Source organism: Streptomyces achromogenes, assembly GCF_030816715.1.
Taxonomy (GTDB): Bacteria; Actinomycetota; Actinomycetes; order Streptomycetales; family Streptomycetaceae; genus Streptomyces; species Streptomyces achromogenes_A.
Genome location: NZ_JAUSYH010000001.1, coordinates 7,044,906 through 7,101,890, shown reverse-complemented (window position 1 = coordinate 7,101,890; position 56,985 = coordinate 7,044,906). Strand labels below are relative to the sequence as shown.

Here is a 56,985-nt window from a genome sequence, read left to right as displayed (position 1 = left end):
GCACATGGCGACGTCACGGTAGACGTACGTTCCGGACACCCACCCCTTTACGCCAGTGGTCTCGTCCGTGATGTAGTGCCAGTTCCCGCTGCTCTTGTGAACGGTGAACTTGTGGCTGCGGTAGAGCACGCCGAGGGCCGTGGACTTGGAGGACGCCTTGGAGCGGATCGTCACCGCCTTCGTGTGCACCTTGTACGGGAGCGGCTTGGCCGCGCAGCTGCTGAGGGCGGGTGCAGCACTGGCGGTGGGGATGGAGACAAGCGGGAGAGCGAGCGCACCGAGAACGGCGGCGGAGACGGCTATGCGGGTGGCGCGCATGGGGAATTGACCTCCACGAAAATGGGGAAGGGAATGCGGAAACGGACCGGGCTGATGCCGTGCGGGCCGAGAACAAGACTCCGGAGAATCCCCGGTTTCGGTAACCGGGGAGTGCGTGCTATGTTCCGTGCCGCCTCATCCAGGGTGGTCGGCATTTCACGGGGCCGGGAAGGGCAAAGCGGGTGGGCAGCCGCGAATTCAGCGGCTAGGACCGCGCGGTGGAGCGGGGCGTGCGGGCAGAGCGGGGGTGCCTGGAGCAGTGGGGTGGCGGGTTGGCGGTGACGCGGCCGGCAGCGGGATCGCCTCGCCGCTCCAGTGCGCCTCCCACCACTGGGTGGCGGCCTCGAAGGTGGCGAAGCCGCCCTCACGCAAGGTGTGTGTCCACGCCTTGGTGTCGACCTCTTCGAGCAGGATCCGGAACGGCAGCGGCGCCTTCTCGTCGAGGGCGCGCAGCAGCACGGTGATCTCCATCGGCTCGGTGTCGTGCGTGTAGCTGGTCAGCAGAGCGAAATGGTCGCCGTCGCTGCGCAGCCGCTTCTCCAGGACGCGGGTGGCCTGGTCGGCAGGTTCGCTCCCCATGCCGGCGGCGAGAAGGATCTTCTCCTCGGGGCAGCCCCGGGCGATCAGCCAGGACTGGGCTATCGCAGGCAGGGCGAATGCCGCGTGGTCGAAGCGGAAGGTCCGCGCGACGGTGTCGCGCTGGAGGTAGAGGGCGAGGAGCTGGGGCTCACCCGGGATGCCCCAGGTGACGGCGCCGTTGTGCATCAGGTAGAAGCTGTGCTCGCCGTCCTCGGTGTGGTGCTCGGCCAGGACGGTGAGCTGGTCCTCCCCGATGCTGATGTGCTGCCAGAACTGCTCATCAACGCGGTCGTTGACGGCCTGGTAGCCGTCGAGGCGGAGATCCGGTTGGTGGGTGGGCATCGTTGCTTTCGGTTCGGCGGCGCCATCGGCGCCGTGGGCAGGGAGAGTTGAGCCCCTCAGCGACGCAGGTGTGCGGGGGCCGGTGATGCCGTCGGCCGGGGCGACGGCATGGTGCCGGGCGGGCCTGCGGGGCGCGGGGCAGCGAGTACGGCCCGGCCGGCGTCGGTGAGGGTGACCGGCTGGCCGGCATGCACCGGGTGGGAGGTGTCGCGATCCACGAGGCCGCTCGCCTGCAGGCGCTGCAACTGGGCGTAGGAGATGCGAGTGCGCGAGGGGGTGGCCACGGCGAGCCGGTGGGTGACCAGGTTCTCGTGCAGCTTGGCGCCCTGGGCGATGGCGAGCAGGGCCGCGATGTCTTTCGTCGGCACCTGCCGTGGCGCCTGCCTCGGGGCAGCGGCTTCGATCGGCTCAAGCGCGGCGGTGGCCTTGGCCTGCTGGGCGTCGCGCTCGTCGATGGCATGCGCCAGCTGGTCGACCGTGCGCTCGATCCGGGCGAACAATGCCTGATCGACGGGGAATTCGCCGGACACCAGGCGGGCGAGACGGGCGCGCTGGAAGGTGACGTCCCGCTCGGCCCGGACGAGGCCGCGGTGAGCGTCCGCCAAGGCCGCGTGCGGTGCGTCGAGGAGACCGTCGTCGCGGTGCCGCCACAGCTTCTCGATGCTGCGCCCCACGGCCGTCTCGATCCGCTGGTCGAGCACGGTGCGCGGGTGGCGGTCGGGCGAGGGTTCGGGGGGTGAGGTCATGTCGGAGCGGTTCGTGTGGGCGGGAGAGTGTCCGAGGCGTGTGCGTCCAGGGCGATGCGGACCTCGACGTAGGAGCCGTCGCGGGTGTGCCGGGTCGGCCCCAGACGCTCCAGGAGCCGGAGCATCGGCGCGTTGGACGCCTGCGTGAACGCGGTGAGGGTGTGCGCCCCGCGCGTGCGGGCGATCCAGGCCGCCTGCCGGACCAGGGCCGTTCCGATGCCCTGCCGGTGGCGGTCGTCGGCGACTTGAAGTCCGAGGTCGACGACGCCGGGCTTCCCGCTGACGGGCCCGACGCAGACGAGGGCCAGTGGCCGCTCGTCCGCGTCGAGTCCGATCCAGCACTGCGCCTGGGCGACAGCCGTGTCAGATCACGGGGTGTGAGGCGGGTGCGGCCCCAGCGGCGCAACAGGCTCTGTTCGGAACACTGCGCGTGGAAGGCGGCGACCAGGTCCCAGTCCGCCGCTGTGACCGGGTGCGTACGCGCGAGGGCGGGGTGGGTCAGCAGGAGCAGTCCGGGCGGGCGGCCAGTAGGTCGCCGCGCTGGTAGGCCCGGTATCGGCTGCCGCCGGCGGCGCGCGGCTTGCGGGACTGGACTCCGTAGGGGCGCAGGAGAAGGGCAAGCCGGACCGGGGTGAGGTCGGCGTAGCGCCAGCGTCCATCGGCCTCGCCCGGCAGCTCGCGCAGGCGCGCGACCAGCTCCGCGGTGCTGACGTACTCGTCTGCGCCCAGGACGTCGAAGACGTCGAGGCAGGCGTGGACGATCGTCCTCGGCCGGCTCGGACAGGTCAGGAACTCCTCGCACGTGGCCTCGTGGAGGTCGTCGAAGTCGTCGAGACCCTCCAGGTCCTCGAAGTCGTCGAAATCCTCGACGTCCGGATCGAAGTCGGGATCGAGGTCCGGTTCGAAGTCGGGCTCTTCGTCCTCCACCGGCTCGTACTCGCTGGGCGGTGCGGGCTCGTACGCCGCCGCGCAGCAGCAGGAGGTGGACAGCAGTGCGCTCAGCCCGGCTCCGGCCGCCATGCGTTCGATCAGCAGGTCGGTGAGCGTGTCGAGCTGCTCAGTGGCGGTGACGCCGGCGGGACGTTCGGCGCCGGCCAGGGCGGCGAGCTGCCGGTCGAGGTCCTGGATCTCGACGAACACGTCGAGGATGGCGCGGTGGTGCGGGTTCTCGTTGACCTCGGCCGGCGCCAGTACGGCGGCGGCGACCTGGTCGATCAGGGTGGGGAACTGCGTCAACGAACGGGGCCCTTCAGGGTCGGGGGCAGTGCGGGGCTGGGAAGGCCGGGCATCGCGTAGGGCGGTGGTCCGGGCTTGGGGATGGGCTGGCGCGCGCTCAGCTGTGGCGAGCGGGTGCGGGCGGCGTGGGTGCGCTCGCCCATGGGCCGTCGGGTGATGCCGAGGCGGGCGCGGGCGGTGTCGTACACGTCGTGCGCCTCCCGCGGGCGGACGGCCACGACGTGGATCTCGGTGGTGTGCGTGGAGGTGGCAGGCGCTTGCCGCTGGGCGTAGACGATGCGCCACGCGTTGCGGTGATCGACGTAGACCTTGCGGCATCCGGCGAGATCGCGGGTGAGTTTGGCGCCGAACAGGCGGGCGTTGACGATGTCCTGGAGCTGGGCGAGCGCGAGGTCGCGGATGTCGCTGGGGGCCTGGAGAAGGTCGTTCAGGGCGCGCGGGTCGAAGGAGAGACCGAAGGCGGGCCGGTCGTGGCCGTTCATCCGGCGGCCTGGCCGGGTTCGCCGTTCTCCTCGGACTCTGCGGTTTCGGCGGTGGTCCGGCTTGAGGGCGGCGGGCCGGGCAGCAGGCGGTGGGCGGGTCGGTCCGGATCGGTCATGCACGCGGACAGGGGCCCGCCGGCAGCCCTGACGGTGGCCATGGCGTGGGTGAGGAAGTCCCGGTGCCAGACGAATAGGCCGGACAGGCCGGCCTCGGGGTCCTTGTGCTGCTGGTAGGCCAGCCATAGGGCGTGGAGCCAGGCGACGACGTCGGCGTGTTCCTGCCATTGCTCGCACCACGGGGCGGCGGTGGTGACCTCCGCCCCGTAGACCCGGACGAGGAAGTCATCAACCCAGTCGGACAGCGCGTCGAGTTCGTCTTCGTACTCCTCGCCCTCCAGTTCCAGGATCGGGCGGGGCTCCGGCGGGGCGGGCTGCGGCGCCACGCCCGCGAAACCCGGGAAGCCGAAGGCGCCGAACGGTGAGTCCGTGGGCGGCGGTGCGGAGGCGAGGCTGTCGAGCTGGCGGGCCTGCTCGGCAGATTGGTCCAGCAGTTTACGGACGCTCGCCTCAATGCTCTCCAGATCGGACTCCGGCAGCCGGACCGGTTCCGTCTCCCTGTCGTCCGGGGGGTCTATGGATTCAGGCACGAAAAGGGGCCTCCTTGAGCCGCGGCCGTTGGGCGTGAATTGCGGCTCAAACCATCCGGAGAATCCCCGGTTTCGGTAACCGGGACTGTGCTGCTATAACGCCCCGAGCGGCACGGCCATGGCATGACGGGCCACGCAGCACATGCCGTGCCGCGCTGCACGACAGGGCTCAGGACGTGAGGGTCAAGTCGTCCTGGGACAAAGTCTGCTCCAGCGTTTCGGTGAGCCGGTCGGCGGCTATCGCGGCGTAGTGCTTGGTCTTCTCGACGCCGATGAAATCACGGCCCTCCAGCAGGGCCGCGACTCCCGTCGAGCCCGAGCCGCAGGTGAAGTCGAGCACCGTGCCGCCCGGCGGGGAGATCTGCACCAGCTCACGCATGACGGAGACGGGCTTCTGCGTGATGTGCTGCCGACTCTTGCCCGACGGCTGCGAGGCGCTGTACAGGCCGGGCAGGTAGACCGGGTTCCTGGACGCGTCGATCGGTCCGTTGCTGGCCCAGACGACGAATTCGCAGTTCTGGGTGAAACGTCCCTTCTGGGGCCTAGCCTGCGGCTTGTGCCAGGCGAGCACGCCCCGCCAGAGCCAGCCGGCGGCCTGGATGGCATCCGTGGTGATCGGCAGCTGCCGCCAGTCGGTGAACAGCAGCGCCGTGCCGCCGACCTTGGTGAGCCGGTGCGCCTCGGTCATGATCTGGGTCAGCCAGAAGCCGTAGCTCCGCTGATCCATGTTCTCGCCGGTGAAGTCCGGCAGTTCGTGACCTGCGTCGGCGGAGGTGTACTTCTGCTTCGCGCTGCGGGAGGTGCGTTCCTTGGCCGTTCGCCCGCCGCTGTTGTACGGCGGGTCGGTGATGACGGAGTCGACGCAGTCGTCCGGCAGTTCGGCGAGGACGCCGAGCGCGTCGCCCTGGTGCAGGGAAAAAGGCAAAGAGATACCCCAATTCGGGTCGGTGAGGTGAGGGAGAGTCGCTCCGGCCCGCCTGGATAACCCGCAGGACCGCATGCGGGCAGGAAGGCACTGCGGGCCGCGCAGCGGCGGGGGCGAGGGGAGGAGCCAAAACTGTAGGGCACGATCCCCGGTTGAGCGCTATCGCCGCCGAAAACCCCGAAATAGAGCCTTGATCAGAGACGATTTCGGCAACCGGGGATCCGCCCTTAGTGTTTTGGAACTGCCCGGCAGACCACGCCGATGGCGCATCCCCGCCCCCTGCGTTCGTGGAGGTATCCCCATGTCCTGGCACACCTGACCCGACGCCCCGTGCCGGTGCGAGCGGCAACTCGCGCACGTGCACCTAGGCTCCGATTAACCCACCACCCGGCCGTCGCGCCCTTTCCTCAACGACGCACGCGCCGCCGGGACTTCACCAAGGACCTCGTTGTGACATCGCTCTACCCTCCCCTGCCCGCGCACCGGTCCCCGGCCCGTGACGGCCGCCCGGGAGGCGTCCCCGATTGAAGGGCGTGGCCGCCGGCATCGGCGTCTTCGTCCTCTCTCCTCTCCTCCTCGCCGGCACGGCCATGCTGATGGCCACCAGCAGCGAGGCCGCCCAGACCACCTACTCGTCCTTCAGCTGCGTGGGCGACGTCGACACCGACACGGTCGTCGAGCAGGTCACCAAGATCCTCAACGGTGCGACCGCCAAGGACGTGCACGTCGAGGGCCTGTCCCTGCCCGAGGAACAGATCCCCAACGCCCGCACGATCGTGGCCACCGGGATCGGCCTCCACGTGCCGAAGAAGGGCCAGATCATCGCGCTCGCCACCGCGATGCAGGAATCACGGCTGCGCAACCTGAACTCTGGTGACCGCGACTCGCTGGGTCTGTTCCAGCAACGGCCGAGCCAGGGCTGGGGCACCGCTACGGAGATCCACGACCCCGTCTACTCGAGCGAACAGTTCTACAAGCACCTGCTCGCGGTGGACGGTTGGCAGCAGCTGACCGTCACCCAGGCCGCGCAGAAGGTCCAGCGCTCCGGCTACCCCGACGCCTACGCCGACTGGGAGGAGCTGGCGACCGCCCTCCAGAAGGCGATCGCCGCGACGTTCCCCGACGCCGACCAGGACACCAGCGAGACGAACACCACCTCCAGTACCGCGCCCTGTGCGGCGGCCGGGGACGGCTCCGGGTACGGCACCATCCCGGAAGGGTCGGTACCGAAGGGCTACTCGATCCCGAAGGACGCCGATCCGAAGGCGCGCAAGGCGATCGCCTGGGCGATGGCGCAGCTCGGGACGATGTACCAGTGGGGCGGCGCCTGCACCTCGCCGCACGGCCCCGACCCGATGGGCCGCTGCGACTGCAGCTCGCTGACCCAGCAGGCGTACAAGCACGCCGGCATCCAGCTCACCCGCACCACGTATACGCAGGTCGACGAGGGCAAGGCAGTGTCCCCCAATGCACTCAAGCCCGGTGACCTGATCTTCTCCCGCGGCAGCGCCACCCGCCCCGAACACGTCGGCATGTACATCGGCTCGGGCCTCGCGATCGAGGCACCCCGTACGGGAAAGCCTGTGCGGATCACGCCGCTCGCGGACTGGGACATACTCGCCGCCCGCCGCGTCATCTGACCCCCGGTCGGGGCGCGACATCCCCGGCACACCCCCTGACCGGGATACCCCCCTGGGCCTCTTCCGCACTCACCTCGGACTGGCCCCGCAGGACCCGCCGTCCTGCCCACCCTCATTCCCCTGACAGCACGGAGCACCTACTTGATAACCCGCCACCGCACCCAGCGCGCCCTCGCGGCAGCCTCTCTGGGCCTGGCCGTCGCCGCCGGCGGCCTGGCCACCGCCAGCACGGCACAGGCGTACGACACCGGCACCACCACGATCAGCTGCAGTGCGGTCAAGATCCGCAAGGCCCCGTCGAAGGCGTCCACCGTCGTGGGCATCGGCTACCGGCACGACAAGGTCGTCTACGACCAGTGGGCGTACAAGAAGGCCGAGAAGACCTGGTACACCCGCGGCACCGTCACCCGGAAGTCCGACGGCAAGAAAATCCGCGGCTACATGATCTACAACTGCGCGAACCCCTACAAGACCAACCCGGCACCGAAGCCGTCGATCCCGAAGTAGTGCACCCCGGCAGCCGGTTCGGAGCCTGAGCCGAAGCGCCATCGACAGCAGCCCCAGCCCGACCTGTGGCCTCGTCCAGCCTCGGCGCGAAACCTGCGTGACCTCGTGCACGCCACGCCGCCCCAACGCGGGCGCCGACCGGGCCAGCCGTCTCCCGCACCGCTGCCGGCCTTCCTTCTCGAGGCAGTTGCCTCGCCCTCTCCCCCTTTCTGTGATTCCCGCGCGCCGGGCTTCGGCGTGCCCAAGGAGCCTCATTGCACCTGCTCGAAACCGTGCAGTATCTGGCCTACGACCCCGGCATCACGCCCTCGGGCGGTGGCCTGCCCGGCCTCGCCGTGCTCAAGAACGTCGTCAACTCGATCAACCTGTTCGCGATCGTCGCCGTTGTCGGCTCGCTCGCCGTCTCCCTCGGCGTGTGGGCGTGGGGCCACCACACCGGCGGCCACCAGGCCGAGGCCAACGGGAAGAAGGGCGCGGTCGTCGCGGCGGGCGCCGCCCTTGGTCTCGGCGCCGCGAACGGGGTCGTGGCGTTCTTCTCCGCCCTGGGGTCACAGGTCCACTGATGCCGAAACGATTCCTCTCCCTATCCGGCTACGGCCTCGGCTGGTCGACCCGCCAGCGCATCACGGTCCTCGCGACCGGCCTCGCCGTCCTGCTGGGCCTCGCCGTCGTCGCCGCCCTGCTCACCGGCCGCACCACAGCCGGCGACAGCCAGGCCGCCGCCCCGTCCTCCGGGCCGAGCAGCAGTACCTCCGCGTCCGCCGGCCCGACGGCGTCGGCCGGGGCCGGTTCGGTGGCCAAGCCCCCGCAGCTGGCGGACCCGGTCGCCTTCGCCAAGGCCGCCGCGGCAACGCTGTGGTCGTACGACACCCGCACCACCAGCCGTGACCAGCAGCTCGCCGGAATGAGGGCGTGGCTGACGGCGGAGACGAAGTACGCCGACTGGTCCTCGATCGCCACGCAGGTGCCGGATCCGGTGCTGTGGTCGCGGATGGCCGACCAGGACCAGTACGCCACCGCCACCGTCACGGAGGCCCACTACCCCTCGGCGTTCAAGCAGGCCCTGGCGGACGATCCGTCGGCGATCACCGAGGCGTACATCTACGCCGTCACCGTCACCGGCAAGCAGCAGATCGCCTGGAAGAAGGGCGGGGCCGGCGCCGAGGACCGCTCCATCACCCTCGCCGTGCAGTGCCGCCCCAACGCGAACTGCTCGCTGGTCTCCATCGCCCCCCTCGTCGTGCCCTGACCCGCCCCAGCCCACCTGAGAAAGGAGGGGATTCCCCCTTGGGCTTCTGCGACCTCCCCCTCGCGGACAAACTCTGCGCCGTCGGCGACGCCGTGGACTTCGCCTCCGACCCGGGCACGGCCATCGGCAACTGGATGGCCAAGAGCGCGGGCGAACTCGCCGCCGCCGCAGCTGACTTGGCAGCCGAGGCGGTCAACACCACCACCAAGGTCGACCTCAACGCCGGGTGGTTCCGCGACAACTACGAGATGATCCTGCCGATCGGCCTGGTCGTCCTCGTCGCCACGTTCTGCGCCCAGCTCGTACGCGCCGCGATCCGCCGCGACGGCCAGGCGCTCACCCAGGCATTCACCGGCACCGCCACCGGCGTGCTTTTCGCGTTCACCGCGATCGCCTTCACCACCGTCGCCATCGAAGTCGTCGACGCATTGAGCGACGGACTCTTCAAGGCCGCCAACCTCGACATCGCCACGGCAGTGCGGCGGATCGTCAAGGTGGGCCAGATCGCCTCCCTGTCCGGCCTGGGCTGGCTCGTCACCGTCTTCGTCGGTGTCGGCGCCGCGATCGGCGCCTTCCTCTACTGGTGCGTGATGATGGTCCGCAAGGTCGGCATCCTCGTCATGGTCACCCTCGCCGTCTTCGCCGGAGCCGGCGGCGGCTGGGAGGTCGCCCGGCGCTGGCGCAAGGGCTGGATCGAAGCCACCGCCACCCTCGTCGTCAGCAAGTTGCTGATGACTGTGATCTTCGTCCTGGGGATCGCCGCGATGGGCAAGACCGAGGCGAAGGACGGCATCGCCGCCCTTGCCGACGTGATGGCCGGCATCGTCATCCTGGCGCTGGTCCTGCTGTGCCCGTATGCCACGTTCAAGTTCGTGCACTGGGCCGCCTCCGAGGGCTCCGACGCCGAGACCCTGCACCGCTCCGGCGGAGCCGGTGCGCAGATGGCCCGTCAGCACGCCGAACGCGCCGGGCGCAAGGCCGCCGCCGCGGTCGCCACCGCCGGAAGTGGCGGTGCCGCGGCCGGAGCAGGCGCCGCTCCCCAGGGCCCGGACTCCGTTCCGGGCGGCTTCCCCGGCGACACCGCCACCAACCCCACGCCGGACACCGGCAAGGAAGGCGGCAGGTCAAACGCCCCGTCGTCCGGGAGCGAAGGGATCAAGAGCGGTCTGGAGAAGGCCGTCCAGCCCCCGCCGACCAGCCCTCATGACGACACCAGTGGTCAGTTCGGCGGTGCACCCGGACAGGGTGGCGGTTCCGGATCGCCCTCCAACGGCGGCGGCTTCATGTCGCAGCCCGGCGCAGGCGCCTCGACGCCACCGCCGCAGGGCGCCCCGCCGACACCGAACTCGGCCGGCACCTCCAGCGGAACCGGGGCGCCGCCGCCCCCGCCCACCGGCCTGTGACCTTGCCAGCCTCCGGGGCGGCACGCGCTGCGTATTCCTCGCCGCGCGCCGCCCCGGCCACCGCCCCGCGCACCATCGGAACGGCCATTGTCAGATCTCACCGTCACACCACTCACCGTCAAATTCCCCCACCGGTCCAGGCGCGGCATCCTGCTCGGCCTCTCCCTGCCCCAACTCGTCCTCGTGTCTGGCGCGTTGGCGCTTCTGCTGGTCACGGTGGTATCCACCGGGCTGCTCGGCGCCATCGCCCTGGCGCCGCTGTGGGCCGCGGTCGCCGCCCTGGTCGTCGTCCGCCGGCACGGCCGCTCGCTGATCGACTGGGCGCCGATCGTCCTGCGCTTCGCCCGGCGGCGGCGCACCGGCCAGACCCTGTGGCTCGCCCGGCCCGTCACCCGCCCCCGCCAGGACGGCATCCTCCATCTGCCCGGCACCGCCGCCTCACTGCGCGTGGTCACGCCCGGCGATTCCGCCAACCAGGCCGCCGCCGTGCACGACCCGCACGGTCAGACCCTGACCGCCGTCGCCCGCGTCTCCAGCAGGGCCTTCGCTCTCCTCGACCCGGCCAGTCAGAACCACAACGTCAGCAGCTGGGGGCGAGCCCTGGCGGGCATCGCCCGCACCGGACACGTCGCCACCGTGCAGGTCCTGGAGCGCACCGTGCCCGACAGCGGCGACACCCTCGCCCGCCACTGGGCCCAACAGGGCCGACCCGACACCCCGGTCGCGGGGCAGGTGTACTCCGACCTGGTCGCCTCCGCAGGACCTGCCGCCGCCCCGCACGAGGCGTACCTGGCCATCAGCCTGGACCTCAAGGCCGCCAAGCGCTTGATCTCCCAGGCCGGTGGTGGACTGCCTGGCGCCTTCACCGTCATGGAACAGACCACGTCCGCCATCGCCCAGGCCGCGCGCAGCGCCGGACTGATGGTGACCGGCTGGCTCAGTGCCCGCGAGATCGCCGCCGTCATCCGCACCGCCTACGACCCCAAGGCGCTGTCCGCGCTGCAGCAGTGGTCCAACTCCGGCCGAGCCGAAGCCGACCCGGCAGCCGCCGGGCCCGTGGTCCAGGTCGAGGAGTACGACCGGCTCGCCACCGACTCCGCCCGGCACGCCACCTATTGGGTCGAGGACTGGCCCCGCACCGAAACGAGCGCCGGGTTCCTGCACGGCCTGATGTTCACCACCGGGGTCCGGCGCACCCTCTCCCTTCTATACGTGCCGCAGGGGCTCGAGTCCGCGATGCGCGACGTGCAGCGCAAGAAGGCGGCGATCATCGCGGACGCCAACGAGCGTGCCCGCCGCGGGCAAGTCGATTCCGAAGCCGACTCCGTCGAATACGCCGACGTGAAGGTCCGCGAACGGCAGCTGATCGCCGGGCACGCCGATGTGGCGCTGACCGGGCTGCTCACCGTGTCCGCGGAGACCGACGCCCTGCTCGATGCCGCGTGCGCGCAGATCGAGACCGCCGCAGTCACCGCCCAGGTCGACCTGCGACGGCTCAACTTCCAGCAGCCCGACGCCTTCACGCTCGGCGCCCTTCCGCTCGCCCGCACGGCCCTGTAACCCCGCCCCGGCACCAGCCGACGCCCTGCCGCCACGGCAGGAAGGAACTCTCTCCCTTTGACCTCTGCCCTTCCCGTCGGTGACGCGTACCCGTACCTGCGGGCCGCCAGCGCCGGTATCCGCCACCACACCCGCGCCCTCAGCCCACGCGCCCAACCCACTGCTTCACCCGCGGATCGCGTGCACCTCGACGTGTTGCACGCGCATCTGACCGCGCTGCATCAGCTGCTCGACCAGCTCGCCGAGGCAACCCGGCCCCCGCACCCCGCCGCCGGCCGACACCTCGCCACCGCGCACACCCGGATGTGGCAGTCCGCCGCCGCCGTGCACGACGCCTTCCACCTCCTGCCCGTCGCGGGCGAGCCCTTGACGGACACGGGCTGCCACCCCGAGCGGCTGCCCGAGGGGCCACCCGTCCTAACCATCTGCCAGCGCCACCTCGCCGCCGGCCACGTCGTCCGCCGCAAGACCACCCCGAGCGACCTCAACGCTCCGCTGCACCGCCACACCACCACCTGCAGCCAGTAACCCCCACGACCGAAGGGCCCCCCATGCGCGCACTGAAGCGCTCCACCTCCACCGCCGTCATCCTCGCCGCGCTCGCCGGCACCGCCGCCCTGGCCACCGCCGCCCCGGCATCCGCGGCCAGCTACCACTGCAAGACCAGCAGCCACAGCGTCGATGACCCGAGCTATAGCGGACCCGACTCCGACAACTGGGACTTCGACGTGACGCTCTGCGCCATGCGGTCCGGCGGCTACATCTACACCACCGCCACCGTGTACTGGGACGGCCCGTACACGGCCAAGAACCGCAGCACCTACACCTTCAACAAGGCCAAGTTCCAGCTCCAGACCAAGCGCAGCGTCAGCGGCACGGACCCGGTCGTGAAGTCGGCCGCCTACACCGGCCTGGAGCACGCGCTCGAACACAGCAGCAGCAACGGCAACGGCTCCTACTCGACCGGAACCCTCAAGTCCGCGGCGGGATCCGGCCGCTACCTCGCCGACGGCTACATTCAGCTGGACTGGTCGGGCGACGGCAAGAGCTACCGCAGCCCGATTCTGTTCACGGCCTCACCGGTCGTCTGACCCCCGCACCGCGTCCAGACCACCGTCACGTGAAAGCCGCCCCGCCATGAGCCACCGGCCCGCGCGCCGCGCCAGCGCCAGCCCCCTGTTCATCCCGCACGGCACCGACCGTGCCTCCCGCAAAGCCGCCCGCCGGCAGCTCGCCGAGGCCGCCGCGAAGGCCCGCGTCGAAGCAGCCGCCCACACCAGCGGCACCGGCGTAGAGGAACAGGAGATGCCGCCGCCCCTCTTCCCGCCCGCCGGGCGACCCGGCCCCGCGTCCTCCCGCAACAACAGGCTCAAGCTGCCCGCCCACCGCATGACCACCGCCACCGCGAGCGGGGCGTACCCGTTTCTCGCCGAAGGCGGCCTCGGCGCCGAGGGCATCTACATCGGCCGCGACGTCCACGCCGAAGCCAGCTTCTGCTTCGATCCGTTCGCGCTGTACGGCAAGGTCGAGGGCTTCACCAACCCCAACGTGCTGTTGGCCGGGGTGATCGGACAGGGCAAGTCAGCGCTGGCCAAGAGCTTCGCGTTGAGGTCGATCGCCTTCGGGTATCGCGTCTACGTGCCGTGCGATCCCAAGGGTGAATGGACGCCCGTGTCACAGGCGCTGGGCGGTACCTCCATCGCGCTCGGGCCGGGCCTGCCCGGAAAGCTGAACCCTCTGGACGCGGCGCCGCGGCCCAACAGCGTCTCCGAGGCCGACTGGGCGGGCGAAATCCGTAAGCGCCGCCTGCTGCTACTCGGCTCGCTGGCCCGCACCGTGCTCGGGCGGGACCTGCTGCCGATGGAGCACACCGGCCTCGACGTCGCCCTGGACGCCGTCGTCACCCGCGCCGTCGCGACCGGTCGCACCCCGCTGCTCGGCGACATCGCCGCCACCCTCAACAACCCCGACGAACTCGACGTGGCCGGCGGCATCATGTCCGGCCGCCTCGGCGACGCCTCCCGCGACCTCGCCCACGCCATGCGCAGGCTGGTCCACGGCGACCTCGCCGGGATGTTCGACGCCCCGAGCACGGTGGCCTTCGATCCCAACTCGCCGATGCTCACCATCGACCTGTCCCGCCTGGGCGGATCCGGCGACGACACCGCGTTGGTCTTGGCGATGACCTGCGCGTCCGCGTGGATGGAATCCGCACTGTCCGACCCGAACGGCGGCCGGCGCTGGATCGTCTACGACGAGGCATGGCGCCTGATGCGCCACCCGGGCCTTCTGCAGCGTATGCAGTCCCAGTGGAAGCTGAGCCGCGGGCTGGGCATCGCGAATCTGATGGTGATCCACCGGCTGTCCGACCTGCTCACCGCGGGCGACGCCGGATCCCGAGGACGCGCCCTGGCCGAAGGACTCCTCGGCGACTGCTCCACCCGCATCATCTACCGGCAGGAGACCGACCAACTCCATGCCGCAGCAACCCTGCTGGGCCTGACCTCGGTGGAGACCGACGCGATCTCCCACCTCAACCGGGGCCGAGGCTTGTGGAAAGTGGCGGGGCGCAGCTTCATCGTGCAGCACCTCCTGCACCCCCACGAACTGGCGCTCTTCGACACCGACGCCCGCATGCACTGAAACCCCCGCAAGCCGCGGCCGCACGAGACCTGGAGCACCCCTGCAGAACCCCGACTTCGAGCTGTACGACAACGTCGGCCGCACCGCCGACCAGATCCACGCCTATCACGCCCGCTCCGCCACAAAGGCGGACCTGCACCGCTGGGCGGATCGCGATGCCGAAGCCTTCCGCACCCGGCACCCCCTGCCACCCGAGCCCTTCCCCGCCCCGGACCTGGGCCCTTACCACGCGGCTCTGGACGCGGCTGAGACGCCAGCCGAGTTCAGCACCGCGCTCAACGCCCTGCTGGACGCCGTCGCGCCGTTCCTCAACGAGGTCATCGAGCACCTGGCCGCCACCGCCAAGTGGAAGGGCCAAAACCGCGGAGCCGAACCCGAGTCACCGCCCTGGCTGCTCCGCGGCGCAGCCAGCAGCATCGCTTCAGCCCTGGCCATGGCCACCGAAGCGGATCTCAAGATTCTCCGCGCGCACTACGACCCACCCCCGGACCTCGACGCGCTCCTGAAGCAGACCCGCACGACGACGCCCGCCACTCCCCCGGCCCCGCCCGGACCGCAGCCCGGATCCGGGGGACCACGTCGCTGAGCGCCGACGGACCAACCAACCGGCGCAGCCACTCAGGAACCCATGCCCACGCCCTGCACAACCTTCTTGTCGGCCTTCGCCGTCGCACTCGCCGACCGCCTGCCCGGCACCTGGACGAGCGAGTACCACCGCCATCCCACCTACAAGGACCAGTTCCCAACCATCGAACGGCTCTGGGACGCCGGCCACGTCGACTACATCGTCAGCCAGTACGTCCTCGGCCATGACGCCGTCCTGCACGGACCCGACGGAGAACAGCTCTACGTCACCGACCGTCCCTGTACCGCCACCAGTTCGTGGTGGCCCCGCTAGAGCCCGAGGGCTTCAAGCCCCACCAGATCTCCCCGGTACGTGAGCCGAACGGCATCGCCGTCCCCAACGATCCGGCCCGCGCCGCCGCCGCAGTCACCCGACGCGTGCTGCCCCGCTACCGGGCGGCCCTGGACGCGGTCCGTCACAACGCCTACGGCCAGCCCGAGCCGCCGCACCGCCAGCCCGCGCCCGAGGTCGCCCGGACTCTCACGCTGGTCTGGTACCCGGACGGCGTGGTGGGAGCACCGTACGACTCGGTTCCCGAAGAGGCGCGCATGACGCTGTTCGGCTGCAACTTCCAGTACCGCCCCAATGAGTTCGCCTTCGTGCTGCCGGCCTCCTACAGCCCCAAGGAGCGCGCCCTGCTGGTCCAGCTCGTCGCCCAGCGGCTCGCACTCCAGGGCATCGGGGTCAACTTCCGTCGTGCCGCTCCCCTCCCGCCTCCCACTGCGGCATCAGCAGCCGCGAGCAAGGTGCTGCCAATGGTGTCCTCCTCCCCGAAATCCACCTCCCGCCGGTAGAACCCGGCCCCCGTATCAAGGAGTTGCCGCTGTCCGATCCCGACCAGCGGATGCTGCTGCACGACGTGGCCGACCGACTCAACACCGTCGCCGACCACCTTCCACTCCCCGACCAGATCCACCCTGATCCAGCACTGAGCGAGATCCTGGACGACGAAGTCCGACACCTGGGCCGCCTGCTGGGATTCCTGGCCGGCGAGAGCGCCTTCCGTCACCGGGCCGCCACCCGCTCCCCTGCCCGGCCCACGACCACGGTGCGCCGCACGACCCTCGCGCTCGCGAACGCCGCCGAACCCACCGGGCTCGCGCTCGCCGCCCTCGGCGCCGCCGTTCACCACCTCGGCCGTCTCGCCAACCTCTCCCACCAGATCCCTGGGCCCGCCCGCGACCGGGCGATCACCACCGAGCGCCAACGGCTCGAAGACCGCCTCGGCGACAGCCGCATCTACCTCGCCCGCGCCGCGAAGCGCCTGCGCGCCACTGCCGACACCCGCACGCCACCGGCCGCGACCGCCGTGCTCTCCCCGTCGGCCACCACACCCCCATCCCGATCCCGCTGATCCCCTCCCCCGGAGCGCCCTCATCCCCTCGCACACCCCCGCCCGCCGCGCCGCCCTGCTGCTCACCACGCTCGCGACCGTCACGCTCACCGCGTCCGCCTGCACGACCTCCGACACCAGCAGCCACGACGCCACGACGAAGGCCACCCGCACCACCTCCCCCGCACCGGCCGCCGTACCAGCGCTGACGAAGCAGGAGGCCCTCGCCCAGATCACCCACTACTCGAAGATCAACAACGAGGCCAACGCCGACAACGACCGCACGCTCCTCGACAGCATCGAGGACGGCCCGCTGTACGCCATGTCCGTCGCGGACTACAAGGAGGACGAGGGCCTGCCCAAGGCCGACCGCAAGCCGTACAAGCCGTGGTCGTACGACACCGCCAACGCCAAGCTGTACATCCCGCGCTTCACCGCTGGCCAGGAACGCTGGTTCGCCGCCGCGCTCTCCGGCCAGAAGGGCAAGGATCCGAGCCGACTTGCGGTCTTCGCCGAGCAGCCGGAGCAAAAGCGGTGGGAGATAGTCTCCGTCGTCGACCTCGACGACAAGACACTGCCGGACATCGCCCTCGACCAGCACGGCTACGCCACCGCGGTCGCCGCCGACGGCAACGAGCAGCTCGCCGCCGATGCCGACCTGCTGCGCACCGCAGTGATCGACAACTTCGCGACCGGCGGGGTGAACACCGGCACCAAGGTCTTCACCCCGACTACGGCGAGCAAGCAGCAGATCAAGGTCCACGACAAGACGACCAAGAAGTACGGAAAGTTGGGCACCACCGTCTTCGCCGGGGCAGCCAACCGCTACCAGGACGCCTACGCGCTCAAGACCACCGACGGTGGGGCGCTGATCCTGTTCGCCCACACCCACACGCAGACCGACGCCGTCGCGCACTCCGGGCTGCAGATCAACCCCGGCAAGGACGACCGCGCCTGGCTCCACGACATCCCTCGCACCTCGGTCACGTACACGTTCGTCTGCTCCGACGCTGCCACCGTGCCGGCCAAGGCCGCCCCGTCCCGCCTCATCGGCTACACGTGCGCCCGCACCGAAGCCTCCGGGCCGCCCGTCGCTTCCGGACTGACGACCTACGCGTAGCACCGCGGCCCGGCTCCACGCCCCGAGGAGTTCCTTGTCCCTGTCCCACCCCGACTTCGACCTGTACGACAACGTCGGTCGTACCGGCGAGCAGATCAAAGACCACCGCGGCAACCGGCCCACCACCGACGACCTGCACCGCTGGGCCGCCCACGACGCCAAGCAGTTCACCGACGGCCTCACGATCGAGGACGCCGGGCAGAGCGTCATCGCCTGGACCCGCCAGCTGTACGGGGTGTGCACGACCGCCGAGTTCCAGGCCGTCGCCACCGCCGTCCTCGGCGACGGACACAGCGCCCTGAGCGAGCTGCACCAATTCCTGGAGACGGCCGCCGAGTGGTGCGAGCGCAACCACGAGCCGAAGATCGCCGAACGGTACCGCCGGCACGCCGAGCAGCTGTCCGAACTCGGAGACAAACTCAGCTACTTGACCGACGACCACCTCGCCGACACCTACCGGCGCACGCACCCGTCAGCACCGGCACAGCCCACGAGCGACCCCGCGGCGGCACCCGCGCCACCGGCCGCGCCCGCACGCCGCCCCTCACGCTGACCCGCCCCGTCGACAGGAAGATTCTCTGTCCACTCGTTCTGTCATCGCCCGCCCCACCCCCACCGGCTACGCCGGGACGTACGTCCACTGGGACTGCTACCCCAGCCATCACCTGCCGCTGCTGCTCGCCGCGCATCAGCACCGGTTCGCGGGCGACACCGAGGCCCTGGCCGCGTACCTCATCGACGACGCGCCGGAAGGCTGGTCCTCCCTCGGCACCGACCTCCTCGACGGAGCGCCCGACGCCCTGCGCGACCGCCTCGCCGCCGGCCGCGACCGGCCCGGCAAGCGCTACCCGGCCCGGCCGACCGTGCCGCCTCTGATCTACACAGAGCGGACGGCGTCCCGCCTGAACTGGGGATACGTCCTCCACCCACGCGGCATCGAAGTGATCAGCGCGCCCGGCGTGGAACGCGGTCCCCTCGTCGCGTGGAGCACCGACCCCCGCGTCCGGCTCCGCGACACCCCCGTCCTGTGGAAGCCCGACCAGCCGATCCCGGCCACCACACCACCCCAGACCACCGCGCGGACCAGCACACCTGGCCCCGCCGCAGCCCGACCGGCCCCCGCCTCGGCTCCGGCGCCGCGCGCCCGCTCGCACTGACCCGCCCCATCCCCCAGGAGACTTGTCTGTCCACCCGTGCGGTCATCGCCCGCCCCACCGCCGACGGCTATGCCGGCATGTACATCCACTTCGACGGCTACCCCGACAGCAAACTCCGGCTGCTCCTGGCCGCCTACCAGCACCGGTTCGCCGGTGATGTGGAGGCGATGGCCCGACACCTGATCGACGAGGTGCACCACGGCTGGGAGGAACTGGGCACGGACCTCCTCGACGGTGCTCCCGCCGGCCTGCGCCGCTCCCTGACCGGGGGCGAGGAGTACCCCAGCCGCCAGCTCACCAACCTGTACAACACCGACGGCACCCCGGCCGAGCGTGAACTGATCACGCAGGACGGCACCGAGGACCTGGAGTGGGCCTATGTCCTGCACGAGTCCGGCATCGAAGTGATCGGCCTGCTGGCGTACGACCGCGGACCCGTCGTCGGGTGGGACACCGACCCGCGCAGCCGCATCGTCGCCGATCCCGGTGCATGGAACCCGGATTCTCCGGCGCCGGTCGTGCCGCCGCGTACCGCCCCGCGCCTGTCCGCCACTGCTCCTTCATCGGCGCCGGCGCCCCGCAAGGCCGCCCGCCGATAGCCCCGGCAGCCCGCACCGCCCTACCGAAGCCCGCCCGGAGAAGCCCCTGTCGCCGCACCCTCACTCGAAGATCACCGTGGTCATCGCCACCCAACTCCGCCCGGAGCGGCTGGCGTTCCTCGCCGCCATGCACGCGAGCCTGTGCCGCCAGAGCGTCCCGTGGGAGGCCGTCGTCGCCCTCGACGGCGCCGACCCCACCCGGCTGCCCGCCGCGCTCGCCGTCGACCCGCGCATCCGCACCCTCGCCCTGCCGCGCTCGGTCGGCGCGGCCTGCGCCCGCAACTTCGCCCTCAACGAAGTGCGCACCGAGTACGTCCAATGGGCTGACGACGATGACGAGTTCACCGACTGGGCCATGGCGCTGCGGCTGCGCACGCTGGAGGAGACCGGGGTGGGCTGGTGTGCCGGATACAGCCAGGACCTGCACGCGGACGGGTCCACGACCCTGTGGCGGTGCCCGACGCCGCCCGGCCAGCATGAGGCCGGGGACGTATGGCGGTACTGGAAGGACCCGGCCGACACCATCCCGCTCGGCCCGACCACCCTTCTGGCCCGAACAGACCTGGTGCGCGCGGCCCCCATGGGCGGTCTCGTACAGGGCGAGGATTACTGCGCGCTCGCGATCACCTGCCTCGCCCCGGGAATCCTGCTGCCCGTTCCGGTCTACCGGTACCGCAAGCACGCCGCGCAGATGACCGCGCAGGACTCCTACGACGAGTTGGAGGGAAAGGCGCGGGCCTTCGCCCACCGGTTCGGTACCAGCCTGCACGCCGCAGCGCGCGCTCTCCGCGATTCCGCTTCCTCCGCCGCGTAGTTGAGGCGCCCCCGTTTCGTCGCCCGCTCCCCGATCCCACCGGAAGAACCATGCCCAACGACCCCGACCAGGACAGTCCCCGAGAGAAGGTCCTCATCTCTCCCCGCTACCTGGCCGCCAGCCTCCCCAACGACCACCAACAGCTCCTGGACATCTTCGCCGAGGAAACCGCGTGGAGCGCACACGCCGACGCGTCGTCGTTGACCGTGACCAGCCCATGCCGACGCATCACGATCCGCCACGACCAAGCAGTGGTGGGCCGAGGCCCTCATATGGTGATCGCAGCCCGCACCGACGAAGAGGCTGCTGAGCGTTGGCGTGCGGATATCGCGGGCAATGTGCCGATCGAGTTCGTCGCCAGGCTCATTGGCACCCTGGCAGGCGAACTGGCCGCCGATCCGGATCACGTCGTCTACGGCATCGGCGCCGAGCCCGGCCTGCTGGAGCTCTACGTCGACGTCGACTCTTGGACCCACTTCGACGACTTCGGGCTCTCCGGATTCATCTCGCATGACGGACACGCTGCCGTGGTCGGCCGCCCCGTGGACTCGCCAGCGCCGCCCATCCACGGAGACGCATCCATCACCTGGCACCTGGCCGCCTCCCCGGAAGACCTCGGTCACCTGTGGGACATCTCGTTCACGGACAAGACGCCGCCCTTCCTCATGCACGCGGTTGTCGCCGAGACACTCGATCCCCGGCCCACCCTGCGCTCCACGTCCTTTCCTTTCCCCGCCGCCGTCGCCCCGCTGGTGAGCATCGAACGCGTCTCATCGCCATCCCGCCGCCCCTCGGCGCAGCCTACGCACGCCGAACCACCGCGCACCCCCGAGCCCAAGCGCGCCCCGAAGACCCGGTGAGCCCCGTCCGTCTGGACGAACTCGCCCGCGGTCTCGCCCCACCAGGACCTTGATGCCCACCCCCTCCGCCGAGATCACCCTCACCACCAGCCGCCCTCTGGGGCTCGTCGCCATCGCTTCCGGCGAGAAGTACCCGCAGGCCCATCAAGCGCTGGAAGACGCCGGATTCAGGCGCCTGCCCAACGGTGTGTTCACCGCTTCGCTGGCCGACGCGCAGGCTGCCCGGGACACCGTCAGCGCCCTGGTGCATCACGCCCACGAACACGGCGCCACCATCATCACCAGCAGCCGGCCCTACCTCGGCGACATCGGCACCGAGATCGCCGCCCGGCTGCCCGGCACCTGGAGCGCCGTACTGGAGATCTATAGCCACCCGCTGTGGCAGGAAGACCTCTGGCCCATGCTGTGGGAAGCCGGCGAGATATACCGGGCCCTCGAAGACCACCGCATCCCGTTCGCGTCCGGCCTGAAGAACGGCGCCGGCACCGAGCTGCTGCTGATCGAGCGCCCCGGCCACCGCAGCGGATACCTCCTCGGCGCTCTCACCGAGCGGGAGCAAGAGGACGCCCACGACGACCCCACCACGCCTCACAGCATCGTGCTGCCCGCCGATCCCGGCCTCGCCGCCCACGCCGTCACGCACACGTTCCTGCCCGCTTACCGTCGCGCCCTGCACAACCAGGACCTGAACAGCGTCCTGCGCGCCCTGGAGCGCATCCGGGAAGAACAGCAGACTCTCCAGGCGATCAAGGACTCCGGCCGGTACAGCGACGGCGTTCCGCTCGGCAACTCCCGCCTGATCTCAAAACTGGCACGGGACTTCGCCGACCACGCCTGGCTGTCCTACCGCGACGTGCTCGAACATGCGCCGATCCTGCTCACCCGCTGCCGTCCCGCCGCCACCCTCTGGCCCGAAGACGGCGCGGCCCTGACCCGCCTGCGCGAGGCACTCGACCACAGCCAGGACGCCTGGAACGAATGGAACGACCTGCGCCACGATCTGTACTCGATCCCCCGCACACTGCCGGCCCACGAGTGGAGCCAGGTCCGCGGGCAGCTCGGCCTCGCCGTCCTGCCGGCGATCGAGACGTGGCTCGCCGACAGCGAAGCGTTCGAGCGCCAGGCCCGCGCCGCCGTACCGGGCGGGCCGGCCGCGCTGTCCGCGCCCAGCCCGCGACGCTCACCGCCCGCCCCGCGCCGCTGCCCGCCCCGCGCTCCGCAGCAGCGCACCGCTGACCGCTGACCGCTGACCGCTCACGAAAGGATTCGCCTCTGTCTGACCACTTCCGCTTCGGCGCCCATCCCGACCACGGCTTCGTGGCCGCCGCCACCGCGAACATCCCCCCGCACCTGGCCGACTGGTTCCTGGTCCGTGAACAGTTCGAGCCGATCCCCGAGACCCCGGGCCTGTACCGGCTCACCCACCCCCAGCAGGACGGCGTCCGCCGTACTCGCCAAGCCGTCCTCGACCTTCGCCGACACGGCTACGCGGTGCAGGCCGACTACCCCCTCGACCCCGCCCTCACCGCCCGCCCCCCGCAACCGGCCGTGCGCAACAAGCTGATGGAGCAACCCAATCCCATCGCGCAGGCAGCGGCTACCCGCTCCCCGCAAAGGCTCACTGCCCCGGCAGCCACCCTCCCTGAGTTTCTGCCGCAGACCGCCGCCGTGCCCGTGGGCGGCCGAGCACAGACAGCCGGAAAGGGGCGGAGCCAATGAGCGACGAAGCGATCCGCATCACCCGCGGCCTGGGCGGCGAAGTCGAAGTCGATGGCCCGGTTGATGCCTTCGCCGCGAGTGTCCTGGCCCGTGCCGGATTCGACACGTATCCCATGCTGCGTGGCGTGTGGATCCGGTTGCCGTTCGACCTGGGCCGCACCTGGGAGAACGAACACGCCACCTGGGCTGCGGAGATGCTCACCGCAGCCCGCTACAGCGTCGACCTCGACCCTGACCTGCGCCCCGCCCCGGCCGCAGCGTCCGCACCGCCGACGCTGCGCCGCACGAAGACTGCCATGACCGCGCAGCCCTCGCCCGCTGGCACCCAGCGGCGGCCACGGCGCTGACCCGGCGTTCCAAGACAAAAGCCCGCTGCCCTGACTTCCTCCGGCGAGATCACCCTGCACCTCGCCGCCGGCAACACGGTGGTCGTGCTCTCCAGCGGGGAGCGGCACCGGTGGGCGACCACTGACCTGGAACTGGCGGGATTCACCCGGCACAGGACGAGGTCCACCCGCTGTCGACAACCACTCCCAAGCACGTGAGGCGCTCACCAAGCTCCACCGGACGGCCCGCCACTGCCAGGCCAAGGTCATCGCCAGGGGCCACTGCCCGTGCTAGCACCACGCCCAGGTCGCGCCGAATGCCCGGAACACACCGAACCACCCATGACAATAAGGAGATTCGCCCCTATATGGCCGTTGTTGGTACACCCGGCTATCAGAACGTGCGGAAAGGCGAGTCAGGTAGCTGCGGGGCGGTGAGGCCCGCCCTGGAGCAGGTCGGCAGTCATTGCCCATCATTCGTGGTCCAGCCACGCACCGTTGAGGTGCTGGAAGCTCCGGGCCCGCCACGCCCTCGCCCAACACCCCACCGCTTCCCGCCACCACCAATAGGAGATCCGCCTTGCCCGAAGCACCGGCAGAGCCGTTCATGACGATCCGGCACACCATCACCGGCGAGATCACCACCACCGGCTACAACGCCGCCGCCCGGCGGATCCTGCTCCAGGCCGGCTTCGAAGAGACGCCAGGCTGCGCCTGCCGAGCGACGGAACCCGGTACGGAGCAGACGCACGGGCCTGCTCAGCAGCCAGCGAGCTGCTCGTCGCCGGCCATCCCCTGCACCTGGACCGAGCCCTCGGTCGGCCGGTCAGCGCCGACGGTACACCCCGGTTGGCCCGATCGCCGATGTCGGCACAGTCCGTGATCCGCTCCGAGAGCGGCCAGCCTCTCCAACCCCGCCCGCACCCGCACCTGTTGAAGGGGCCTCGTTTTGACCACACCCGGAACGCCTACCAGTCCAGCGCGCACCAAGGGCGGCGAACTACGGGCCAAGGTGGCCCGACTGCTGGCCGACCGGCCGGCGGACACGCTCACCATCGGGGACATGGCCAGGCAGCTGGGCCACTCCCACGGCGCCGTCCGCAACGCCGCCCTCACCCTGGTGCGACGCGGCGAGGCCGACCAAGGCGGAACCGGACAACCGGAGTTCCGCGCGAACGCGAGAACCGCCGCAGCCGCGCAGACCGCTGTGATCAGCCCACCGGGCACCCACTCTCCCCGCGCCCAGGCGGCCACGGCCCGCACGACCGTTCCCGCAGCAGCCACGCCCAGGCAGACCGGCCCGATCCGCCGCGCGGGGGGCCAGGTCTACCACCCCCGGGAGCTGGCCGATCTGCCCGACGTCGAGGCGTTGAATCGCCTGCGCGACGCCGACGTGCCGGTGCTGCTCTACGGCCCTCCGGGCACCGGCAAGACGAGTCTGGTCGAGGCGGCGTTCCCGGACCTGCTCACCGTCGCCGGTGACGGCGACACCACGGTCGGCGACTTGATCGGCGAGTACACACAGGACGACGCGGGAGGCTACGTCTTCCAGTACGGTCCGCTGGTCACCGCGATGACCGAGGGCCGCGCCCTGCTGATCGACGATGCCACCTTGATCTCACCGAAGGTCCTGGCGGCGCTGTATCCCGCGATGGACGGGCGCAGGCAGATCCAGGTCAAGGCCCACAAGGGCGAGACCATCAAGGCCGAGCCGGGCTTCTACGTGGTGGCGGGCCACAATCCCGGCGTCCACGGGGCGGTGTTGACGGAGGCGCTCGCGAGCCGGTTCAGCGTGCAGATCCAGATCGGCACGGACTATGACCTCGCCCTGGCGCTGAGGATCGATGCCCGGGTGGTCCGGGTCGCCCGACACCTCGCCCACCAGGTCGAACTCGGCGAGCTGGGATGGGCCCCCCAACTGCGAGAGCTGCTCAGCTACCAGAAGACCGAGGCCGTCCTGGGCACCAAAGCCGCGCTCGCGAACCTCGTCGGCATCGCTCCTGTGGAGGATCGCGACGCCGTCGCCGACGCCGTCATCAAAGCTGCCGGCATCAAAAAGATCGCGCCCCTCACCCTCGGCAAGCAGCTCCCCGCCTCAGCCGCCCGGCAGCCCCCGGGCAGCACCGTCTCCGCACACCGGGGCCGCTCGCGATGAGCGCCCACCACCACGTCCAGTCCCCCGCCACCACGCCTGACGACGACGCCGACCTCGCGCGATGGGACGACGACGGCGCTCCGCCCGCGCAACCCCGTTCCTCCCCGGACGCGTGGCTGCGCGTGGGAGCCGAACTCGGCGACCGGCTGGTAGCCCTCTCCGGCCGCCAGGACCTCCTCGTCACCTGCCGCCCCGGCACGCGCAGCGGCGCACCGGCCGCGTTCTTCCCCACTCTGGGCGAAGTCGAGTTCGACGCCGGCCTGTTCGCCCCGCTCCAGCCCCACGAGATCCATCCGCGGATCGTGGGCGACGAGGACCGGTATCCCGCCGCCTGGGGAGTGTTCGTCCACGAGGCCGCGCACGCGGCCCACTCCGTCTGGACACAGCCTGCCGGAGCGAACCCCCGTGTCGTCGAGGCCGCGCTCCTGCTGGAGGAGAGCCGCGTCGAAGGCGCACACCTCATCACGCGGCCCACGGACCGCACGTACCTGCGCACCAGTGCCCGAACCCTGGTCATGCCCGACATCGCCCACCCCACCCTCCAGGGCATCGAGCACGCCGCCGCCGTGGCGGCCCTGGTCCTCGGCCGCCGTGACGTCGGCATCCTGGACGCCGGCGAGACCCGGGCCGTCGCCGATCTGTGCGAAAAGGTGCTGGGCGCAAACCTGCTGGCCACACTCACCCGCATCTGGACCGCAGCCCACCAGTGCACCGACCACGACGCCACGACCATGCTCGCGCACGCTCAAGAATGGTGCGATGCTCTGGACACCGCGGCCCCCGCCCTGCCCGTGCCGGAGAACCTCACCGATCTGCTGTCCGGCGCCGTGGGGGTCGTCATGGACAGCACGGCAGCCACCGACGCCGCCGACCTCGCGACACAGGCCGCAGCGACCAACGCCATGGCCGCGCAGTCCAAGGCGCAGGCTCAGGACCGCGCCCAGCGGGCCGGCCAGCGACGCAAAGCCGCCGCCACCGCCAAGTCGGTCTTCAACGCCCGTGGCACCACCGTCACCCCCGACGGCACACCGGCGCCCTCCGGCAACCCGGTCACCGGCACCCGCAGGCCGACCGCCGCCGAGCAGAGTGCCGCCGCGCGCCTGAGCCGCGCCCTGCGTGCCGCCGCCTACCGCGAGCGGACCGAGGAGCGGACCACCAGCCCCACCCCGCCCGGCCGCCTCAACATGCGCGCGGCCCTCGCCCGCGACGCTCAGCGCGCGGCCGGGTCGGTCCCCACCGCGGAACCGTTCACCCACACCCGCCGCCGGAACTCCCCCACCCCACCGCTGCGTGTGGGTATCGCCGTCGACGTCTCCGGCTCCATGCGTGCCGCCTGCGCGCCCGTCGCGTCCGCTGCCTGGATCGTGGCACGCGCAGCAGCCCTGACCGACCCCGACTCGCTGACCGCCACCATCGCCTATGACAGGCACCTGACCGCATTGACCCGACCCACCCACCGAGCACCAGAGCGCGTGACGACGTTCGATGCCACCGGCGGCCACCACAACCTCGGCGACGCCATCGACGCACTCGACCACGGCCTCGAACTCAGCCGCCCCGGCGCCGGCCGCCTCCTCGTGATCGTCACCGACGCCCGGTACGGCAGCGACGAAACGGCTCAAGCCGTCACCCGCGTCAAGCAGCTCACGACCTCCGGCTGCGCCGTACTCCAGCTCACCCTCACCGCGGAGTCCCGCCACTTGCCGGGGACCACCTTGCTGCACCTGCCCCAGCCCTCCAGCGCTCCCGTCGCCATCGCCACGGCGGCCACAGACGCCATCCGCAGGACACGCTGAGACGACGCAGAAGGCGGAAGCGTCCCCAAGACCACCGCCAAGCACTCCAGACCACCTCCGTCCGCCGCATGAATCGTGCATCTGATGCATGACCCTCCGCAACGACGCAGGCCACCACCCCAACCGCCAACGAAAGGCACTCGATTTGAAGCCCCAGACCAGCAGCCCGACCTCGAACGTAACGCCCGTCAAACGGAATTCCCCGGGGGTCCGAACGACGTGGAACATCGTCCACAGCTGTGGACACGAAATCTCGCATGATCTTTCCAACCGCCCCGCCGACCGGCGGGCCGGATTCGCCCGCTGGCTGGAGGGACGCGACTGCACCGACTGCTGGAAGGCCGCCCGCGACGAGGACAGCGCCGGCAAGGAGGAGTGGCTGGCCGCCAAGCGCGCGGAGGAACAGCAGGCCGCCACCGAGTGGGCCGAGAAGTTCGACATGCCGCCGCTCGAAGGACCCGAGAAGGCCCTCGCCTGGGGTGAGCGCTCCCGCCACCAGCTCGTCACGACCGCGTACAACGCGCTGGTGACCGAAGGCAGCTGGGACGAGGCCGACTGGGCTGTCCTGGAGGACACGATCCGCACCGTCACCCGCGTTGGGTGGTGGATCGATCAGCGCGACGCCGAGGGCACTGACCTGCCCGAACTCCTGGACGCCGCCACCAGCAACGACATCGGAACCGAGAATCCGTTCCGGTAGACGCGGGGTCTTATACCCGACGATCCCCGGTTACCGAAACCGGGGATCGTCCGGATCCTTGTTCCTCCCACCGCCTCCCCTGCGCCTGATCGTGGAAGGAACCCCCCGCTGTGCCCGACGCCGTTTCCCGCCATCCGCATGCTCCAGGTGACGTCGTCACCCCCGAACGGGACATCACCCACCAGCACTTCCGGCCCGGCGACCAGGTCGTCATCCTCAAGGGCGTTGCCAGCAGCGAACTGTGGGGAGACTCCTACAAGGTCGTCACGCCCTCGTGGCACACACCGACCGACGAGGACGGATGGCGGCTGTACGACCCGGTCGGCGGCGAGCGCACGTACCTCACCGCTCACCCGCGCTACCTGGTCCATCTCTCCAGCCGCTGCCCGGACTGCCTCATCTACCAGCAGGCGCTGCGCACTTACCTGGTTCCGCGCCTGGCTGGCGCCGACCAGGACGTCGACTGCGGCTGGTACTCGGTCAACCACCTCAATCAGGTAGTCCACGTCGCCGACGCCCGAGGCGGGCGATGACCCCCGGCCCGGAGCGCAACGCGGATCTGGCCTGTGCGGCTTCACCCTGATCACCGCCGCGTATGACCTGACCTAACTCGCCCATCGGCGTCGGAAGCCCACATCACAATGATCATCCGTATCCATCCACGCGACATCAGCCCCAGCGCGCCGCTCGCCGATGCCCTCGGCCGCCCGGCCAGCGGCCAAGAGGGCCTGACCGAGCACACGGTGGTCGCCCACTGGCCGGGGCTGGACTATTACACGCTCGATGACGAGCAGAAGACCTGGACCTCCGCCGAGTGGGCCGAGCACCTAGACGACCCCCGCTGGCAGCACCCCTTCGCGGTCAGTCCGCAGGACGACCGCCGCGCCATCTGGCACGCGGATGTGCGCCTGCACCCCAGCGATCGCGACCTCACCGGCCCCGAGTGGTCCGAGATCGCCCACCGGATTGCCCGCGTGGCGGGCATCCAGCGGCCGGGGGACGACCAGGGCTGCCGCTGGATCGCCGTCCAGGCACAGCCCGGCCGCCTCGACCTGCTCGCCAACCTCATCCGGCCGGATGGCACCTGGATCACGCAGCACCGCCAGCTTCTTCCGCTCCTGGGAGTCGAGTGCCGGCGCATCGAGGCCGAGCTGGCTCTCCGCTCTCCCTGGCCCGGCCCTGATCCCGAGCAGACCGCCGGCTTCGCGGATCGCTCCACCGAACCGGCCAACGGCGCTTCACCAGGCGCTGCCGACGCCACCGCTCAACTCGCCGGACTGCTCCGGCAGCTCGCCGACGAGAACACCGGTCCGCTCGCGACCGTGCGTGGCCTCGTCGAGCACGCGGCCCACCGTCTCGATCGCCTCCCGCACGCCTACGGCCCGGCCGCCGGACACCAACTGGAGCTGATCGCCCGCCGCTTGCACGGCATCCAGCAGGACCTCGACGCCACCGCCGTCGCTCTGCCCGCCACCGCACGGCCGGTGCCCCTCTGGACCCGGATGACCGCTGTGCCTCCCACGCCCGGCGTCCGGATGACCCACTGACACGACAGAAAGAACAGCTTTTTGGCCTTTGCCGATCGCTTCCTGGCCCTGGGGCGCGACGTGCACTCCGGAGAAGTCCTCGCCCGCGGCGGCGATCCGGAAGCCCACAGCATCCTTCAACGCACCGGCTTTGTCCCCGTCGTCCGCCTCCACGAGACCTATCACCGCCTGCCCCTCGGTCTCGACATAGCCGAGGAGGAACGTCTCGCCACTCGCGCCGTGGCCCGGCTACGCGCCGTCAGCTACCACGTCGACGCCGATGACGCCTTCGACACGATGACGCGCGAGGCGCACTACCAGCCACTCGGCTCGCTGGTCGCCGGCCTCGCCGAGCGGATCCGTGAAGCCACCACGAGTGACGAGGTCGCCGACGCGCTGACCGAACTGACCGCCTTCCACGACGGAGTGCTCATCGCGCTGGGCGAAGTCCTCACCGCGACCGCCGCCTTCTATGAGGACCTGGGCCAGGCCCCGGACCTGCACACCGCGAAACGGCTGCAGTACCTCGCCGAGCACCGGCTCGGCGTCATCCGATCCGACCTGACGCACATGCGTAACGACCTCGCCGACCGGCACCAGGACCATCCCCAGCGCCGCGCGTGCACCGCCGACGTCGGGCCGGACGAGCGCGAAGCCTCCGCCGTCTGCGCCTGTCCTCCGCCCCCGCCGCGCCTGGCCACCAGCCCCGCCGCCGCACCCGCCGCACCCGCCGCAGCAGCCCCGTCAAACCGGCGGCACTGACCCCTGCTCCCTTCCTTTCTGAGGAGACCATGCACGACTCCACCCCCGACACCGGCCTCGGCTCGTTCGCTGCCGTCCTCGCCGGCGAACTGCCTGGCGCCTGGACCAGCACATACCACCCGGACCACGGCGGCACCAACGACCACGTCGCCCTCACCGACCACGTGTGGGACATGAACGAAGTCGCCAACACCCTGGCCAAGCGCAACGTGGACCACTGCGCCGTCCTGACCCGCGACGACGGCACCCGACTGTTCGTCGCGGACCAGCTTGGGCACGGCGAGGGCTACCTGATCGCCGCCATGGCCCCCACCGACGCACCGGCCGAAGCGTTCCGTGGTGTACGCGAGCCCGACGGAATCGCCGTGACCGCCGATCCGTTCAGCGCCGCCGAGGACATCACGCACGGCCTGCTGCCCAGGTACGACAAGGCCCTCGGCCAAGTCCGCAACAGCGCCGCCCGCCTCACGGTGCCACCTGCCGCCGAGCCGGAACATGTGGTGATGACCTGGTCCGGCGACGCCCTCGTCGTCGACAAGCCTGACCGCCCCGACATCGTCCAGGCCCTGACCGACTACGGCTTCGCCCTCGACGCGGAAAGCAACGTCTTTGTCCTGTCCGGTGACGACTCAGCGCGCCAGGCCGCGTCCGTACGAGCCGCCGGCCACCGCTTGTCCGAGCTAGGCGTCGGCGTCGTCCTACGCAACCCGCCCGCCCGGCCCGCCCTGGGCACCACCGCGGTAACGCCTCCGAACCCGCCGGTCACCTCTCCGCACCGGGGCCGATGACTCTCGCGCACCGGGACGAGCCGACGTTCCTCGTCCTGGATTACGTCACTATCACCCGGGACCCGAAAACCGCGCTGGTCGTCGCCATCGGGGGCGACCAGCGCGCGGCCGGACTCCTACAGACCACCGGCGGCTTCCATTCCGCCCCAGGGCCACGCGGCGACTACCACCGCCTGCCGCACGCCCTGCCCGTCGAGGAGCAGCGGCAGGGTGCCACCGCTGCAGCCCATGCCCTGCTGCTGGCCGGATACAGCGTCCATCTCGACCCCACGCTCAACACCCTGGCCACTCAGGGCAGCGACCGGCAAGCCGCCCACCGCCATCTCGATCAGCTCACCTCACTCGGCAGCGATGCCACCGACGACCGGCAGGTCGCGGCGGTCCTGACCGGAATCGCGGCACCCGACGACGGCCTGCTGCCCCGCCTTACGCAGTCACTGATAGCGACCTGGGCATCGTGGGGCCGACGCCTCAACGACACCGACCGCGACCCGCAGGTGGCGATGCAGCTGGGGGTCATCGTCAGCAACCTGTCCACCCTCACCTGGCAGATCGAGCAGATCCGCAACGACGCCGACCGCACCGGCCCCGCCCCACAGACCCGCCCCAGCCCGGTGTGCACAGCGCCCTCGCCACTGGCTGCGCCCGCCATTCGACGGCGCTGACCCGATTCCCAACAGGAGCATGCCGTACGTGGGAAACCGCGCCGACGACGAAGGCACCGACGTCGAGATCTACATCAAACCGCTGACCGACACGGTCCACGCCGACACCCCCACCGATGCACCCGAGGAACTCCTGGCCCTGCTCGACAGCCTCGGCTTCGAACGCAAGACCCTGACGACGGCCGGGCCCGTCTATGTCTGGCACGAGGTGCCCGCCCACCTCACCGAGGCCGAGAAGAAGAGGCTCGCCACCAGCGCAGTTCCCTCGCTGCTCGTGGCCGGATACCTGGTCAACATCACCGACGCCGTCTGGGACGCCGCCACCTATCAGGAGGCCGCAGCGGCAGTGCGCCGCGAGCCCAGCGCCGCAGCCACGCCGAACACCGCGACCGCCTCCGTCGTCCGCGCCCACGGCAGTCCGGCGACACCTCGTCGGCGGTGAACCACGATCGAAAGGAGTCCCGCTCGTGAGCCTGGCGGACGAGCATGAGGTCGACGTCGAGTTCTATCACCGCGACGGGACGATCTACGTCGATACCCGCACCAGCGCCCCGGAGCAGCTGCTCGTCCTGCTCGACGGCCTCGGCCTCGAACGCCACGACTGCGAGGGCGAGATCTGGCATCAAGTCCCCGACCGCATGGACGAGATCGCCATGAAAGACATGGCCGATCGGGCTGCGTGGGTGCTGACCCGTCACGGCTACCAGGTCTCCGTCGATGCCGGCCTCTTCGGCGGCACCGCCTACCGCGCCGCCCTCGCCGCATCCCCAGCAGACCGGCCGTCATCCGCGCCCGCGGCACCTGCCCCGAGCGCGTCGCGCCCTCGCCGAACGCGCTGACCACCAACCGCGCCGGCCCCGGGGCCGGCCCAGCCCTCACCTGGAGTCCCCGTCACCCGCAACACCGACCGCACCCCACCGCCCATCACAGCCGACCGCAAGCCCCGCCTGGCCACCGCCCTCTTCCGCCGCTACCTGCGTGCCATCACCGCCGGCTGCCGCACACGGACCAACCTGCTGGCCGACGGGCACCCCGAAGCGGCCCTCGACGAAGCCCGTCGCCGGGACATGTTCCTTCTCGTCGACAGCCACCGCATCCGCCACCACAACTAGCAGTCCGACCTGGCCCGTTCAGGAGGCCCATGACCCACCCGCCCCTCTCCTCGGTACGGCTCGCTGACGACATCGCACGCCAACTCAGCCAGCTCACACAGCTCTTGGCCCAGTCGCCGCCGCACGAGGCCGCCCAGATTCTCGGCAAGGTCCTCGACTATGACGAGGGCCTGCTCGGACGAGTCACCGAACTGGTCGCCACCGGATCACGCTTCGCCCAGGATCACTCTCAGCGGGGCATCCTGCACCCCGAGGTGTGGCTGGCCCTGGGACGCGCGGCCAACGAACTCGACAGTGTGGGCGAGGACCTCAACGAGCACACCGGCACGATCAAGCAGCTCGCCACGCCCGCCGCCCCGTCCACCAGCCCGGCTGCGCGGCCCGCCGGATCGGCGATGGTCGTCAGGCGGCGCCGGTGAGACAGAACAAGCAGTGGGCCGGCTGGGGCGCCGCCGGTCAGCAGGCGCAGCAGCACTACCTCGTCGAGCCCCGCCATCTCGCCGGCGGTGGCGACCTGCGCTACGTCACCGAGTACCTGCGCGCCTCCGGGTGGAAGGACAAGTCCAAGGCCGGCGGACCGGTCGTCTTCGACAGCCCGGACAAGTCCGTGCGTATCGGATACGACCCGTTCACCCAGCCCGGCGGCTGGACCATCAGCGGGAAGCAGACCGCGGACCAGGAGGCATGGCACGCCACCTGCGGCCGGCAGACGCCCGTCGAAATAGTCGCCGGTATCACCGACGCCCTGTTCAAGGAGCGCAAGGCGCACGCCCCCAACATGTGGGAGCCCCTGCAGCAACAGGGCTGGGAGACCGAGCGAGGCCAGCACTTCACCGCCCGCAGCCCGGACGGCGATGCCTTCGTCCGCTTCCACCAGTCCGGCCCCGGGCAGGCACACTGGTGGGCCGGTGCCCGCAACGAACACGGCCGTGTGTGGGAGGTGATGTTCACGCCGACCACGCCGATGCATCTGGTGCAGGCATTCAGCACGGCGTTGTCGGATCCGCAGCCGGTGATGCGGCCGCTCGGCCGTGTCCCGTCCTCCCAGCGGATCCGCACCACCTCCGTGTCCGTCCTGCCGTCCCAGCTCAGCGCCTGGCAGCAGGCCCGGATCACCGCCGCCAGGGCGGCCACGTGGGCCCGCAACTCCTTCGCCACCAACCGGACACGCACCCCTCCCGGCGCCCGCCCGTACGCCGGGCGGTCAGGCCGGGCCCGGTGAGCCACGAACGCTTCTACTCCCGCGTCAACGGCCCCACCATTCAGGTGACCGAGTACCTGCTCGCCACCAGCTGGAGCAACCACTCGGTGCCCGGCTATCCCCAGGTCCTGTTGGAGAGCCCCGACCAGTAACTCCATCCAGCCCCCTCACCACCCGTTTCACGCAAGGACGTTGATGCCCAACCCCTCGACCCCCAGCTCCGACCAGATCGCGCAGGCGACAGCAACCCTGACCCAGTTCAGGGAGTACCTGCGCACCAACCCACCCGTCGCCGACATACTGCCGCTGCTGGCTCGCCTCCTCGACGAGGACACCGGCGTCCCCATCCTGCTCGGCGACGTCCTGCGCAGCGCCGCACGCCTCGTCTCCCACCAGGCCGCCATCCCCAAGACCGACGAGATCCGCCTGATCATCGACGGGCTCCGGGACGCCGCCCAGGAGGCCACGGACTGGCACGTCCTGCACTGGGACGTGCAGCGCCTAAGTGGCCACGCGTTCGAGCCCGCAGGTCCCCCGGCGACGTCGTGACCCGCCCCTACATCTCCAGCAAGGCCGACGACCCCTGGTCTCGTATCTGGTTCGACACCAGTCCCCGTCATCTCGCCGGGCCCGGCGACCCGCGCCATGTCACCCAGGCGTTGCGGGCTGGCGGGTGGAAGAACTACGCCGACCCTGACTTTCCCCATGTCGTCCTGGCCAGCCCCGACTTCCGGCACACGCTCGTGCTTGAGCCCGCTGCGGACACGTACTCCTCCTGGTGGCGGATCTCCGCGGAGCGCTGGCACGCGTCGTTCGGCGGCAACACGCCCGCCGAGATCATCGCCGGATTCACCGACGCCCTCCTGCAGCCAGCCCCGGCAGCGGAGCCGGATGCCTGGCCGACGCTGCAAGCAGCGGGTTGGACCTACGAGCGCGACGAGCGGGGCAATGAGAGTGCGCGCCATCCGGACGGCATCACCACCATGGAGCGGCGGGCGACGCTGACCAGCGACTACTTCAGCTGGACCGCCGAAGTGGCGCTCCCCACCGGTCTCGGCGGCCACAACCGGCTGTGGCACGCGTACTTCGACGACCGCACGCCCCGCCACCTGGTCGCCGCCTTCGCCACCGCCCTCACCGATCCCGCGCCCGTGCCGCGCGGCCACTACGACGTCCCGCACTCCCACCTGGTCACCCAGGTGGAACGCGGCGCTCAGGGTGAGCAGCTGGCCGCCGCCCACGACGCGCGTCTGAAAGCCATCCGTGTCGCCGCCCGCAAGGCCCGCCGCAGCAATGCGCCGACCACGCGCCCCGCGCCGGCACCCGCCACCGAGATGGCGGCTACTACGGCCCGGGGCCGCTGAACCACGCGGCGCGGCCCCCGGCCGCGCCGCACCTCCATCAGAACTGCAGCCCCAAAGGCCCCTCTTGACCATTTCACTCGAACCCGCGAGCCCGGCGCACCAGCTCTACCTAAGCCAACTCGCCATCTACCTGCGGGTAAGCAGGCAGGTCCTCGCCGCCTGGGACGCCTACTCCGACCAGCACTCCGACCCCGACTCGCACCAGCCCTACGACGAGGACGCGTACGGCCTGCGGCAGCGCCTGCGCGACTCCGACACCCTGGGCGCCTTCGGCCGGGTGTACTACCACGCCGACGAACTGGTGCACGTTGCCGAGCAGCAGCTCGCCCAGCTGCCCGCCTCCGCCCGGACCCGGCGCTACGCATGGCAGGTGCGAGAACTGCGCGACAGCACCAAGGGGCTGTACGCCGTCCACGACGACTGGCTCGCCGTGCGCCGCGCACTGCCCGCGTGTGCCCGGCCCGGGACCGAGGCGTTCGAGGAACCGCTCGCCGAGAGCTACGCGGAAGCCTGGCACTACCTCGACCAGTGGGCGATCCACGGCCAGGCTCTCTTCGCCATCAACGCGCTGGCGCAGAAGCAGCCGAAGGCATCCGCACCGGTATCGATCACGGCCCCGCACGTGTCCAAGGCCGCCGCTGCGTCGTCTGCGGCCCGGCGGTGGTGCGCGTGAACGACACCGTCGAGCAGGCGCTCATCACCCCGCGCCATCTCGCGGGCGGCGGAGATCCCGGCTGGATCACCGTGCCGCTGCACCGCGCCGCCGGCTGGAGCTACGGACACGACCCGCTGATGCCGCGGGTCCTGCTCACCAGCCCGGACCAGTACACCCAGCTGCGTCTGGACCCCGACCCGGACGATCCGGGCTGGTGGACCATCCGGCACGCGCGTACCGCGGATCACCCCGGCTGGACGGCCACCTTCGAAGCCCGCACCCCCGTCGAGATCATCGCCGCCTTCACCGACGCCCTGACCGATCCATCCGGCCCGCCCACCGCGGCGCCCGATCCCTGCGCCCCCCTGCGGGACGCCGGCTGGCACACGCCGCCCCACCTCGGCTGCCTCGCCTCACCCGACAACATCGTGCATGTCTGGCGGATCGGCGCCCCCGGCCGGGATCTGTGGAGCATCGAGACTGCGGTGATCCAGGACCCGACGATCTGGCGGGCCGTGTTCACCGGCACCACCCCGCTGCACCTGATCGCCGCGGTGACGCAGTCGCTGGCCGACCGGACACCCATTACCCGCGATCCGAGCCGGATCCCGGGCCTGGCCCGCGACCGCATGACCATGCAAACCCGTCACGTCCCCCCGCCAGACATCGCCTTCGCCCTGGAGCGACGCGTCAACGCCCTCGCCGCCCGGCACCGCCCAGCGACCACTGCCCCGCCCCCGCCGCACGGCCCTTCGCCGCGCCGTACCCGCTGACCGGCCCCGCCCGCGCCGCGTTCCTTTCCCCGCGTCCCTGGAACAGCCCTTGCCCCAGCCCTCTTCCACCTCGTCCACCGACGGCTACGACACAGCCTTCCGCGTCCTGGGCGTCGTCCTCGCCATCGCCGTCCCCCTGTCCAATCTGGCGTGGCTGGGCGGCAATCTCACCGCCTGGGCCACCGACGCCGGTCCCCGCGCGCCCTATCAGCCCGTGCAGGCGCTGCTCCATCCCGATCAGCTGTGGCCCCGCCTCGGCGACACGTCCCTGCTGTGGGGCACGCGCATCCTGCCCGGCGCCGTCCTGCTCGTACTCGGGATCACAGCCGCCGTGCTGTACAAGCGGCACAAGGACAGCAGCGGCGGACGCAGGAAGCGCGTCGCCGGCATGGCCAAGCACCGGGACATCGAGCCCTTGATGTCCAAGGCCATCACCGCCAAGGCCCGCTCCTTGCGCCCGAGTCTGAAGGACGCCAAGCATCTCAACCCGGCCGACACCGGCATCCTGCTCGGCAACCTCCAGGGCACGAAGCACGAAGTACGCATGGGGTACGAGGACGTCGCCGTCGCGATCATGGCACCGCGCTCCGGCAAGACCACGTCGCTGGCGATCCCCTCCATCCTCAACGCGCCCGGCCCCGTCCTGCTCACCTCCAACAAGGCCGCAGGCGACGCCTACACGGCCACGCTCGACGCGCGGGCAGCCGTCGGCCGGACCTGGTCGATGGACCCGCAGCAGATCGCCCACGCCGAACGGGCCATGTGGTGGAACCCCTTGTCCGACGCCAAGACCCTCGACGGCGCCGGCCGCCTCGCCGGCCACTTCCTCGCCGCCAGCGTCGACGCCTCCCAGCAGGGCGACTTCTGGTCCAAGGCCGGATCGAACATCCTCTCGCAGCTCTTCCTGGCAGCTGCGCTCGCCAAGCGGCCGATCACCGACGTGATGCAGTGGCTGGCCTTCCCCGCCGACCGGACCCCGCTGGACATTCTGCGCGACCATGGGTTCGCCGCCGTCGCCGCGCAGTTGAAGGGCACCGTGGAGGGCCCGCCGGAGACCCGCGACGGGATCTACGAGACCGCCCGCCAGTACGCCGCCGCCCTGCTCAACAGCGAGATCGCAGCATGGGTGACGCCACAGAAGGACGTGGCGGAGTTCAAGCCGAGCGAGTTCGTCACCTCCAAGGACACGCTCTATCTGCTGTCGAAGGACGGCGGTGGCGGCGCCTCGGCCCTCATCGCCGCGTGCGCGGACTCGGTCATGCGGGCCGCGACCGCCCAGGCCGAACGCGCCGGCGGACGCCTCGACCCGCCGATGCTGGCGATCCTCGACGAGGCCGCCAACGTCTGCAAAATCTCAGACTTGCCGGACCTTTACTCCCACCTCGGCAGCCGCGGGATCATTCCCATCACGATCTTGCAGAGCTACCGGCAGGGCCAGAAGGTCTGGGGCGACGCCGGAATGGACGCCATGTGGAGCGCCTCCACGATCAAGGTCATCGGGTCCGGAATCGACGACCCGGACTTCGCCGACAAGCTGTCCCGCCTGATCGGTGACCACGACGTCGAGACCACCTCCACCTCGATCTCCGAGTCCGGCAAGTCCACGTCCGTCAGCATGCGGCAAGAACGCATCCTGGCCGCCGACGCCATCCGATCCCTGCCCAAGGGCACCGCCCTCGCGTTCGCCACCGGCATGCGCGCGGCCATGCTCGACCTGCGCCCCTGGTATCTCGAGCCCGGCGCCGGCGAACTCTCCGCCGCCTCCGCCCGCGCTTCCAAGGGCATCACCGAACGCGCCGTCGCCAAGGCGGCCCCGCAGCAGACCGACCTCGGCACCGCCGCCTAGTCCGCGCTCCCCACTCAACTCGCCCACGGAGGCGCCCATTCACACCTACGAGCCCGCCGACCTGGAAGACATGGAGCCGCACGAAGCCGCGGATGCCGTCATCGCCGACATGCGCGACCACCGCATCACCGGTGATGGAAGCGGCCTGTTCACCGCCACCCGGCACATCGGTCTGCTCTGCCATCTCGCCGCCCGCATGGCCGCCGACGCCGAATATCAGCTCGCTCCGAACATCGCCGGCCTCCCTCCGGCCGAGGCCCTCGGGCAGACGACCGGGCACCTGGGACGGGCCATCGCCCACTACACCCAGGCCCTCGCACCACTGATCACCCTCGCCCAGCCCCGCGCGCAGGCCACGCTCCAAAAACAGCTCGACGCGATCGACCAGCACAGCCGCCTGCGCGTCCACCTCGACGACGCCGGTCAGGCCCTGGCAGCGGCCCGCGACTGCCTTGGTGCGCCCTGCCGTCCCACGACGCCGAGCGCGACCGCCTCCGTACCCGTGCCCGCCCCGACCGCACGGCGCCGCTCATGACCACGCCGCCCACCGAATCCCTGCTGTTCGACGTGCCGCCACCGCTGACGCCCGTCGAGCGCCTGCTCCGCCTCGCCGATCAATACACCCGGCACAACGACGCGCTCGACATCCTCCTTCGCACCGGACGGAACCCGAGCCGCAGGCCCACGTCGCCTCCGCGCAGCACCTGGCGTCCGACACCTGCATCGCCGTCAAAGCCATCCAGGATGAACGGCTCTACGAGAGCCCCGAGTTGACGGAGACCGTGGTGCGGCTGAAACAGCTCGCCTATCTCAGCACCGCGTCAGCCGACTACGGCGCCCAGGCGGCTCGTGAGCTGACCGCCCTGGCTCCCGAAGCCGCGGTCGGCTGCGCCGCAGCTCTCGCCGCGGAGACACGGCGACGTCACTGGTCGACCGCCATCGCACCCGATGAACGGCTCACCGCCACGCAGCGCACTGCCCTGGCGCAGATCGCCTGCGGGCATGTCGTGGCCAGCAGCTCCCTGGGGCGGGAGTTCACGCGTTCCCGGGAGCCCAAGGTGCTCATGAGCACACTGCGGGCCCTGGAGTCGAAGGACCTTGCCGAACGGACCCCGAACTCCGCTCTTGGGGCCTACATCGGCGGCCCACCACAGGACCGCGTGCGCCTCACACCAGCAGGCGTCACCGCCCTCGCCACAGTCATCGGACTACCCCCAGCGCGGCCAGGCACCGCCCCCGGCATAACGCCCCGCCCGATCCCCACCGCTGCGCAGGCAACCACCCGAAGCCGCTGAACCGCCGTCCCCAGGAGCCACCCCATCTCCACGCCCCCGCTCGACCTGAACGAACAAGTCCGCCAGCTCCGTCAGCTGGCACGAGACTTCGAAGCCCTCCGTGCACGCGTACGCGACGTCTCCTACACCCCCGGCACGGACGCGCTGCACCGAATCAGCCCTCTCCTGCTCAAGGCACAGGACCTCACGGCCACCGCCCTGCTGCACCTGCCCGCCCTCGACAACAGCGCATACACCAACATCGCCGGCAGTCGCGCCAGCCTGGAACTGCTGGCCTCGGTCGTGGTCGCTTCTTCGCTCGCCGGCAACGACCTCGCCAATGCGCTGTTCGCCAACCCGTACGAGGGCGCGCAGTTCCCCGGCTATCCGGCCGACGACGAGGCGGTGCGCACCGTACGGCACACCGAGGCCATTCCACGCATGACCGAGCACCTCGGCGATGCCGCCCACCAGCTCGACCTGAGCGCGATCGGGTGCCACTACCTCGCCCACGGCATCACCGAAGACCTGACATCCATGCAGGACCACCAGGCGGCATCCGCACAGCAGACGACCGGCCCCGCACTCACCGCCGCCCAGTACGACACCCTCATGGCCCTCCTGGGCGGCGGTCGGCTGTATGAGAGTTCACAACGCGGACTGGGCGTCACCCGCGTCGCCACCGACGACGGCACCCGCGTCTCCATCGCCACCTACCGGGCCCTGGCCAAACGCGGACTCGTCGCCGCCGACACCAGCACCTCGCTCTACCACGGCCAGAAGATCACCGTCACCGAGGACGGGCACCGGGCCCTGACGCAGCAGCGTCCCCGAGCCGCGCTGACGACCACAGCGGCCACTGCACCCAAGGCCGCCGTAGGACGCACGCGATGACCGGCTTCGCCTCAACGGACCGCGCCCTGGTTAGCCCCGTCTACCTGGCCGGCCCCGGCAACTCCACAGTGGTCACCCGCCCGCTGCACGCAGCGGACTGGGCTGAGACACGCGCGCCCGCGGGGCAGATGTTCTCCAGCCCCTGTCTGCGCGCACAGATCGCCGAAGTTCCCGACGGCTGGACAATCTCCTCCCGGAAGGATCCGAACTGATGCCGGACGCCACCGCGTTGTGACAGATCTACTGCCGCACGGATCTGCACGCCCCACCGACGTGGACCGCGGCCTTCACGAACAAGACCCCGCCCGAGATCGTCGCCGCCGTCACCGCCGCCCTGGACGCCGACGTCGCTGCGGGCCGATGGGACGACGAGCCCTACCGCGAGCGCGATGGCCGTCCGGCGATGGTGTGAGAAGTCCTGCGACCTCGCCCGACCGGCTAACCCGCCTGGAATACCGCCCTCCCTCCTCGTTCGGCCGGCACACGGTGGCCCGGGACGAGGCGTGGCGCGCGAGGATCCTTGCCATCCCGTATACGCGGCGGGCGCTGTGGGAGGCCGATTTCCACAGCGCCACCCTGCCGGTCTGGTCGCGGCCTTCGCCACGGCTCTGGCTGATCCGGCGTCGGTCTCCCGTGAACGCGCCTTGGTGCCGCGCGAGTACCACGCCCACCTGCGCCCGCTGAAGCCAGACGCCCCCGCGGCGCCCCGGGTTGCAGCGGTGCCCACGCCGCGGGACCTCGCCCGTGCCCGGGCGGCTCGCGGTCCTGCACTGGCGACCGTCAGCGTTCCGCCCGCGCCGCTGAACATGTCCGCCGCCGGGATCCAGCGCGACACAGCTGCCGAAGGGCCGGTTCCACCAACCCGGCGCGAACGGCTGCCCCCTACCTGATCCCCCCGTTTGGGAGTCCTACCTGTGCGCAACCCTCCTTCTGCCACCGAGGTGTTGTCGGTGTCTGCCGCGGACGGCACTCGCCTGTCCGTCTACCGCGACACCCCGGTGCACCCGCGTTCCGGCGGCGCGACGGTCGTGCTGGTGCACGGCGCGTCCGTCACTGCGGACCTGTGGCGCGTCCACGCCCGGCACCTGACCGGGCTGGGCTTGACCGTCGTGCGCTACGACCAGCGCGCGCACGGTCACACCTCGCGCGGCCAGGCACCGCTGACGATCCGGCAGCTCGCCGACGACCTGCACCAGATCCTGACCCGCATCGTCCCCGCCGGGCCGCTGGTGCTCGCCGGCCACTCCCTGGGCGCCCTCGTCCTGCAGGAACTCGCCGCCCTCCACCCCCAGCACCAGGCCCGCGTACGGGGCGTAGTGCTGCTGTCGGCCACCGCACGCGGGGCGAGCGTGCTGCCCGGCCGCAGCCCGCGTGCCCTGCTTCTGGCCGCCGGACGCAGCCTGTTTGCCCTGACCTGCACCCACGCGCCCCAGGCTGTGGACCTCCTGCGGCACCGGCTGCCCACTACACACCCCTACAGCCTCGCGCCCCACCCCGACCGACCGGCCGACGGGCCACCGCCGTGCCGCCACGGCATCCGCCACACCCACACCCGCGATCTCGCCGACCTGTGGCAGTGCCTGCGCCGCTACCAGCCGCGCGACGCCACCGTGCTCAACCAGTTCGGCGACCGGCTGTTGCTGATGGCCGGCGCGGATGACCGGCACATCCCCGCCGCCCACACCAAGCAACTGGCCGCCCAACTCCCTGCCGCCCGCCTGGAGATCCTCCCCCGCACCACGCACGCGCTGCCCATCCGCCACCCCGCGCTCATCAGCGACCGCATCGCCCGCCTCGCCGCCGAACCGAGCCCCCACCCTCCTCACCCCCAGGACCCATCATTTCCGAACTCCCTGCTTTCCGGGCAATTTCACTAGGTGCCGGTATCCAGTCCAGCGCCATGCTCGCCCTCTCCGCACAAGGCATACTCCCGAAGGTCGACTACGCAATTTTCGCCGACACGGGCTGGGAACCGAGAGCCGTTTATTCCCATCTCGACCGGCTGGAGCGAGAAATAGCCAGACCCGCAGGCATACCCGTTCTCCGCGTATCGTCCGGAAATATACGCAAGGACGCCCTGGACCCCGACCATAGATTTGCATCGATGCCACTCTACGTCCTGAACAAGGACGGAACTCCAGGTATGACCAGGCGGCAATGTACCGGTGAATATAAAATTAAGCCGATCAAGAAGAAAGTCCGGAACCTTCTGGGATACCCATATCCGCAGCGCATCCCGAAGGATATCTTCGTCGAGCAGTGGGTCGGCATCTCGACCGATGAATTCCACCGCGCCAAGGATGCCGACGTCAAGTACATGCGCAACCGGCACCCACTCATCGACCTCAATTGGTCACGCGCGGACTGCGCCAGTTACCTGACTTCCATTGGCCTGGCGGATACGCCAAAGTCGAGTTGTCTGGGCTGTCCCTTTCACGGAAACGCGCAGTGGAGGAATATCCGGGACACCAGCCCTCAGGAATGGGCGGACGTGGTGGCGTTCGATGCTGCCGTCCGCCAGGGCAATGCCCGGGCGAACGCCTCCGGGAACCGGCTTCTCGGGCAGGCGTTTTTGCACCGCTCCCGTGTCCCCCTCGACCAGGCCCCGATCGATCACGTCACGGCCGCCGAGTGGGCAGCGCGCCAGCAGGAACTTGACGACCGATCCGCTGCGGTCGAGGAACTGGAAAACGGCGTGGCCGACGGCTGCTCTCCCTGGGCCTGCCGCGGTGCTGCCGAGCCGGTGCAGGACGACTTCGGGCTGGTCTCGTGAGGCGGATCATCCTCGACCTGTTCGCCGGGCCCGGTGGCTGGAGCCACGCCCTCACCGTCCTCGGCGCGCGGGACATCGGCCTGGAATGGGACGAGTGGGCCTGCAAGACACGGGCCGTAGCTGGGCAGTTGACGATCCGGACCGACGTCGCCCGATATCCGACGTGGATCTTCTCCGGCCGTGTCCTCGGGCTGATCGCCTCTCCTCCGTGTCAGGCATGGAGCATGGCCGGTAAGCGGCTCGGCCTGGTCGACCAGCCGCTCGTCCACCAGGCCGTCGCCGACCTCGCGGCCGGACACGACACCCGTAAGCAGCTGCTCGGCGCATGCGCGGACGAACGTTCTCTCCTTGCGGCCGAACCCATGCGCTACCTGCACGCCCTGAACGCCGTGGGCGAGCCCGAGTGGGTGGTTATGGAGGAGGTTCCCGATGTCCTGCCGCTGTGGCGGCAGTATGCGGCCATCCTGCGCACCTGGGGTTTCTCCGTCTGGACCGGGATCCTCAACGCCGCCGACTACGGTGTCCCCCAGACCCGGAAGCGTGCGATCCTGCTCGCTTCCCGCGTACGCGTCGCCGAACCGCCGCCGCCCACCCACGCGAAGGCCGCCGAGCCGGAGTCGTTGTTCGGCCCCGGCCGCGCCCGGTGGGTGTCCATGGCTGAGGCCCTGGGTTGGGGCGCCACCGACCGTCCCGTGCCTACCGTGTGCGCCGGCGGCGGACCCGGCGGGGGCCCCGAGCCTTTCCCCTCCGGCTCCCGCAAGACCCTCACCGACGCCCGCGACCGCGGAACTTGGGCACCCCGGATCGACACGGAGATCGTCCTGGCTTCCCGGCGTGAGGGCTCCGGCTGGGCCGCGCGACACGGCACCCGCGAGAACCGCCCGGCCGCTGCGCCTGCCCCCACGTTCACCGCCGAGGCGCACCGCTGGTCGTGGTCGCTGCGCAGCAACAACCAGGCCAACGCCACCGTCCGCCGGGCCGACGAACCCGCCGGCACGCTCTTCTTCGGTCACCGAGCCAACGAGTGCACTTGGGTCGCCGAACCCGGCGCCGAGGCCGCGGGCCAGGAGCAGTTGCCTGCCCCGGAGGCAATCCGGATCACCGCCCGGGAAGCGGGCGTGCTGCAGAGCTTTCCCGACGACTACCCCTGGCAGGGCAACAAGGGCCAGCAGTTCTCCCAGATCGGCAACGCCGTCCCCCCGCGCCTAGCCGCACACCTGCTCGCCCCGCACCTCAACACGTCTCTCAATCCCGACGACTTCGCTCTCACCGCCTGATGCCCCACACCCCCGACGCCTACGAGGACGACGACCTCGACCGCATTCCGGCCCCGAAACCTGTGCACTACGCCGAGCAGGCCCTCCTCGGTGCCCTGCTTCTCGAACCCCAGCAGCTGGCCGAGACCGGCACGCTGGACGCCGGGCACTTCGAGAACCACAGCCACGCCGCGCTGTTCACCGCGATCCGCGCCGTCCCTCCACCCGATCCCGACGACCATGCCAAAGACACGACCTGGCTCAACGCCGTCCTGGAGCAGGCCCGCCCCCACGCCCCCGGCCTGAGCGCCTCCTACATCCACGCCCTCATCCAGTTCTGCCCACAGTCGAAGCACGCCGCGGCCTACACCCGGCTGATCCGCGCCGACCACGCCCGCCGCACCCTGAGCCGGCACGCCGAGCGCCTCGCACGCACCGCGACCGACCCAACCCTGCCCAACCCGGCGGCCAGCGTCCTCGCTCAGGCCGACGCCCTCGGTCGCCTCCTGGACGGCCTCGCCGGGAAGTTCGCCCCACACCCCGGCTCCCTCCCCCGCACCCCACCACTGGCAGCCATCACACATCCGAGCAGCGAGGAAGAACTCGACGAGGAACGCCTCCTCCTGGCCACCGCCACCGCCTACCCGGCAGAGGTACAGCAGATGCGATGGCTGACCGCGGAGGACTTCACGCTGCCCCTGCACGCCGCGCTCTGGCAATCCGTGTCAGCCCTGGTGCACCGGGGCGACATGGTCGACCCGGTCACCGTTCTCGGCGAAGCCCAGCACCGCGGACTCCTCACCGACTCCCTGACCCCCAAAGATCTGATGGCCCTGGTCTCCACGCCGGCCGGCTCCCCCGAATACTGGGGCGAGAGAATCCTCCAGCGCGCCCTCCTTGCCCGCGCCCACACGGTCGCCGACCGCATCACCGCCTACACCGAGGACCCCGCGAACACCCCCCACCAGCTCATCACCGGCAGCCGACGCGCCCTGGCCGACCTCAACGCCCTGCGCACCCGCTGGAACCGCGCCACCGCTCCAGCCCCCTCGCCCGCCACCCGGCCGCAGGCACACGCCGCCCCGGCCCCCCGGGCCGGTCCGCCCAACCGGCAAGCCATCACCGCCGCGCGCGCCCTCCGATGACCTCAACCACCGGGCCCGGCCATCTCACCAGCCGGGCCCGAACCCGAATCGAGACCCACCCCGCCCACACCAGCGCCGTGACCGCCACCCTCACGGGCACCCACCACCGCGCCGCCCAGGCCCTCCTGGCCGCCCGCGGCTTCCAGAACTTCGATGAGCACACCATGGTCCTGGCCCGGATCGACCACGAAGAGCCCTACTGGGCCCACCAAGCCACCCACGCCCTGCACGCCGAAGGCATCACCACCGAGATCACACCCCGGCTGCGTGAAGCCATCGACGAGGAATGGACCTGGGCGAACTACCCCATGCACTGGCTGACCCGCGCCGAGGTACGGGAGGTCTCCAACGCAGCCCAGGCCATCTACGACGACATCCGCCACGGCCGGCTCATCATCCACGCCCATGCCCACGACGGCTGGACCACCGTCGCCATCGGCACCTACCTCGACGGAGGGACCGTCGCCCTGCACCGCGAGAACCACCTGCGCTCCATCGCCGACAGACTCGAATCCCCCGCCCAGGCCCTCGCCTCCTTCCAACGCCTTCACGGCGACGCCGTACGCCCCGGACCCGCACCCATGACCGACATCGAACAGCAGACCGCCCAGGCACGTACCAGCCTCCGTTCACCCGACACGACGCAAGCCCCCGCCGCCCCGCATGACGAGAGGGTCCCCTCCTACGCCGCCGACCTTGGCGATCACGAAGCCCTGCTCAACGACTTCCTCACGGAGAACAACGACTGGGAGAAGTACCGGACCTGGTCCGACGACACCACCCACTCGATCCACGAATCACAGACCCTGCGCATCGAGCGCGTCCACGAAGCCCACCCCCGCGAGACCGCATGGACCATCGCCGCGTACGAGACGCCCGTCTCCGACCGCATGTGGCACCTCACCGCGACCGGCACCACCCCGGCGCCCGTGCTCCAGACCCTGCTGCATCACCTCGCCGAGGGTGACGGCTGCGACACAGCCGTCGGCGGTCCGGTCGACGAGCAAACCGTCACTGCGGCCACCAGGCCCCTTACGGACGCCGGTTGGGAACACGCGGTCGACGGACGCTGGATCCGCTGGACGAACCTGGCCGGAGATGCCGGCGTCCAATTCGACGCTTTCGCCGCCCAGAATGCGAACAGTGCCCTGGCGACCTGGACCGTGTGGGCCGGCCCCAACATCGACCGCGCCGCCTGGGCTATCCACGCATTACACACCCGCGGCACTCCTGGCCAGCCTCGCTGACGGCCTCGCCCACGCAACCGGCACCAGCACCAGCACGGCGCCAACAGCATCCCGGTACGCTAGACAGTTCGTTACCACGTCACCCAGTCTTCCGCAGATCCCTAACCGACAATCAGGTAGCCGGAGCCCGTAACGGTCCGCCCCGTCCACCGCGAGGCGAGCGTCGGTCTGCTCACGAGAACACCGTGTCGAGATTGGTCGGTCATCCTCTCTGGACGGCCGAGCCGTCCGCCTCGGCGAGAGCTTGGACGAGACGACGGCGCACCGGCTTCCCGTACTGAAGGTGCAATCCGAGGATCAGCGCCGGCGGCATCGTCCGGTACCTGAACCACCGGGGATGACGCGGCGGTGCGACTCCCTCGGCGTTATTGCACTGGGTGCATAGGAGGCCGCGCACGAGGCCGGTCTCATGGCAGTGGTCGATCACTACGTCGGCTTGAAAGGAGTGCCCGCACCCCGCGCAGCGACCCGCTTGCCAGGCCACAAGCAGTTCGACGGGGTCCTCGTCGGGCAACGGCACCGCTCTTAGGTACGGCCAGGAGTGGCAGGCGGGTGGCTGGGCGGCCCAAAGCCTGCGTTCGGTCTGCTGCTCTACCGTCATATGGACGCATCCGCCAGAGACGTCGCGGAGATACGCGTGCGGGTAGTCGATGGTGTCTTGCCATTCCTCGTCGTTGAGGTGGCGGGCACATCCGGCAAGGCCGGGCAGCGGCCATGACTGGCACTGCCGGATGCCGTCGCTCAAGGGCCTGCCGCACCGGGCCTCGTCAGGGTGCAGCCCAGCTGCTCGCCGCTCTTGTCTGATCCGTGCGACCAGAGCGAGATGGCGGGCTCGCTCCGGTGTCATCTTCGGCTCGCGAGGGGGCGGGACCGTAATACGTGAACTCATGCGGGCCACTCCGGGGTCGGCGGCAACTGACGCAAACCTCATCCCACCACTCACCACTGACATTGGGTCTACGGTTACTCGCAAGCGTGAAGCAGAGGCCGCAGCCGCAACCGCCGCCTCCCGCTGCAGCCCTCGACTCGCTCCACTGCTGTCTACGGCCAACCCCCTTGTCACAGGCTCCTGTTAGCTTGCGAGCGTGTTTGACGACATTGCCCCTGATCAGTGGTGTCCGCTGTGCGAAGACTGGGTCTGCTCCTTGGTACGCAAGCGGGTATGCCGCAAGTGCCGACAACTGCAACGCCGGATGTGGCGGTACGGCCTGACGATTGCCCGATACAACGCCATCCTGCGGTCACAGGACTTCGCGTGTGCACTGTGCGGCGATAACGAAGAAGAAGATGACTTCGGAATTCCGCACGCGAAGACGTCCCACTGGCACATCGATCACGACCACGCATGCTGCGGGCCCGGCTCTTCTTGCGGCAAATGCGTGCGAGGGCTGCTATGCCGTAAGTGCAACATGGAGTATCTGCCGGCCTACGAGCGTCTCCCGATGCACATGCGCGACAGCCCGCTGTTCAACACCTACCTCGCCGCTCCGCCAGCCCAGCAGTCGGCGGCTCAGGTGATCAAGGGTCGGGACAACATGTACCTGCCGACCTCGCACGCCTTCCTCATGGACAGGAAGTTCGCCGACGGTCTCGAGAGTGCGGCCGGGTAGAAGATCAGGTGCTGGCAGCGCGATGGCGGGTGCGAAGGCGAGAGCAGGTCCCCCTTCCAGGTGATAGGAGCCCGAAATCTGGCCGGCTCACCGCCAAGGGGCTTCTGCGTGATCTACGATGCAAATGCGGCTTGACCACCGCTCCCCGGAGGCGATTCGGCCCTGATCCTCCACGCTCGGGTGAACCGGTCAGCACACGAATCTCCGCGCACCCCACCGGATCTCGCTTCCGTACGTCCTGGGCCGAGACGTGCAGGAGACCCATGAGCGCACTGCACCAAGACCTGTCCCTGCTCCGGCGCCTCTACACGGGCGAGAGCGTCCAACAGGCCCGCCGGGCGATCGATGGACTCCAGGGGGGCGAATCACCGATTCCAGAAGCCGCCTCGCCAGCTCAACAGCACCTTGAGGCCCGCGTACTCCTCGCGCTCCTGGAGTTCCGCGACATCTACACCCGCTTTCCCCTGGGGATCACCGTGGTTCGCCCCGAACCGAACGGCATCGCCCTCGCTGTTGAGAGCAGGGAGCGGGCATCGGAGATTCTTTTCCACCTGCTGCCGTCATGCGCCTCAGACGAAGAGGTGCAGGGTGTGCCCGGCCTACGTATCACTCGTCGGGATCGGACTGCGATCGAACTGCAGGTACTGGGAGAGCCCGCCCGGCTGCGGCTGTTCGGGCTACCAGCCAGACTCTGGCGCAGTGCCGAGGCGAGCACCCTGGACAAATGGATCGACCCGGACAGCATGCAGTTGTGTTGGCGTTCCTCGCCACGGTCCTGGACTCAGGTGGAGCGGGAGCACCACGCTCAATGGGAAGACGACAACGACCGCTACACCCAGGTCACGCAGCGTGGGGCCTGGCTGAGTAGCGGACTGCTCCGACGCGCTGCCCTGCTGCACACCGTCGCCAACACCTTCCTGATCGACGGCTACCGAGGCGCCGCCTTCGACGTGGCGCGGCTGGTGCTGCGCTCGTCGCATGTGCACGAGCAGGGACCAGGGCCGCACAACTTCATCGCCGCCCTGGTGGACCCGGTGTGCGGTCTGCCTCTCCTCCTCAAGAGGTTCCGCGGTGACACGGACGAAAGCTACGGCCGCGACCAGCAGTTCGTCCTCGGCGACGTCGGCAACACGGCCGTGTTTGACTTCAGGGCCACGATCGAGCCTCCTCCCTCCCGCCTTGCACCCGAACTCTGGCAGGCCATTCTCCGCCGCGTCCCCCAGACGGGATTCACGAGCAGCCTGTCCCCGGGCGTACTCGCGGGGCTGTGCGGCTTGGGCGCGCCATAGAGAATGCGCAGCCGCCAGTTGCCCCGCACAGGCTTCGTGGAATCCAGGCCGTGATCAGCAGTAGCCCGACCGCGTGAATCTTCCAGCGTGTCCGTTCCGCAGACGCGGCCCGATGCATGCCATGTCCGTAGGGTGCGTCGTACGGGTGGATCAACGTGGGATACAGCAGGCGCCTTCTGAAGCGCCCGCTTCATTCTGAGAAACAGCGCTTCTCCGAGTCTGCATCGCCCTGCACTATGAGCCCGGCAACCGACACGGGTTGCCGGGCCTCATCGCATTGTCAGTCAACGAGGTAGTGGGCTTCGACGTAGGCGACGGTGGAGCCGTACGGTTCGCCCACCGGCTTCAACATGTACCGGCGGAAGACTGCAGCGGTTGCACGGCGGACGCCGCGGTTGCGGGCCTCGGCGTTGTCCCATGACTGGGCGAGGGTGCGCTTGACCACCTGGTCGATCTCCTCGGCCAGGTTTTGCTCCGTGACGGTGAGGCCGGGCGGCGCGTGGTCGTGGATGATCCGTGACAGGACACCTACGTGGTCGTCGTCCAGTACGACGGCTTCGTCGGGGTGCTTCTCGGCGTTCACGATGGCACGGGCGACCCGGAGTGCTTCGGCCAGGAACTCCAGGGCGTCCTGGGCGTTCTGGATGATCCGGTCCCGCAGTTGCCTGATCCGCTCTGCCAGGGCGGTGTACTTCGCGGACCCCGGTTCGACGCCTTTCTCAAGGGCGGCCTTGATGTGGTCCAGGATCTCCGCCGCAGACGGCGGCCTCTTGTCCTCGCTGTCGTCCTTGTCGGGCTTGGGACGGACGAGGGCCAGCAGCTCCTTGAGGATCGTGATGCCCTGGGCATCCAGGACGAGGGCTTCTTCCTGGGAGGCGGCCACCGAGAAGGAGTGGACGTGGGCGTTGATTATCTCCAGGACCATCGGCCCCAGCTCGCCCAGTCGCTCCTTCCTTTCCTCGTCGGAAGACTTCTTGAACAGGGTCGTGTACGCAGACCCGAAGAGCCCGAACCCGTCCTGGTACTTGGCGACCCGCTTGTCCGTGTTGATGAGCGGGTACAGGCGGGCCAGAAGCCGGTAGTTCTTGCTGAAGACCTCGGCGGCGTCAGGGTTGGCGTCCAGGAAGCCGTTGATGACACGTACGGACTCGTATCCGTGAGCCGTGAGGTCGAGACCGTCCACATCTGCGAGGAGGTCTTCGATGCGGGCGAAGGTGGTGCGAAACTCGGCGACCAGATCGGTCAGGTCGGTGACGAACCCACCGCCCTTGCCGGCGGACCCCTCCGAGGTGGGGTCGACCACCGCACGCTGGACCTCTTCGGCCAGGCTGATGTAGTCCACGACCACGCCGGTGGTCTTCACGAAGCCGGCCGGGGAGATCCAGGTGCGGTTCGGGCGGGTGATCGTCTGGAACAGATTGTGAGCCTTCATTGGCTTGTCCAGGTAGAGGACGCCCTCGTTGGGGGCGTCGAACCCAGTCATCAGCTTGGCCGTCACGACCAGGAAGCACAGTGGGTCATCGGGAGTGAGGAATCGCCGCTTCTGGTCCTCCTCGTCGACCTCGGAGAGCCGGTAGGGCCGCATGGCCGCTTCCTCGGTCTTGGCGTCCGAGACGTGGATATTCACCTCTGCGGTGATCCGATCGTGCTTGCCGACCTCGGCGAGTACCTGCGACGCCTCGAAGCTGGCCAGCAGCTCGTTGATCTTGTCCGTGTATGCCACGGCCAGCTCACGGTTGTAGGCGACGACCTGCGCCTTGAGGCCGTTGCGATAGGTACCGGACAGATAGTGGTCCACGATGTCCTGGCAGACCGTGTGGATGCGTTCGGGGTTGGCGAACACCGAGGTGAGGCGCCCGAACTTGCGGGACAAGGTTTCACGGTCGGGGTCGTCGAGATCGAATTCGTCGGCGAACTGGTCGAACTCGGCCTGTAGGGCCCGGTCGTTCATCTCGAAGGTGACCGGGTGCGGGTCCAGCATGACCGGGACGGTTGCCTCGTCCTGCAGAGACCGGGACACCGAATACCGGTGCAGCACCCTGTCCGGGTCGGTCTCCTCACCGAAGAGGGCGAAGGTGTTGGTGGCGAGGTTCCTAATGGGTGTGCCGGTCATGCCGAAGAACTTCGCGTGCGGCAACGCTGCGCGCATCTGCCCCGCCAGGGACTCCTCCTCGGACGACTGGGTGCGGTGCGCCTCATCGACCAGCACGATGATGTTGCGGCGGGTCGACAGGTTCCTGCCGGCGTCGGCGAACTTGTGGACAGTTGTGGAGATGACGCCGCGCACATCGTCAGCCAGCAGGGAACGCAACTCCTTGCTGGTGGAGGGCTGGTGGAAGTAGGCGTCTCCCATCGCGGAGGTGAATACCCCGGAGGTTTGCCGCACGAGCTGGGTTCGGTCCGAGAGCAGGATGATCGTGGGCGACTCGGTGCGGGTGTCAGCCAGTAGCAGCGAAGCTGCGAACACCATCAGCAGCGTCTTCCCGCTGCCTTGGTGGTGCCAGACCAGACCTTTCTTGCCGTCGGCCAGGACCCGCCTGTGGATCAGATGGGCGGCCTCCATCTGTGGGTAGCGGGGCAGGTACTTCTTGTCCGGCCCGCCTCCAGAGGTGTCGAACAGGGTGAAGTTGGCGAGCATGTCCAGGACCGTGGCCGGGTTGAGCAGCAGCTCGACGGAGCGCTGGACGTCGGCCCGCCCGGACAGGTTCTCGTCGTCGTCAGTGGACCGGAACGGCTGCCACAGGTTCAGGGGCGCACCAGCGGCACCGAACCGCAGCTTCAGCCCGTCGGAGGCGACAGCGAAGACATTGGGGGTGAAGAACCACGGATACTCGGTGGCGTACACGTCGTTGATCTCGCGTGCGGCGTCGGCCCACCCTGACTTAGCGGTCGGTGACTTCACCTCTACGACAACGAGGGGCAGGCCATTGGCCCAGTACACGAGATCGAACCGGCGGGGGGTCTTGCCGGGGATGGTAATGGTCACCTCGTCCGACACGAGCAGGGTGTTGGTGGTCGGGTGCTCGAAATCGATGACCTTCAAGGCGTGCCACACGCCGTCAGCCCCCCGGAACTCCTTGTGTCCGCGCAGCAGTTCCAGCACCTGCTCGTTGGCTCGCACCAACCCGCCGTCGACGGCGTTGACCGTAGCGATGATCTCCTCGACCACGGCGTCCACGTCGAACCCGTCGATCACCTCAGGGTTGAGCCGGACGATGGCGTCCCGCAGCTGGCCGGCGAGCACCGTTTGTGTCGTTTCACGCGGCAGCGACCTTCCCGCTTTGTAGCCCCATCCCATCGGGAGGGACCACTGGATCATCGAGTTCTGGAACTCGCGCTCCCGTATGCCCTTAGCCACGGCTCAGACCCCCAGGTCGACAGACTCAATCTCGATGGTGCGGTCCAGCAATCCCGACAGCAGCCCCGACCGGGCCTGACGAAGACGGGCCCCCTCAGCACGAGTTGCCCTGATCCCTTCGGCCACAGCGTCGCACCTCTGGACGTACTCACCCTGCTCTGGAAGCGAGGGAATGGGCACTCGAACAGCACCGAAACCGCGCTTATTGATCTTGACCATCGACTTACTCGTTCCACCGGCAGTACCGGAGATGCTGGTCCGCAGTTCGCGCGATGACAAAGCGTGCTCTAGATAGCCCGTACGAACGCGAGACTCGTCCACACGAAGACGCCAGATCAGGTCAGGCATGAACGTCCCCTCCGGCACGTTCCTTGCGATCGCAACGAAGCCAACGCGCTCCGGCGTGTTGGCCCGTGTGATGAGCAGGTCCCCGTTCTTCACCACATGACCAGGCGAGAACGCGGCGACCTCCGTAACGGTCTTGGCCTCAGAGGGTTTGAACCAACCACACTGCACTGCACTGAGTTTCAGGATTCGGTACTCGTCCTCAGCGGAGGCTTCTCCCCCAGCCTGGACGCTCTTTCCGCTGTCAATTCCTAGCAGTACGTCGCCGATGGGTTGATGATCTGTCTCCGGCAAGTCCGAGCGCAGCGACTCCAGAAGCCCCTCCAACGCCGCGGATTCAGCGTGCAGCGCGGCAATTTGGTCATCAACTGCGTCGAGCATCTCGACGATCCGCACTTGTACCTCACGGGGTGGGATCGGCAGTTGGATCTGCAAGAGTTGCTCTGGGTTGAGGCGCTTGCGCCGTTGAACTGTCCCGCTCACGCGGTTCTTCATCTCTGCCCACAGTCGCGGTGATCCACAGACGTGCCTCATCCAGGCGGGCAGCAGTTCTGGGCCAAGCGTGAACGTTGGGAACTCGTTACTGACGACGAATCCGTCGAACTCGGCAGGTACTACGGTAATCGGGCCTTCCCACGCAGTGAGTTTGCGCATCACAACCTGGTCAGCACGCAGCACGTTCATTGCTGCGTACTCCGTATCCTCGCCGTCGAGTTCGCCTTTGGCGACAACCCCCTTCCCTGCATTCAGGACCCCGGCTAGGCGGTAGGTAGTTGCAGGCTTCATCGGTGTGCGCTGGATGTCGAGGCACATCAGTTCCCCGAGCGGACGAAGCGGATAACCGTCACTCCCCGAAGCCCTCGATCCCTGCGGCGGGACGGCTACCTTGCCGCGCACGGGAGCCTCCAGGCCGCCGAGGCTGATCTGCTGCCAGTCACTCATCGAAGCCCTCGATTCCGGCGGCAGAGAGGATCGCGAGCATGCGCTGCTCGGTCTTCTGGCGCTCGGCGCGGGCGATGTTGTAGGCGTCGATGAGGGTGCCGAGGTCTTCCTGTTCGGCGGCGGCCTGTTTGATGTAGCGGCCGATGTTGAGGTCGTACCCGTTGGCTGAGATCTCGGTGATCGGGACGAATCGCGCCGAGAGACCGCCCTCTCCGTTGGAATCCACCGGGGCGCCGTCGCTGTCGACGTCCGAGTGGTAGGCGGCCACCGTGTGGGCGATGTCAGCGTCCGTGAGGATGTTGCGATTCTTGGCCTTGGTAAATCGGTTGGAGGCGTCGACGAACAGCACACCGTCCTGCCGCTCTTTGGCCTTGGTCCCAGGTGCACGGAATACCAGGATCGCCGTGGGGATGGCGGTCGAATAGAAGAGGTTCGAAGGCAGACCAATGACCGCTTCGAGTAGGTCGTCGTCGAGAACGCGCTTACGGATGGCTGCTTCCTGGCCGCCTCGGAAGAGGACGCCGTGGGGCAGGACGACGCCAGCGCGGCCCTTCTGCGGGTCCATGCTGGCGATCATGTGCTGCACGAATGCCCAGTCTGCCGACGACTGTGGGGCGACCCCACCGAGGGCGCGAGGGTCGTTGGTCCAGGGCTTCCACTTCATGCTGTAGGGCGGATTGGCAACGATCATGTCGAACTGCTTGACGGACCCGTCCGGCTTCTTGAAGCGCGGGTCCCTCAGGGTGTCGCCGACCTCGACCTTGAACTCAGTCAGGTTGTGCATGAAGAGGTTCATGCGGGCCACACCCGCGGTATCCGTCACCGCTTCCTGTCCGTTCAGGCTGAGTGTGTATCCGCGGCCTCCGCGGGCCTTCAGAAGGTTCGCGGAGGCGATGAGCATGCCGCCTGACCCACAGGTCGGGTCGTACACCGACTCATGGTTCTTGGGGTCCAGCAGCTCGATGATCAGTTCCACGACCTCACGCGGGGTGAAGAACTGGCCGGCGCGGATGCCAGACCCGTCGGAGAACCGCTTCAGCAGGTACTCGTACGCCCCGCCGAGCACATCATGGGACATATTGCCCTCGTGCATCTTGGGGACACGGTTCATCGTCCGCATGACCGACGCCAGTACCTCCCCCGGCAGTACCGCTTCCGAGGTCCAGGTCATGGACCCGAAAATACGGGAGAACTTGTCAGGGTTGGCCGACTCGATGGCCTGGAGAGAAGCACGAACCCGCTGGCCGAGGCCGTGCTGGGCGACGGTGGCGAGGATGGATGACCAAGAGGCGCGGCTCTCGGCGACGGTACCAGGGAAGATGAAGGGGATCTTGAACGTCTGGTAGTTGCTGTATTCGACCTCGTCGGCTTCCTCGGCTGAGAGGTCGAGGTCCTCGTTCTCCCTGAGGAAGGTCTGGTGAGTGTGCTCCCAGGTATCCGACAGGTACTTCCAGAACATCAGAGGGAAGACGACCGAGGAGTACTGCGCTTCGGGCATCGCCACACGCAGCTCGTCGGCGGCGTCCCACAACCGGTTCTCGATCTCCTGCTGGGTCACTGCCATCAGTCAGGGGTGTCCTTGCTCGTCAAAAGGTGGCGACCCGAAGGCCGTGAAATCCTGCTGATCACCCTATTTAGGGCGGGCCCTGCATGTACACACCAGGCTTGGCCTGCCGGGTGAGCACACGCGGAGCGTCGCGCTCCCTGCGCGGGAGACTCACAGACGATATCCGCCTCCCCGGAACCACGAAAAACGGCAAACGACGCAGCCATCGGGACGCATCTTGCGGTGACCTCGCGGGCACGTGCGCGCGGGTAGCCGACGGCACCCTGCGCCACTCCGTCGCCGCTGCGAACTTCGCCCGCCGAACTCATCGCTCGAGAGCTGCCCGCGCCGGACCTCCCAGGACGCAGCCCGGTGGCTCGCTGCTCCTGTCTTATCAGTGCAACCCGAGCGAGGTACCGGGCGCTCCGATGTCATTTTCGGCTTGCGAGAGGCAGGGACTGTCATACGTAAGCTCATGGGGGGCGACTCCGGAGGCATCGGCAACGGCGCTGCGGCATATCCCACCACGCACCACTGACAGCGCGGGCCGCGAGCGTTCCCGGAGACGAAGACAGAGCGGCCAGAGATCCCCATCGAAGAATCCCGCAGGCCGTAGCGCCGCTGTCCACAGTGCCGTCCGGCAGCGCCGGCCGACGATAATCGAAGTCATGAGCGGATCAATCGCATGGACATTCGAATCCTGAGGGGCGTTGTCAGTGCGGTCAGGTATACCGGTCGGCTATGAGTGTTGCTCAGGAAGCGGCTGCGTCGGCCTCCGGCGATACGCAGCCACCATCGGTTGACGGCGACTTTCCAGATGACCACCGCCCGGCTGCTGCGGTCCCTGCATCGAGGGACGCTGGCCCCGGCAGAGAAAGAAACCCACGGACCGCTCAGGACGACTACCTGCTGGTGGAGCTGCTGTGTGCCGCGTTGGCGAAAATCCGCCTCGAACGACAGCGGGCCGGCGTTCAAGCCCGCGACACCGACGGGTCGGGGCCATTGCCGCGTGCCTGGCGTGATGCACGCGGCCGGTTGTGGTGGAAGGCGCAGTCACTGGGCTTGGAAGGCCCCCGGCAACGACCTGGAACTGTTCGACTGGTGCCGTCGTCCGCTGGGATCGTGGCCCGTAC

65 protein-coding genes (2 of these 65 running past the window's edge) are annotated in these 56,985 nt (G+C 69.6%); 53 read left to right on the top strand and 12 right to left on the bottom strand.

Annotated elements, in window-relative coordinates; genetic code table 11:
* From QF032_RS31665 to QF032_RS31630, 8 genes are all read right to left on the bottom strand, one after another.
* Nucleotides 1-318 carry the 5' portion of an SH3 domain-containing protein gene (locus tag QF032_RS31665; protein ID WP_307058579.1) on the bottom strand. It extends 9 nt beyond the left edge of the window, so the window shows 318 of its 327 coding nt (coding positions 1-318); the start codon lies at nt 316-318; its stop codon lies off the left edge, out of view.
* Between the two features lie 198 nt (nt 319-516).
* Nucleotides 517-1,239 carry a hypothetical protein gene (locus QF032_RS31660; RefSeq protein ID WP_307058577.1) on the bottom strand — a complete coding sequence of 241 codons (723 nt, stop codon included), beginning with the start codon at nt 1,237-1,239 and terminating at the stop codon, nt 517-519.
* A 56-nt stretch (nt 1,240-1,295) separates the two neighbouring features.
* Nucleotides 1,296-1,985 (bottom strand): hypothetical protein, encoded by a 690-nt coding sequence (locus tag QF032_RS31655; protein ID WP_307058575.1) that lies wholly within the window; start codon nt 1,983-1,985, stop codon nt 1,296-1,298.
* Nucleotides 1,982-2,293: a GNAT family N-acetyltransferase gene (locus QF032_RS31650; RefSeq protein WP_307060444.1), complete on the bottom strand. Its 312-nt coding sequence runs from the start codon at nt 2,291-2,293 to the stop codon at nt 1,982-1,984. Before QF032_RS31650 ends, QF032_RS31655 begins: the two co-directional genes overlap by 4 nt.
* A gap of 190 nt (nt 2,294-2,483) precedes the next feature.
* Entirely contained in the window at nt 2,484-3,221 is a 738-nt protein-coding gene (locus tag QF032_RS31645) for a DUF3631 domain-containing protein (RefSeq protein WP_307058574.1), read from the bottom strand.
* Entirely contained in the window at nt 3,218-3,703 is a 486-nt protein-coding gene (locus tag QF032_RS31640; protein WP_307058572.1) for a hypothetical protein, read from the bottom strand. The genes QF032_RS31645 and QF032_RS31640 overlap by 4 nt, the downstream gene beginning before the upstream one ends.
* Nucleotides 3,700-4,251, bottom strand: a complete 552-nt coding sequence (locus QF032_RS31635; RefSeq protein WP_307060442.1) for a DUF4913 domain-containing protein — start codon at nt 4,249-4,251, stop codon at nt 3,700-3,702. The genes QF032_RS31640 and QF032_RS31635 overlap by 4 nt, the downstream gene beginning before the upstream one ends.
* Nucleotides 4,252-4,519: 268 nt before the next feature.
* Complete coding sequence (locus QF032_RS31630; RefSeq protein ID WP_307058570.1) at nt 4,520-5,275, bottom strand: DNA-methyltransferase; 756 nt, start codon at nt 5,273-5,275, stop codon at nt 4,520-4,522.
* A 524-nt stretch (nt 5,276-5,799) separates the two neighbouring features.
* Here QF032_RS31630 and QF032_RS31625 point away from each other — a divergent pair.
* The 50 genes from QF032_RS31625 (at nt 5,800) to QF032_RS31390 (ending at nt 46,762) form a co-directional block, all read left to right on the top strand.
* Nucleotides 5,800-6,915, top strand: a complete 1,116-nt coding sequence (locus QF032_RS31625; protein ID WP_307058567.1) for a C40 family peptidase — start codon at nt 5,800-5,802, stop codon at nt 6,913-6,915.
* Nucleotides 6,916-7,056: 141 nt separating this feature from the next.
* Nucleotides 7,057-7,422, top strand: a complete 366-nt coding sequence (locus QF032_RS31620) for a hypothetical protein (RefSeq protein WP_307058565.1) — start codon at nt 7,057-7,059, stop codon at nt 7,420-7,422.
* Between the two features lie 254 nt (nt 7,423-7,676).
* Entirely contained in the window at nt 7,677-7,985 is a 309-nt protein-coding gene (locus QF032_RS31615; protein WP_307058563.1) for a DUF6112 family protein, read from the top strand.
* The gene (locus QF032_RS31610; RefSeq protein ID WP_307058561.1) at nt 7,985-8,671 is read left to right on the top strand and encodes a hypothetical protein; all 687 of its coding nucleotides are present in this window, start codon (nt 7,985-7,987) and stop codon (nt 8,669-8,671) included. Before QF032_RS31615 ends, QF032_RS31610 begins: the two co-directional genes overlap by 1 nt.
* 38 nt (nt 8,672-8,709) lie before the next feature.
* Entirely contained in the window at nt 8,710-10,074 is a 1,365-nt protein-coding gene (locus QF032_RS31605; protein ID WP_307058559.1) for an SCO6881 family protein, read from the top strand.
* A gap of 87 nt (nt 10,075-10,161) precedes the next feature.
* Nucleotides 10,162-11,634: an SCO6880 family protein gene (locus QF032_RS31600; RefSeq protein WP_307058557.1), complete on the top strand. Its 1,473-nt coding sequence runs from the start codon at nt 10,162-10,164 to the stop codon at nt 11,632-11,634.
* A 57-nt stretch (nt 11,635-11,691) separates the two neighbouring features.
* A complete protein-coding gene (locus QF032_RS31595; RefSeq protein ID WP_306947995.1) occupies nt 11,692-12,162 on the top strand; it encodes a DUF6238 family protein in 471 nt (156 codons plus the stop codon).
* Between the two features lie 23 nt (nt 12,163-12,185).
* Nucleotides 12,186-12,725 (top strand): hypothetical protein, encoded by a 540-nt coding sequence (locus QF032_RS31590; RefSeq protein ID WP_054243558.1) that lies wholly within the window; start codon nt 12,186-12,188, stop codon nt 12,723-12,725.
* Between the two features lie 46 nt (nt 12,726-12,771).
* Entirely contained in the window at nt 12,772-14,277 is a 1,506-nt protein-coding gene (locus QF032_RS31585) for a VirB4 family type IV secretion system protein (RefSeq protein WP_306947997.1), read from the top strand.
* A 628-nt stretch (nt 14,278-14,905) separates the two neighbouring features.
* Nucleotides 14,906-15,175 carry a hypothetical protein gene (locus QF032_RS31580; protein ID WP_306947999.1) on the top strand — a complete coding sequence of 90 codons (270 nt, stop codon included), beginning with the start codon at nt 14,906-14,908 and terminating at the stop codon, nt 15,173-15,175.
* Complete coding sequence (locus QF032_RS31575; protein WP_307058555.1) at nt 15,163-15,696, top strand: hypothetical protein; 534 nt, start codon at nt 15,163-15,165, stop codon at nt 15,694-15,696. The genes QF032_RS31580 and QF032_RS31575 overlap by 13 nt, the downstream gene beginning before the upstream one ends.
* Before the next feature lie 23 nt (nt 15,697-15,719).
* Entirely contained in the window at nt 15,720-16,256 is a 537-nt protein-coding gene (locus QF032_RS31570; protein WP_306948004.1) for a hypothetical protein, read from the top strand.
* Nucleotides 16,257-16,557: 301 nt separating this feature from the next.
* Nucleotides 16,558-17,355, top strand: coding sequence for a hypothetical protein (locus QF032_RS31565; protein WP_306948005.1), 798 nt, complete (start codon nt 16,558-16,560; stop codon nt 17,353-17,355).
* A 34-nt stretch (nt 17,356-17,389) separates the two neighbouring features.
* Nucleotides 17,390-17,908: a hypothetical protein gene (locus tag QF032_RS31560; protein WP_307058553.1), complete on the top strand. Its 519-nt coding sequence runs from the start codon at nt 17,390-17,392 to the stop codon at nt 17,906-17,908.
* 474 nt (nt 17,909-18,382) lie between these two features.
* Entirely contained in the window at nt 18,383-19,111 is a 729-nt protein-coding gene (locus tag QF032_RS31555) for a hypothetical protein (protein WP_307058551.1), read from the top strand.
* A 76-nt stretch (nt 19,112-19,187) separates the two neighbouring features.
* A complete protein-coding gene (locus QF032_RS31550) occupies nt 19,188-19,925 on the top strand; it encodes a glycosyltransferase family 2 protein (RefSeq protein ID WP_306948011.1) in 738 nt (245 codons plus the stop codon).
* 50 nt (nt 19,926-19,975) lie between these two features.
* Nucleotides 19,976-20,785, top strand: coding sequence for a DUF317 domain-containing protein (locus tag QF032_RS31545; RefSeq protein WP_307058549.1), 810 nt, complete (start codon nt 19,976-19,978; stop codon nt 20,783-20,785).
* Nucleotides 20,786-20,837: 52 nt separating this feature from the next.
* Complete coding sequence (locus QF032_RS31540) at nt 20,838-22,028, top strand: hypothetical protein (protein ID WP_307058547.1); 1,191 nt, start codon at nt 20,838-20,840, stop codon at nt 22,026-22,028.
* Between the two features lie 74 nt (nt 22,029-22,102).
* Complete coding sequence (locus QF032_RS31535) at nt 22,103-22,504, top strand: hypothetical protein (RefSeq protein WP_306948017.1); 402 nt, start codon at nt 22,103-22,105, stop codon at nt 22,502-22,504.
* Entirely contained in the window at nt 22,501-22,851 is a 351-nt protein-coding gene (locus QF032_RS31530) for a hypothetical protein (protein WP_306948018.1), read from the top strand. Before QF032_RS31535 ends, QF032_RS31530 begins: the two co-directional genes overlap by 4 nt.
* Nucleotides 22,852-23,437: 586 nt before the next feature.
* Nucleotides 23,438-23,713 (top strand): hypothetical protein, encoded by a 276-nt coding sequence (locus tag QF032_RS31525; RefSeq protein WP_306948020.1) that lies wholly within the window; start codon nt 23,438-23,440, stop codon nt 23,711-23,713.
* Between the two features lie 129 nt (nt 23,714-23,842).
* Nucleotides 23,843-24,985 carry an AAA family ATPase gene (locus tag QF032_RS31520; RefSeq protein ID WP_307060440.1) on the top strand — a complete coding sequence of 381 codons (1,143 nt, stop codon included), beginning with the start codon at nt 23,843-23,845 and terminating at the stop codon, nt 24,983-24,985.
* The gene (locus QF032_RS31515) at nt 24,982-26,781 is read left to right on the top strand and encodes a hypothetical protein (protein WP_306948022.1); all 1,800 of its coding nucleotides are present in this window, start codon (nt 24,982-24,984) and stop codon (nt 26,779-26,781) included. Before QF032_RS31520 ends, QF032_RS31515 begins: the two co-directional genes overlap by 4 nt.
* Before the next feature lie 250 nt (nt 26,782-27,031).
* A complete protein-coding gene (locus tag QF032_RS31510) occupies nt 27,032-27,481 on the top strand; it encodes a hypothetical protein (protein WP_306955874.1) in 450 nt (149 codons plus the stop codon).
* Between the two features lie 110 nt (nt 27,482-27,591).
* The gene (locus tag QF032_RS31505; RefSeq protein ID WP_306948024.1) at nt 27,592-28,014 is read left to right on the top strand and encodes a hypothetical protein; all 423 of its coding nucleotides are present in this window, start codon (nt 27,592-27,594) and stop codon (nt 28,012-28,014) included.
* A 108-nt stretch (nt 28,015-28,122) separates the two neighbouring features.
* Nucleotides 28,123-29,028, top strand: coding sequence for a hypothetical protein (locus QF032_RS31500; RefSeq protein ID WP_307058546.1), 906 nt, complete (start codon nt 28,123-28,125; stop codon nt 29,026-29,028).
* Between the two features lie 21 nt (nt 29,029-29,049).
* Nucleotides 29,050-29,769 carry a hypothetical protein gene (locus tag QF032_RS31495; protein ID WP_307058544.1) on the top strand — a complete coding sequence of 240 codons (720 nt, stop codon included), beginning with the start codon at nt 29,050-29,052 and terminating at the stop codon, nt 29,767-29,769.
* A gap of 29 nt (nt 29,770-29,798) precedes the next feature.
* Nucleotides 29,799-30,557, top strand: coding sequence for a hypothetical protein (locus tag QF032_RS31490; protein ID WP_307058543.1), 759 nt, complete (start codon nt 29,799-29,801; stop codon nt 30,555-30,557).
* Nucleotides 30,554-31,222 (top strand): hypothetical protein, encoded by a 669-nt coding sequence (locus QF032_RS31485; RefSeq protein WP_307058541.1) that lies wholly within the window; start codon nt 30,554-30,556, stop codon nt 31,220-31,222. The genes QF032_RS31490 and QF032_RS31485 overlap by 4 nt, the downstream gene beginning before the upstream one ends.
* Nucleotides 31,223-31,241: 19 nt before the next feature.
* Nucleotides 31,242-31,664, top strand: coding sequence for a hypothetical protein (locus QF032_RS31480; RefSeq protein ID WP_307058539.1), 423 nt, complete (start codon nt 31,242-31,244; stop codon nt 31,662-31,664).
* 25 nt (nt 31,665-31,689) lie between these two features.
* The gene (locus QF032_RS31475) at nt 31,690-32,061 is read left to right on the top strand and encodes a hypothetical protein (protein ID WP_307058536.1); all 372 of its coding nucleotides are present in this window, start codon (nt 31,690-31,692) and stop codon (nt 32,059-32,061) included.
* A gap of 302 nt (nt 32,062-32,363) precedes the next feature.
* Nucleotides 32,364-32,753 carry a hypothetical protein gene (locus QF032_RS31470; RefSeq protein WP_133911449.1) on the top strand — a complete coding sequence of 130 codons (390 nt, stop codon included), beginning with the start codon at nt 32,364-32,366 and terminating at the stop codon, nt 32,751-32,753.
* Nucleotides 32,750-33,556 (top strand): DUF317 domain-containing protein, encoded by an 807-nt coding sequence (locus QF032_RS31465; protein ID WP_307058533.1) that lies wholly within the window; start codon nt 32,750-32,752, stop codon nt 33,554-33,556. Before QF032_RS31470 ends, QF032_RS31465 begins: the two co-directional genes overlap by 4 nt.
* Nucleotides 33,553-33,687, top strand: coding sequence for a hypothetical protein (locus QF032_RS31460; RefSeq protein ID WP_306948042.1), 135 nt, complete (start codon nt 33,553-33,555; stop codon nt 33,685-33,687). Before QF032_RS31465 ends, QF032_RS31460 begins: the two co-directional genes overlap by 4 nt.
* Nucleotides 33,688-33,730: 43 nt before the next feature.
* Nucleotides 33,731-34,084 (top strand): hypothetical protein, encoded by a 354-nt coding sequence (locus QF032_RS31455; protein WP_307058531.1) that lies wholly within the window; start codon nt 33,731-33,733, stop codon nt 34,082-34,084.
* The gene (locus tag QF032_RS31450) at nt 34,081-34,899 is read left to right on the top strand and encodes a DUF317 domain-containing protein (protein ID WP_307058529.1); all 819 of its coding nucleotides are present in this window, start codon (nt 34,081-34,083) and stop codon (nt 34,897-34,899) included. The genes QF032_RS31455 and QF032_RS31450 overlap by 4 nt, the downstream gene beginning before the upstream one ends.
* 64 nt (nt 34,900-34,963) lie before the next feature.
* Complete coding sequence (locus QF032_RS31445) at nt 34,964-35,572, top strand: hypothetical protein (protein ID WP_306948047.1); 609 nt, start codon at nt 34,964-34,966, stop codon at nt 35,570-35,572.
* Entirely contained in the window at nt 35,569-36,327 is a 759-nt protein-coding gene (locus QF032_RS31440) for a DUF317 domain-containing protein (protein ID WP_306948049.1), read from the top strand. Before QF032_RS31445 ends, QF032_RS31440 begins: the two co-directional genes overlap by 4 nt.
* Before the next feature lie 49 nt (nt 36,328-36,376).
* The gene (locus QF032_RS31435; protein ID WP_307058527.1) at nt 36,377-38,173 is read left to right on the top strand and encodes a type IV secretory system conjugative DNA transfer family protein; all 1,797 of its coding nucleotides are present in this window, start codon (nt 36,377-36,379) and stop codon (nt 38,171-38,173) included.
* A gap of 70 nt (nt 38,174-38,243) precedes the next feature.
* Complete coding sequence (locus QF032_RS31430; protein ID WP_307058525.1) at nt 38,244-38,708, top strand: hypothetical protein; 465 nt, start codon at nt 38,244-38,246, stop codon at nt 38,706-38,708.
* A 235-nt stretch (nt 38,709-38,943) separates the two neighbouring features.
* Nucleotides 38,944-39,468, top strand: a complete 525-nt coding sequence (locus tag QF032_RS31425; protein WP_307058523.1) for a hypothetical protein — start codon at nt 38,944-38,946, stop codon at nt 39,466-39,468.
* Nucleotides 39,469-39,750: 282 nt separating this feature from the next.
* Nucleotides 39,751-40,341, top strand: coding sequence for a hypothetical protein (locus QF032_RS31420; RefSeq protein WP_307058520.1), 591 nt, complete (start codon nt 39,751-39,753; stop codon nt 40,339-40,341).
* Nucleotides 40,338-40,553 carry a hypothetical protein gene (locus QF032_RS31415; RefSeq protein ID WP_307058518.1) on the top strand — a complete coding sequence of 72 codons (216 nt, stop codon included), beginning with the start codon at nt 40,338-40,340 and terminating at the stop codon, nt 40,551-40,553. Before QF032_RS31420 ends, QF032_RS31415 begins: the two co-directional genes overlap by 4 nt.
* 26 nt (nt 40,554-40,579) lie before the next feature.
* Nucleotides 40,580-40,753 carry a DUF317 domain-containing protein gene (locus QF032_RS40710; protein WP_082413007.1) on the top strand — a complete coding sequence of 58 codons (174 nt, stop codon included), beginning with the start codon at nt 40,580-40,582 and terminating at the stop codon, nt 40,751-40,753.
* Entirely contained in the window at nt 40,702-41,025 is a 324-nt protein-coding gene (locus QF032_RS40705; protein WP_373430402.1) for a DUF317 domain-containing protein, read from the top strand. Before QF032_RS40710 ends, QF032_RS40705 begins: the two co-directional genes overlap by 52 nt.
* Before the next feature lie 266 nt (nt 41,026-41,291).
* Entirely contained in the window at nt 41,292-42,218 is a 927-nt protein-coding gene (locus tag QF032_RS31410; protein ID WP_306948061.1) for an alpha/beta fold hydrolase, read from the top strand.
* A 23-nt stretch (nt 42,219-42,241) separates the two neighbouring features.
* Nucleotides 42,242-43,114 carry a hypothetical protein gene (locus tag QF032_RS31405; RefSeq protein ID WP_306948063.1) on the top strand — a complete coding sequence of 291 codons (873 nt, stop codon included), beginning with the start codon at nt 42,242-42,244 and terminating at the stop codon, nt 43,112-43,114.
* A 5-nt stretch (nt 43,115-43,119) separates the two neighbouring features.
* Entirely contained in the window at nt 43,120-44,391 is a 1,272-nt protein-coding gene (locus QF032_RS31400) for a DNA cytosine methyltransferase (RefSeq protein WP_306955875.1), read from the top strand.
* Nucleotides 44,391-45,515 carry a DnaB-like helicase N-terminal domain-containing protein gene (locus QF032_RS31395; RefSeq protein ID WP_306948065.1) on the top strand — a complete coding sequence of 375 codons (1,125 nt, stop codon included), beginning with the start codon at nt 44,391-44,393 and terminating at the stop codon, nt 45,513-45,515. The genes QF032_RS31400 and QF032_RS31395 overlap by 1 nt, the downstream gene beginning before the upstream one ends.
* A gap of 77 nt (nt 45,516-45,592) precedes the next feature.
* Entirely contained in the window at nt 45,593-46,762 is a 1,170-nt protein-coding gene (locus QF032_RS31390; RefSeq protein ID WP_307058516.1) for a DUF317 domain-containing protein, read from the top strand.
* Between the two features lie 202 nt (nt 46,763-46,964).
* Here the strand turns inward: QF032_RS31390 and QF032_RS31385 are convergent, their stop codons facing one another.
* Nucleotides 46,965-47,363: an endonuclease domain-containing protein gene (locus QF032_RS31385; protein ID WP_307060439.1), complete on the bottom strand. Its 399-nt coding sequence runs from the start codon at nt 47,361-47,363 to the stop codon at nt 46,965-46,967.
* A gap of 484 nt (nt 47,364-47,847) precedes the next feature.
* On the opposite strand from QF032_RS31385, the gene QF032_RS31380 reads away from it, so the two are divergent.
* Both QF032_RS31380 and QF032_RS31375 read left to right on the top strand, forming a co-directional pair.
* The gene (locus tag QF032_RS31380; protein WP_307058514.1) at nt 47,848-48,372 is read left to right on the top strand and encodes an endonuclease domain-containing protein; all 525 of its coding nucleotides are present in this window, start codon (nt 47,848-47,850) and stop codon (nt 48,370-48,372) included.
* Between the two features lie 263 nt (nt 48,373-48,635).
* Entirely contained in the window at nt 48,636-49,661 is a 1,026-nt protein-coding gene (locus QF032_RS31375; protein ID WP_307058512.1) for a hypothetical protein, read from the top strand.
* 280 nt (nt 49,662-49,941) lie between these two features.
* Here QF032_RS31375 and QF032_RS31370 read toward each other — a convergent pair whose 3' ends face one another.
* From QF032_RS31370 to QF032_RS31360, 3 genes are read right to left on the bottom strand one after another with little or no spacing between them, the layout of a single operon-like run.
* Nucleotides 49,942-53,019, bottom strand: a complete 3,078-nt coding sequence (locus QF032_RS31370) for a type I restriction endonuclease subunit R (RefSeq protein ID WP_307058510.1) — start codon at nt 53,017-53,019, stop codon at nt 49,942-49,944.
* Between the two features lie 3 nt (nt 53,020-53,022).
* Nucleotides 53,023-54,306 (bottom strand): restriction endonuclease subunit S, encoded by a 1,284-nt coding sequence (locus QF032_RS31365; RefSeq protein ID WP_307058508.1) that lies wholly within the window; start codon nt 54,304-54,306, stop codon nt 53,023-53,025.
* Nucleotides 54,299-55,870, bottom strand: coding sequence for a type I restriction-modification system subunit M (locus QF032_RS31360; protein ID WP_307058506.1), 1,572 nt, complete (start codon nt 55,868-55,870; stop codon nt 54,299-54,301). Before QF032_RS31360 ends, QF032_RS31365 begins: the two co-directional genes overlap by 8 nt.
* Nucleotides 55,871-56,861: 991 nt before the next feature.
* Here QF032_RS31360 and QF032_RS31355 point away from each other — a divergent pair.
* Nucleotides 56,862-56,985, top strand: partial view of a restriction endonuclease-related protein gene (locus tag QF032_RS31355; protein ID WP_307058504.1) — the 5' portion only. The gene runs 908 nt beyond the window's last position; the window shows 124 of its 1,032 coding nt (coding positions 1-124); it begins with the start codon at nt 56,862-56,864; its stop codon lies off the right edge, out of view.

What these genes read in the sequence shown, in the direction of transcription:
- QF032_RS31585 (WP_306947997.1), top strand. Translation starts at nt 12,772, where the DNA reads ATGAGCCACCGGCCCGCGCGCCGCGCCAGCGCCAGCCCCCTGTTCATC.
- QF032_RS31540 (WP_307058547.1), top strand. Translation starts at nt 20,838, where the DNA reads ATGCCCACCCCCTCCGCCGAGATCACCCTCACCACCAGCCGCCCTCTG.
- QF032_RS31405 (WP_306948063.1), top strand. Translation starts at nt 42,242, where the DNA reads ATGCTCGCCCTCTCCGCACAAGGCATACTCCCGAAGGTCGACTACGCA.
- QF032_RS31515 (WP_306948022.1), top strand. Translation starts at nt 24,982, where the DNA reads ATGAGCGCCCACCACCACGTCCAGTCCCCCGCCACCACGCCTGACGAC.
- QF032_RS31470 (WP_133911449.1), top strand. Translation starts at nt 32,364, where the DNA reads ATGACCCACCCGCCCCTCTCCTCGGTACGGCTCGCTGACGACATCGCA.
- QF032_RS31490 (WP_307058543.1), top strand. Translation starts at nt 29,799, where the DNA reads ATGCACGACTCCACCCCCGACACCGGCCTCGGCTCGTTCGCTGCCGTC.
- QF032_RS31590 (WP_054243558.1), top strand. Translation starts at nt 12,186, where the DNA reads ATGCGCGCACTGAAGCGCTCCACCTCCACCGCCGTCATCCTCGCCGCG.
- QF032_RS31525 (WP_306948020.1), top strand. Translation starts at nt 23,438, where the DNA reads ATGACGATCCGGCACACCATCACCGGCGAGATCACCACCACCGGCTAC.
- QF032_RS31455 (WP_307058531.1), top strand. Translation starts at nt 33,731, where the DNA reads ATGCCCAACCCCTCGACCCCCAGCTCCGACCAGATCGCGCAGGCGACA.
- QF032_RS31415 (WP_307058518.1), top strand. Translation starts at nt 40,338, where the DNA reads ATGACCGGCTTCGCCTCAACGGACCGCGCCCTGGTTAGCCCCGTCTAC.
- QF032_RS31360 (WP_307058506.1), bottom strand. Translation starts at nt 55,870, where the DNA reads ATGGCAGTGACCCAGCAGGAGATCGAGAACCGGTTGTGGGACGCCGCC.
- QF032_RS31610 (WP_307058561.1), top strand. Translation starts at nt 7,985, where the DNA reads ATGCCGAAACGATTCCTCTCCCTATCCGGCTACGGCCTCGGCTGGTCG.
- QF032_RS31580 (WP_306947999.1), top strand. Translation starts at nt 14,906, where the DNA reads ATGCCCACGCCCTGCACAACCTTCTTGTCGGCCTTCGCCGTCGCACTC.
- QF032_RS31375 (WP_307058512.1), top strand. Translation starts at nt 48,636, where the DNA reads ATGAGCGCACTGCACCAAGACCTGTCCCTGCTCCGGCGCCTCTACACG.
- QF032_RS31395 (WP_306948065.1), top strand. Translation starts at nt 44,391, where the DNA reads ATGCCCCACACCCCCGACGCCTACGAGGACGACGACCTCGACCGCATT.
- QF032_RS31530 (WP_306948018.1), top strand. Translation starts at nt 22,501, where the DNA reads ATGAGCGACGAAGCGATCCGCATCACCCGCGGCCTGGGCGGCGAAGTC.
- QF032_RS40705 (WP_373430402.1), top strand. Translation starts at nt 40,702, where the DNA reads ATGGGACGACGAGCCCTACCGCGAGCGCGATGGCCGTCCGGCGATGGT.
- QF032_RS31365 (WP_307058508.1), bottom strand. Translation starts at nt 54,306, where the DNA reads ATGAGTGACTGGCAGCAGATCAGCCTCGGCGGCCTGGAGGCTCCCGTG.
- QF032_RS31485 (WP_307058541.1), top strand. Translation starts at nt 30,554, where the DNA reads ATGACTCTCGCGCACCGGGACGAGCCGACGTTCCTCGTCCTGGATTAC.
- QF032_RS31640 (WP_307058572.1), bottom strand. Translation starts at nt 3,703, where the DNA reads ATGAACGGCCACGACCGGCCCGCCTTCGGTCTCTCCTTCGACCCGCGC.
- QF032_RS31430 (WP_307058525.1), top strand. Translation starts at nt 38,244, where the DNA reads ATGGAGCCGCACGAAGCCGCGGATGCCGTCATCGCCGACATGCGCGAC.
- QF032_RS31655 (WP_307058575.1), bottom strand. Translation starts at nt 1,985, where the DNA reads ATGACCTCACCCCCCGAACCCTCGCCCGACCGCCACCCGCGCACCGTG.
- QF032_RS31385 (WP_307060439.1), bottom strand. Translation starts at nt 47,363, where the DNA reads ATGACGGTAGAGCAGCAGACCGAACGCAGGCTTTGGGCCGCCCAGCCA.
- QF032_RS31480 (WP_307058539.1), top strand. Translation starts at nt 31,242, where the DNA reads ATGCCGTACGTGGGAAACCGCGCCGACGACGAAGGCACCGACGTCGAG.
- QF032_RS31500 (WP_307058546.1), top strand. Translation starts at nt 28,123, where the DNA reads ATGATCATCCGTATCCATCCACGCGACATCAGCCCCAGCGCGCCGCTC.
- QF032_RS31565 (WP_306948005.1), top strand. Translation starts at nt 16,558, where the DNA reads ATGTCCGTCGCGGACTACAAGGAGGACGAGGGCCTGCCCAAGGCCGAC.
- QF032_RS31660 (WP_307058577.1), bottom strand. Translation starts at nt 1,239, where the DNA reads ATGCCCACCCACCAACCGGATCTCCGCCTCGACGGCTACCAGGCCGTC.
- QF032_RS31545 (WP_307058549.1), top strand. Translation starts at nt 19,976, where the DNA reads ATGCCCAACGACCCCGACCAGGACAGTCCCCGAGAGAAGGTCCTCATC.